50 protein-coding genes (1 of these 50 running past the window's edge) are annotated in these 57,671 nt (G+C 47.9%); 29 read left to right on the top strand and 21 right to left on the bottom strand.

The window, feature by feature from the left end:
• Positions 1 to 182: 182 nt before the first annotated feature.
• The 6 genes from FHS56_RS01410 to FHS56_RS01385 all read left to right on the top strand — a co-directional run bounded on the left by FHS56_RS01410 (position 183) and on the right by FHS56_RS01385 (position 8,689).
• Positions 183 to 1,172 (top strand): isopenicillin N synthase family dioxygenase, encoded by a 990-nt coding sequence (locus FHS56_RS01410; protein ID WP_166918101.1) that lies wholly within the window; start codon positions 183 to 185, stop codon positions 1,170 to 1,172.
• Positions 1,173 to 1,257: 85 nt separating this feature from the next.
• Positions 1,258 to 2,460: a chromate efflux transporter gene (chrA, locus tag FHS56_RS01405; RefSeq protein WP_166918100.1), complete on the top strand. Its 1,203-nt coding sequence runs from the start codon at positions 1,258 to 1,260 to the stop codon at positions 2,458 to 2,460.
• A 74-nt stretch (positions 2,461 to 2,534) separates the two neighbouring features.
• A complete protein-coding gene (locus FHS56_RS01400; protein ID WP_243844121.1) occupies positions 2,535 to 3,746 on the top strand; it encodes an acyl-CoA dehydrogenase family protein in 1,212 nt (403 codons plus the stop codon).
• A 114-nt stretch (positions 3,747 to 3,860) separates the two neighbouring features.
• The gene (locus tag FHS56_RS01395) at positions 3,861 to 5,456 is read left to right on the top strand and encodes a glycoside hydrolase family 10 protein (RefSeq protein ID WP_166918099.1); all 1,596 of its coding nucleotides are present in this window, start codon (positions 3,861 to 3,863) and stop codon (positions 5,454 to 5,456) included.
• Between the two features lie 101 nt (positions 5,457 to 5,557).
• Positions 5,558 to 8,419, top strand: coding sequence for a CHAT domain-containing tetratricopeptide repeat protein (locus FHS56_RS01390; RefSeq protein WP_166918098.1), 2,862 nt, complete (start codon positions 5,558 to 5,560; stop codon positions 8,417 to 8,419).
• A gap of 117 nt (positions 8,420 to 8,536) precedes the next feature.
• On the top strand, positions 8,537 to 8,689 hold the full coding sequence (locus tag FHS56_RS01385) for a hypothetical protein (protein ID WP_166918097.1): 153 nt from the start codon (positions 8,537 to 8,539) through the stop codon (positions 8,687 to 8,689).
• A gap of 13 nt (positions 8,690 to 8,702) precedes the next feature.
• Here FHS56_RS01385 and FHS56_RS01380 read toward each other — a convergent pair whose 3' ends face one another.
• The gene (locus FHS56_RS01380) at positions 8,703 to 9,464 is read right to left on the bottom strand and encodes a lysophospholipid acyltransferase family protein (protein WP_166918096.1); all 762 of its coding nucleotides are present in this window, start codon (positions 9,462 to 9,464) and stop codon (positions 8,703 to 8,705) included.
• Between the two features lie 143 nt (positions 9,465 to 9,607).
• Complete coding sequence (gene porX, locus FHS56_RS01375) at positions 9,608 to 11,176, bottom strand: T9SS response regulator signal transducer PorX (protein WP_166918095.1); 1,569 nt, start codon at positions 11,174 to 11,176, stop codon at positions 9,608 to 9,610.
• A gap of 59 nt (positions 11,177 to 11,235) precedes the next feature.
• On the opposite strand from porX, the gene FHS56_RS01370 reads away from it, so the two are divergent.
• From FHS56_RS01370 to FHS56_RS01350, 5 genes are all read left to right on the top strand, one after another.
• On the top strand, positions 11,236 to 12,462 hold the full coding sequence (locus tag FHS56_RS01370) for an HD domain-containing protein (RefSeq protein ID WP_166918094.1): 1,227 nt from the start codon (positions 11,236 to 11,238) through the stop codon (positions 12,460 to 12,462).
• A gap of 15 nt (positions 12,463 to 12,477) precedes the next feature.
• The gene (lpxD, locus tag FHS56_RS01365; RefSeq protein WP_166918093.1) at positions 12,478 to 13,488 is read left to right on the top strand and encodes a UDP-3-O-(3-hydroxymyristoyl)glucosamine N-acyltransferase; all 1,011 of its coding nucleotides are present in this window, start codon (positions 12,478 to 12,480) and stop codon (positions 13,486 to 13,488) included.
• A 67-nt stretch (positions 13,489 to 13,555) separates the two neighbouring features.
• Positions 13,556 to 14,959 (top strand): bifunctional UDP-3-O-[3-hydroxymyristoyl] N-acetylglucosamine deacetylase/3-hydroxyacyl-ACP dehydratase, encoded by a 1,404-nt coding sequence (locus FHS56_RS01360; RefSeq protein WP_166918092.1) that lies wholly within the window; start codon positions 13,556 to 13,558, stop codon positions 14,957 to 14,959.
• A complete protein-coding gene (lpxA, locus tag FHS56_RS01355; protein ID WP_166918091.1) occupies positions 14,956 to 15,762 on the top strand; it encodes an acyl-ACP--UDP-N-acetylglucosamine O-acyltransferase in 807 nt (268 codons plus the stop codon). The genes FHS56_RS01360 and lpxA overlap by 4 nt, the downstream gene beginning before the upstream one ends.
• Before the next feature lie 8 nt (positions 15,763 to 15,770).
• A complete protein-coding gene (locus tag FHS56_RS01350) occupies positions 15,771 to 16,391 on the top strand; it encodes an ABC transporter ATP-binding protein (RefSeq protein ID WP_166918090.1) in 621 nt (206 codons plus the stop codon).
• 6 nt (positions 16,392 to 16,397) lie between these two features.
• On the opposite strand, the gene FHS56_RS01345 is transcribed toward FHS56_RS01350, so the two are convergent.
• Positions 16,398 to 17,558, bottom strand: coding sequence for a homogentisate 1,2-dioxygenase (locus FHS56_RS01345; RefSeq protein WP_166918089.1), 1,161 nt, complete (start codon positions 17,556 to 17,558; stop codon positions 16,398 to 16,400).
• 189 nt (positions 17,559 to 17,747) lie between these two features.
• Here FHS56_RS01345 and pyrF point away from each other — a divergent pair, with 189 nt between their 5' ends.
• On the top strand, positions 17,748 to 18,557 hold the full coding sequence (gene pyrF / locus FHS56_RS01340) for an orotidine-5'-phosphate decarboxylase (RefSeq protein WP_166918088.1): 810 nt from the start codon (positions 17,748 to 17,750) through the stop codon (positions 18,555 to 18,557).
• 13 nt (positions 18,558 to 18,570) lie between these two features.
• A complete protein-coding gene (locus FHS56_RS01335) occupies positions 18,571 to 19,272 on the top strand; it encodes a DUF2927 domain-containing protein (RefSeq protein WP_166918087.1) in 702 nt (233 codons plus the stop codon).
• Between the two features lie 16 nt (positions 19,273 to 19,288).
• On the opposite strand, the gene rnc is transcribed toward FHS56_RS01335, so the two are convergent.
• From rnc to FHS56_RS01320, 3 genes are read right to left on the bottom strand one after another with little or no spacing between them, the layout of a single operon-like run.
• Positions 19,289 to 20,029 carry a ribonuclease III gene (gene rnc, locus FHS56_RS01330; protein ID WP_317165649.1) on the bottom strand — a complete coding sequence of 247 codons (741 nt, stop codon included), beginning with the start codon at positions 20,027 to 20,029 and terminating at the stop codon, positions 19,289 to 19,291.
• A complete protein-coding gene (gene fabF, locus FHS56_RS01325) occupies positions 20,030 to 21,283 on the bottom strand; it encodes a beta-ketoacyl-ACP synthase II (RefSeq protein WP_166918086.1) in 1,254 nt (417 codons plus the stop codon). It lies immediately after the preceding gene.
• Positions 21,284 to 21,305: 22 nt separating this feature from the next.
• Positions 21,306 to 21,545, bottom strand: coding sequence for an acyl carrier protein (locus FHS56_RS01320; protein ID WP_166918085.1), 240 nt, complete (start codon positions 21,543 to 21,545; stop codon positions 21,306 to 21,308).
• Positions 21,546 to 21,755: 210 nt separating this feature from the next.
• On the opposite strand from FHS56_RS01320, the gene FHS56_RS01315 reads away from it, so the two are divergent.
• Positions 21,756 to 23,288: a GH3 auxin-responsive promoter family protein gene (locus tag FHS56_RS01315; RefSeq protein WP_243844120.1), complete on the top strand. Its 1,533-nt coding sequence runs from the start codon at positions 21,756 to 21,758 to the stop codon at positions 23,286 to 23,288.
• Here FHS56_RS01315 and FHS56_RS01310 read toward each other — a convergent pair.
• From FHS56_RS01310 to FHS56_RS01290, 5 genes are all read right to left on the bottom strand, one after another.
• Complete coding sequence (locus FHS56_RS01310; protein ID WP_166918084.1) at positions 23,280 to 23,597, bottom strand: hypothetical protein; 318 nt, start codon at positions 23,595 to 23,597, stop codon at positions 23,280 to 23,282. The two genes, FHS56_RS01315 and FHS56_RS01310, sit on opposite strands and share 9 nt — an antisense overlap.
• Positions 23,598 to 23,613: 16 nt before the next feature.
• The gene (locus FHS56_RS01305; RefSeq protein ID WP_166918083.1) at positions 23,614 to 24,474 is read right to left on the bottom strand and encodes a universal stress protein; all 861 of its coding nucleotides are present in this window, start codon (positions 24,472 to 24,474) and stop codon (positions 23,614 to 23,616) included.
• A 47-nt stretch (positions 24,475 to 24,521) separates the two neighbouring features.
• Positions 24,522 to 25,337, bottom strand: coding sequence for a universal stress protein (locus tag FHS56_RS01300; RefSeq protein ID WP_166918082.1), 816 nt, complete (start codon positions 25,335 to 25,337; stop codon positions 24,522 to 24,524).
• 36 nt (positions 25,338 to 25,373) lie between these two features.
• Entirely contained in the window at positions 25,374 to 25,754 is a 381-nt protein-coding gene (locus FHS56_RS01295) for a hypothetical protein (RefSeq protein WP_166918081.1), read from the bottom strand.
• A gap of 116 nt (positions 25,755 to 25,870) precedes the next feature.
• Positions 25,871 to 26,335, bottom strand: coding sequence for a SixA phosphatase family protein (locus FHS56_RS01290; protein ID WP_208409607.1), 465 nt, complete (start codon positions 26,333 to 26,335; stop codon positions 25,871 to 25,873).
• A gap of 229 nt (positions 26,336 to 26,564) precedes the next feature.
• Here FHS56_RS01290 and topA point away from each other — a divergent pair, with 229 nt between their 5' ends.
• The 4 genes from topA (at position 26,565) to lptB (ending at position 32,706) form a co-directional block, all read left to right on the top strand.
• Positions 26,565 to 28,925: a type I DNA topoisomerase gene (gene topA / locus FHS56_RS01285; protein WP_166918079.1), complete on the top strand. Its 2,361-nt coding sequence runs from the start codon at positions 26,565 to 26,567 to the stop codon at positions 28,923 to 28,925.
• Entirely contained in the window at positions 28,925 to 30,619 is a 1,695-nt protein-coding gene (gene menD, locus FHS56_RS01280) for a 2-succinyl-5-enolpyruvyl-6-hydroxy-3-cyclohexene-1-carboxylic-acid synthase (RefSeq protein ID WP_166918078.1), read from the top strand. The genes topA and menD overlap by 1 nt, the downstream gene beginning before the upstream one ends.
• Positions 30,586 to 31,890 (top strand): type IX secretion system plug protein, encoded by a 1,305-nt coding sequence (locus FHS56_RS01275; protein WP_166918077.1) that lies wholly within the window; start codon positions 30,586 to 30,588, stop codon positions 31,888 to 31,890. Before menD ends, FHS56_RS01275 begins: the two co-directional genes overlap by 34 nt.
• Positions 31,891 to 31,959: 69 nt before the next feature.
• A complete protein-coding gene (gene lptB / locus FHS56_RS01270; RefSeq protein WP_166918076.1) occupies positions 31,960 to 32,706 on the top strand; it encodes an LPS export ABC transporter ATP-binding protein in 747 nt (248 codons plus the stop codon).
• Between the two features lie 213 nt (positions 32,707 to 32,919).
• On the opposite strand, the gene FHS56_RS01265 is transcribed toward lptB, so the two are convergent.
• From FHS56_RS01265 to FHS56_RS01255, 3 genes are all read right to left on the bottom strand, one after another.
• Positions 32,920 to 34,938 (bottom strand): urocanate hydratase, encoded by a 2,019-nt coding sequence (locus FHS56_RS01265; RefSeq protein ID WP_166918075.1) that lies wholly within the window; start codon positions 34,936 to 34,938, stop codon positions 32,920 to 32,922.
• 107 nt (positions 34,939 to 35,045) lie between these two features.
• Positions 35,046 to 36,593 carry a hydroxymethylglutaryl-CoA reductase gene (locus FHS56_RS01260; RefSeq protein WP_166918074.1) on the bottom strand — a complete coding sequence of 516 codons (1,548 nt, stop codon included), beginning with the start codon at positions 36,591 to 36,593 and terminating at the stop codon, positions 35,046 to 35,048.
• A gap of 466 nt (positions 36,594 to 37,059) precedes the next feature.
• Positions 37,060 to 38,463, bottom strand: a complete 1,404-nt coding sequence (locus FHS56_RS01255) for an MBL fold metallo-hydrolase RNA specificity domain-containing protein (RefSeq protein ID WP_166918073.1) — start codon at positions 38,461 to 38,463, stop codon at positions 37,060 to 37,062.
• A gap of 227 nt (positions 38,464 to 38,690) precedes the next feature.
• Here FHS56_RS01255 and FHS56_RS01250 point away from each other — a divergent pair, with 227 nt between their 5' ends.
• Positions 38,691 to 39,374 carry a GNAT family N-acetyltransferase gene (locus tag FHS56_RS01250; RefSeq protein ID WP_166918072.1) on the top strand — a complete coding sequence of 228 codons (684 nt, stop codon included), beginning with the start codon at positions 38,691 to 38,693 and terminating at the stop codon, positions 39,372 to 39,374.
• Positions 39,375 to 39,387: 13 nt separating this feature from the next.
• Here FHS56_RS01250 and FHS56_RS01245 read toward each other — a convergent pair whose 3' ends face one another.
• The 3 genes from FHS56_RS01245 to FHS56_RS01235 all read right to left on the bottom strand — a co-directional run bounded on the left by FHS56_RS01245 (position 39,388) and on the right by FHS56_RS01235 (position 41,320).
• The gene (locus tag FHS56_RS01245) at positions 39,388 to 39,843 is read right to left on the bottom strand and encodes a YbjN domain-containing protein (RefSeq protein ID WP_166918071.1); all 456 of its coding nucleotides are present in this window, start codon (positions 39,841 to 39,843) and stop codon (positions 39,388 to 39,390) included.
• Positions 39,844 to 40,083: 240 nt separating this feature from the next.
• Positions 40,084 to 41,064, bottom strand: a complete 981-nt coding sequence (locus FHS56_RS01240; protein ID WP_166918070.1) for a DUF6976 family protein — start codon at positions 41,062 to 41,064, stop codon at positions 40,084 to 40,086.
• A 4-nt stretch (positions 41,065 to 41,068) separates the two neighbouring features.
• Positions 41,069 to 41,320, bottom strand: coding sequence for a hypothetical protein (locus FHS56_RS01235; RefSeq protein WP_166918069.1), 252 nt, complete (start codon positions 41,318 to 41,320; stop codon positions 41,069 to 41,071).
• A gap of 156 nt (positions 41,321 to 41,476) precedes the next feature.
• Between FHS56_RS01235 and FHS56_RS01230 the strand changes: the two genes are divergently transcribed.
• Positions 41,477 to 42,043: a hypothetical protein gene (locus FHS56_RS01230; RefSeq protein WP_166918068.1), complete on the top strand. Its 567-nt coding sequence runs from the start codon at positions 41,477 to 41,479 to the stop codon at positions 42,041 to 42,043.
• Here the strand turns inward: FHS56_RS01230 and FHS56_RS01225 are convergent.
• Both FHS56_RS01225 and FHS56_RS01220 read right to left on the bottom strand, forming a co-directional pair.
• Positions 41,999 to 44,824: a TonB-dependent receptor gene (locus FHS56_RS01225; protein WP_166918067.1), complete on the bottom strand. Its 2,826-nt coding sequence runs from the start codon at positions 44,822 to 44,824 to the stop codon at positions 41,999 to 42,001. The two genes, FHS56_RS01230 and FHS56_RS01225, sit on opposite strands and share 45 nt — an antisense overlap.
• 97 nt (positions 44,825 to 44,921) lie before the next feature.
• A complete protein-coding gene (locus FHS56_RS01220; RefSeq protein WP_166918066.1) occupies positions 44,922 to 46,358 on the bottom strand; it encodes a hypothetical protein in 1,437 nt (478 codons plus the stop codon).
• A gap of 210 nt (positions 46,359 to 46,568) precedes the next feature.
• On the opposite strand from FHS56_RS01220, the gene FHS56_RS01215 reads away from it, so the two are divergent.
• Positions 46,569 to 47,288: a hypothetical protein gene (locus FHS56_RS01215; protein WP_166918065.1), complete on the top strand. Its 720-nt coding sequence runs from the start codon at positions 46,569 to 46,571 to the stop codon at positions 47,286 to 47,288.
• 143 nt (positions 47,289 to 47,431) lie between these two features.
• On the opposite strand, the gene FHS56_RS01210 is transcribed toward FHS56_RS01215, so the two are convergent.
• Entirely contained in the window at positions 47,432 to 47,878 is a 447-nt protein-coding gene (locus tag FHS56_RS01210; RefSeq protein WP_166918064.1) for a hypothetical protein, read from the bottom strand.
• A gap of 118 nt (positions 47,879 to 47,996) precedes the next feature.
• On the opposite strand from FHS56_RS01210, the gene FHS56_RS01205 reads away from it, so the two are divergent.
• The 8 genes from FHS56_RS01205 to FHS56_RS01170 all read left to right on the top strand — a co-directional run bounded on the left by FHS56_RS01205 (position 47,997) and on the right by FHS56_RS01170 (position 56,250).
• Positions 47,997 to 49,856, top strand: coding sequence for a M1 family metallopeptidase (locus FHS56_RS01205; protein ID WP_166918063.1), 1,860 nt, complete (start codon positions 47,997 to 47,999; stop codon positions 49,854 to 49,856).
• Positions 49,857 to 49,958: 102 nt separating this feature from the next.
• On the top strand, positions 49,959 to 50,804 hold the full coding sequence (locus FHS56_RS01200) for a transketolase (protein WP_166918062.1): 846 nt from the start codon (positions 49,959 to 49,961) through the stop codon (positions 50,802 to 50,804).
• 396 nt (positions 50,805 to 51,200) lie between these two features.
• Positions 51,201 to 52,043: an alpha/beta hydrolase gene (locus FHS56_RS01195; protein ID WP_166918061.1), complete on the top strand. Its 843-nt coding sequence runs from the start codon at positions 51,201 to 51,203 to the stop codon at positions 52,041 to 52,043.
• A 6-nt stretch (positions 52,044 to 52,049) separates the two neighbouring features.
• Positions 52,050 to 53,198, top strand: coding sequence for a glycosyltransferase (locus FHS56_RS01190; RefSeq protein WP_166918060.1), 1,149 nt, complete (start codon positions 52,050 to 52,052; stop codon positions 53,196 to 53,198).
• Positions 53,195 to 53,446: a hypothetical protein gene (locus tag FHS56_RS01185; protein ID WP_166918059.1), complete on the top strand. Its 252-nt coding sequence runs from the start codon at positions 53,195 to 53,197 to the stop codon at positions 53,444 to 53,446. The genes FHS56_RS01190 and FHS56_RS01185 overlap by 4 nt, the downstream gene beginning before the upstream one ends.
• A gap of 9 nt (positions 53,447 to 53,455) precedes the next feature.
• On the top strand, positions 53,456 to 54,790 hold the full coding sequence (locus FHS56_RS01180; RefSeq protein ID WP_166918058.1) for an ABC transporter permease: 1,335 nt from the start codon (positions 53,456 to 53,458) through the stop codon (positions 54,788 to 54,790).
• A gap of 2 nt (positions 54,791 to 54,792) precedes the next feature.
• Positions 54,793 to 55,995, top strand: coding sequence for a PP2C family protein-serine/threonine phosphatase (locus tag FHS56_RS01175; RefSeq protein WP_166918057.1), 1,203 nt, complete (start codon positions 54,793 to 54,795; stop codon positions 55,993 to 55,995).
• Positions 55,996 to 56,073: 78 nt separating this feature from the next.
• On the top strand, positions 56,074 to 56,250 hold the full coding sequence (locus tag FHS56_RS01170) for a hypothetical protein (protein WP_166918056.1): 177 nt from the start codon (positions 56,074 to 56,076) through the stop codon (positions 56,248 to 56,250).
• 104 nt (positions 56,251 to 56,354) lie between these two features.
• Here the strand turns inward: FHS56_RS01170 and gcvP are convergent, their stop codons facing one another.
• Positions 56,355 to 57,671, bottom strand: partial view of an aminomethyl-transferring glycine dehydrogenase gene (gene gcvP / locus FHS56_RS01165; RefSeq protein ID WP_166918055.1) — the 3' portion only. Its footprint extends 1,554 nt past the window's final position; only the last 1,317 of its 2,871 coding nucleotides appear in the window; its start codon lies beyond the right edge, outside the window; the stop codon is at positions 56,355 to 56,357.

Below are 57,671 nucleotides of genomic sequence, written 5' to 3'. Positions count from 1 at the left end.
TTTCATTTTTTAGCTTATAGGTTAATACAGTCTTTTTATGAAAAGGTAAGCAAATTCTGTGCTATGTGCAATTGTTTTGCCGGTAAAGAAATGTAATATATTAACATCACGCGGTTACTTTGTCCACTTGCGCGGCTTTTTGTAAATTGCCTTGCTAATCGAGTTCAAAACCATCAAAACCTATGGCACACAAAGCTGAAATACTTTATGACTCCATCCCTGTGGTGGACTTGGCAGACTTTAGCTCAGGCGACCCTACCCGCAAAGCCAAATTTGTAGAAGAGCTGGGCAAGGCATTTCAAAACATAGGTTTCGTGGCGGTGAAAAATCACGGCTTCACTGCCGACCGACGCCAGCGCTTGTATGAAGTGGTTAAGAAATTCTTTGCTTTGCCCGACGAAGTAAAGATGAAATACCACAAAGCAGAGTTGGCAGGGCAGCGCGGCTACACCCCCCGCAACCAAGAGCACGCCAAAGACCACCCCGTGCCCGACCTGAAAGAGTTTTACCAGATTGGGCAAGAGGACATCCGTCCAGAAGACAATTTGCCTGCCGAAGACTATCCGCCCAACCTATGGCCCGAGGAACTGCCCGAATTCAAGGAAGAAACGCTACATGCTTTCCGCACTTTGGAAAAGGCTGGGCGCCAGTTGCTGCGCGCCATTGCCCTCTATTTAGGCTTGGAAGAAGACTACTTCGAAGACAAAGTAGAAAAAGGCAACAGCATCTTGCGCACCATTCACTACTACCCCATAGAAAACCCGGATGCCCTGCCCCCTGGTTCGGTGCGAGCTGCTGCACATGGCGATATCAACCTCATCACGCTGCTGATGGGCGCCAGTGCCGAAGGACTGGAAGTGCTGCGCCACGACGGCAAGTGGATTCCGGCTATACCCAAAGAAGACGAAGTGGTGATTAACGTAGGCGACATGCTTTCGCGACTGACCAACAACAAACTAAAATCGACCATCCACCGGGTAGTGAATCCACCCCGTGAAAAGATGCACGAACCCCGCTATTCCATTCCTTTCTTTTTGCATCCTCGCTCAGAGATGAGCCTTGCCTGCTTGGAAAGCTGCATCGATGAACAAAATCCCAAGCAATATCCCGACATCACTGCCGGTGAGTTTTTGCGTCAACGCCTCATAGAAATAGGCTTGTTGAAGAAGTAGGTTTCATATGCCGGGGCGCCTGCTTGAAGCAAGCAAGCGCCTCGTGTCTTTTGCATTTGCTTTGCCTCTCCCTGTGTAAGAAACTATGCGCCATTTACGGTACTTTATTTTTTTGCGCGACACACTATGGATATCCCTCACTTCTTTTGGAGGACCCCAAGCCCACATCTCTTTGTTTTTTAGGCAGTTTGTGGACAAGCGGCGCTACCTCAGCGAAGAGGAGTTGATAGAGCTGAACGCTTTATGTCAGGTTTTGCCCGGTCCTACTTCTACCCAAACCATCACGGCTATTGGTTATAGAATAGGAGGTTTTCCCCTGGCACTGCTCACCCTTTTTGTGTGGACCACCCCTACCGTTTCGTTTATGATAACAGCAGCACTGCTGCTCAACCACCTGCAAGAACAAAATATTTCACTAAGCTTTACTCGTTTCATTCAACCAATGGCGGTGGGATTCATAGCACATGCGGCTTTGCGCGTCAGCAAGAAAATCATCAAGACCAAAACCGCCCTGTTTTTGATGATAGCCTCAGCAGCCATTTCCTCTTGGGCATATCAACCTTGGGTGTTTCCGCTCATTATACTTGCCGGGGGAGTAGTAACGGCTTTTAAGTTTGAAAAGCAGCCCAAGGAAATGCACCGCCCGTTGCATATCCGTTGGCGTTATTTCACGCTCTATGCGGGTTTATTTGCCGGTTTGGCATTGGTAGCTGACCTTACCGACTCACTCAGCCTGCGCCTACTGACCAACTTCTACCGCTTAGGCTCACTTATCTTTGGCGGTGGTCAGGTATTGGTACCCATGATGTATGGTGAGTTTGTGAAGTTCAAACACCTGCTGAGCGGCAACGAATTTCTGACGGGCTATGCCATAGCCCAAGCCATGCCGGGTCCTACTTTCTCTTTTGCTTCTTATGTGGGAGCGCTGGCTATGCGCCATTACGGACCCACCGGCAGCATCTGGGGTGGGATTCTGGCAGCCACCGGAATTTTTCTACCCGGCACCTTTCTTATCTTTTTTGTCATACAGTTTTGGGATGAGCTGAAAAAATATCGTCCTGTACGTGCCTCGCTAGAAGGCATCAATGCTACCAGTGCCGGTTTGGTGATTGCAGCGGCTATTCTGCTGTTCTTTCCGCTTGTCGAAAGCCCCAATTTGCGCCTTTTTTGGAACATCTTTTTTGTGATAGGTACTTTCTTGCTGCTGCAATATAGCCGCATCCCTGCACCGCTTATCGTGGTGATGGGCTTGATTTTGGGTTTTATCATCAAAAGCTCGGGGGTGTAAGGTAGCTGCTTTTTTTGTACCTTTGCCTAAACATAATACTCTCTCTTTTGATTTAAAGAATAAACGCCAAAATTATGATTCAGGAAACCATGCAATTTCAAAAAAAGGTAAAAGCAGACCTCTTCGAGTCGCCAGACTTTTACAACATAGACGACCTGCTCAGCGAAGAGCATAAAATGATTCGCCAAGCTGTACGCGACTTCGTAAAGCGCGAAATATCGCCTTACATTGAAGACTGGTATGAAAAGGCGCATTTTCCCTATGAGATTGTGCGCAAGTTTGGCGAGCTGGGGGTGTTTGGTCCTACCATACCACAAGAATATGGCGGAGGTGGACTGGACTACATAGCCTATGGCTTGATGATGCAAGAAATTGAGCGTGGCGACTCGGGCATGCGCTCTACTGCTTCGGTGCAAGGCTCTTTGGTGATGTATCCCATCTATAAATTCGGCTCAGAAGAGCAGCGCCGTAAATACTTGCCCAAGTTGGCATCGGGCGAGTGGCTCGGTTGTTTTGGCTTGACAGAACCCGACTTCGGCTCGAATCCAGGCGGCATGAAGACGCACTTCAAAGACATGGGCGACCATTACCTGCTCAACGGCTCGAAGATGTGGATTTCGAATGCCCCCATGGCTGACGTGGCAGTCGTTTGGGCAAAAAACGAAGCCGGTCGTATCAAAGGTTTAATTGTAGAAAAAGGGATGGAAGGCTTCAGCGCGCCTGAAATACATGGCAAGTGGTCGTTGCGCGCAAGCACCACTGGCGAGCTGGTCTTCGACAACGTGAAGGTGCCCAAGGAAAACCTGTTACCCGGTGCCGATGGCTTGTCTGGACCGCTGCAGTGCCTCGACTCGGCGCGTTACGGCATCTCGTGGGGCGCTTTGGGTGCAGCCATGGACTGCTACGACACCGCCTTGCGCTATGCCAAAGAGCGTATCCAGTTCGACAAGCCCATTGCCGCCTTCCAATTGACTCAAAAGAAATTGGCAGAAATGCTTACAGAAATCACCAAAGCGCAGCTCATATGCTTGCGTTTGGGGCAACTGATGAACGAAGGCAAAGCCACCTCGGCACAGATATCGCTTGCCAAACGCAACAACGTAGAGATTGCCCTGCGTGTTGCCCGTGAAGCGCGCCAGATACTGGGGGGGATGGGCATCACCAATGAATACCCCATCATGCGCCATATGATGAACCTCGAGTCGGTAGTAACCTATGAGGGTACCCACGATATCCACCTATTGATACTGGGCGCCGCCATCACAGGCATACCGGCTTTCAAATAACAGAATATTTCCTTTCTTCATTATCATAAAGCACCTGTCCATACTTTCGGCAGGTGCTTCTTTTTTTCGAACAAAATGCTTTTCTTTAAAAAGAAAATGCAAACAGTGCTGTTTATGCTTATTGGGAGATTTACTCTTTGGTTTTTTTTATGGTTCGCGAGCACCTTTTTCAACACCAGCAAGGGACAACACCACTCTCCGCAAAAGTATGAGTTCCGAGCAGTGTGGGTAGCCACCCTCAACAACATCGACTGGCCCTCACGGCGAGGACTTCCCCCCGAAGAACAACGCAAGGAGTTTATTGCCTTGCTCGACACCCTGCAGAAATACCATTTCAATGCCGTAATTGTGCAAATACGCCCCACTGCCGATGCTTTTTATCCAAGCCGCTACGAGCCTTGGTCTGCCTACCTGACCGGCACACAGGGCGAAGCACCTTACCCCTATTACGACCCTCTGGCGTTCATGATAGAAGAAGCGCACAAGCGCAACATAGAGTTTCATGCATGGTTTAACCCTTACCGTGCGGTATCAAACCTTCAGGCTGCTCAATTGCACGACGAACACATATCGAACAAATGCCCTGCTTGGTTTTTCGATTACAACGGAAAGAAATACTTCAATCCGGGGATACCAGCTGTACGCGACTATATTGTAACGCTTATCAAAGAAGTAGCAAAAAACTATGACATCGATGGTGTACACTTCGATGACTATTTTTACCCCTATCAGGTGCCCGAGGAGAAAATAGACGATTATGCCACTTATCTGCGCTATAACCAAAAGCAGTTTGATAACATTCACGACTGGCGCCGCCATAATGTGGATTTGCTTATTCGGGCGATTCACGACACCCTCCAACGCCTCAAACCGCATATAAAGTTTGGCATCAGCCCCATTGGCGTTTGGCGCAATGCTTCAAAAGACAGCCTCGGCTCCGCTACCAAAATATGGCACGCCTCTTACGATGCCCTCTATGCCGATACCCGCAAGTGGCTCCGTGAAGGATGGATTGACTACATAGCGCCACAACTCTACTGGAGTACCCGCTCGCGCTATGGCAACTACGACGTGCTGGTGCCCTGGTGGCACAAAAACTCTTTTGGTAGGCATGTGTACGTAGGGCACGCCTTATATAAGGTTGACGGGGAAGATGGAGGCGACAACACATGGCATGACCCGCAGGAGCTGCCGCGACAGCTAAGAAAAAAAGTGGCATACGATGCTATCAAAGGCAGTATATTCTTTTCTGCCAAGCACCTTTACCGCAACCCCTTTCATATCTTGGACTCTTTGGCGCAGTACTTCTATCGTTACCCAGCACTGCCTCCCCCCATGCCATGGAAGGACAGCATTGCAGCGGAGGCACCCCCTAAACTGACTGCACATTTGAGCCGGCAAGGCGTGCAGCTGCAGTGGTCCACGCCCCCGCTTGCCCCCGACGGAGAGCCTGCCGCTTATTATGTGCTTTACCGCTTTTCGCTTGCCGAACCCATCGATTTGAGCCGACCGGATAAAATCGTTTACATAGGCAAGGATGAGCACTTTATCGATACTGGTGCCCATGACTTGCCTGCCATCTATGTAGTTACTGCCTGTGACCGTCTGCACAACGAAAGCCGTCGTTATGCTTCGGCAGTAGCCGAACCCTCGCCGGTGTATGGCAGCCAGCATGCGGGCAGCACTCTCATTCCTTACAGAAAATATTGAATACCTTTTTTTCAAAAAAAAGGATTTGTGGCAAATGTCATTTTTGGCATTTGCCCCCTTTTTCATTATTTTTCAACATAATACCCAAGCATGCAAATACCATGAAAGCTAAACTAAGCACCTTGTTTTTCATTTTGGCTTTGCCATGCCTGCTACAAGCACAAATAGACTGGCATAAAGCCAAAGAAAAAATAAAAAAAGGAGTAGAAAAAGTATCAGACCAAAGCATGGAAGACATCATTGCAGAAGGGGTATTCGGTAAAAAACGGGCAAAATATGACTCTCTGAACTTTAGTTTTGCCATTGCCGTAGCCGACCAAACCGGATTTTATGAAGAAAAAGACCTCTTCTATGATTTGGGAATAGACAAACTGGCAGTCAATGCCTTGTTCGGCAATAATAATGCCCAATCTCAACGCACACCTCAACAAGAGTTCGAAGAGGCAGTAAACTTGGCTGAAATTCTTTTGGCTTCCAACAAATACAAATGGGCAGAAGAAAGGCTTCTTTATGCCGAAAAAAACATGCCCTCCAATACGAAAGCCACCCAGAAAGCACGTCTCTACAATGACTTGGGCTTGCTTTATACCACACTTGGTGATTATTCTGCTGCAGAAAGATATTTTGACAAAGCGCTTGCTACGATTACCCGAGAGTTGAGCAAAGAGCACTATCTGTACTATGCCACACAAAACAACTACGCCATTCTACGCTTTCACCAAGCCTATTACCCTGAAGCCCTTAGCCTGATTGAAGACATCGAACAGAAATTGTTGCAAAGCAGCAGGCAACAAATGCCTCAAGCGATTGTGCTGAACAATCACGCTTACATGCTGCATACGCTGGGACTACACAAAGAAGCCCAAGAGCTTTATGCAAAAGCCCTACGCATTGCTGAAGAAAACACGCGAGAAAAAAACACCAACTATCAACGGATACTCATCAACCTCGCGATGCTTTATCAAGAGACCGGGCGCCTGAATGATGCCGCTATCCTTTATGAAAATGCCATCAAAATAAAAGAGAAACAGGGCAAAAAACGCCACCCAGACTATGCCCACCTGCTTACGCTTTATGCCGCCCTGCAATTGCAACTGGACAATATCGCCAATGTAAAAAAACTGCTCACCGAAGCACTTGATATTTATGAAAGGAAATTTGGCAAAGAGCACCCTGCTTATGCCACTGCCCTTGAACAGCTCGGGTGCTTTCAGTTATTCTATGGCGACAAACAGGAAGCCATCGCTTCTTTGAACGAGGTATTAAACATACGCGAAAAGACACAAGGCAAGCAACACCCTGCCTACAATCAAACCAAAGAGTGGTTGGCTATTGCCTACTGGAAAAACGGCATGACAGATAAAGCCGCCAGTATCTATGAAGAAGTGATAGGATGGAATGCCGACTTCATAGGCAAGTTTTTCAACTCTATGAGCACCATCGAGCGAGAACGCTACTGGCAGCAGATGCGCCCAACTTATCTGCGTTTTTTCAATTTTGCTTTTGAACAAAAAAGCCCTGAACTCCTGCGCAAAGCCTATGAAGCATGGGTATCTACCAAAGGAATTTTATTACGAACCAGCGAGAGCATACGAACACGCATTGCCAAAACCCAAGACCCCGACCTTTTAAATCTATACGATGAATGGACCCAAAAGAAAGAAAGGCTCGCCTATTACTATACACTCAGCAAAAGCGAGTTGAAAGAGCAAAAAATAGACATCGAAGCTCTTGAGAAGGATGTAGTCAATATAGAAAGGAAGCTTTCCTCACGCTCACAAGCTTTCGAAGAAATACAAATGAAAAAATACAGCTACGAGCAAATGGCTGCTGCAATACCTGCCAGCAGTGCCTTGATAGAATTTGTGCGCCTGCCGCTGTTCAATCGCTCCCTCTCACATGAAGCAAAATACTATGCTTTTATACTTTACCCTTCGGCACAAGCACCCGAGCTTATCACTATAGGCGAAAGCAGCTTCTTGGAAAAGAAAGCCATAAGTTATTATCATGCCAACATAAGACTCAAGCGCACCGACAAGCAGTCTTACGGCTTTTTCTTTGCTCCTTTGGAAGAAAGTCTTAATAGTCATGGCGTCAAGCATTTGTTTATCAGCGCCGACGGCATCTACCATCAAATCAGTTTGGCAAGCCTGTGGCACCCCAACAGCGAACAATACCTCATAGACCTGTATGATATTACTTATCTTTCACACCCTACCGAAGTATTGGAAAAAGAAAGCAGCACAAAGCAGCTGCGGCAAGCCTTGCTGCTGGGCTACCCTATTTACGGAACCGAGGCAATCAGCCTGCTGCCCGGCACCTTGCAAGAAGTGCTTTCATTGAACCAATTGTTCAAGCAAAGTGGAATACAAAGTGTACTGCTTAGCAAAGAAGAAGCCAACGAGGGCAATCTCAAGCGCCTGCTGAAAGAACAGCAGCCGGCTATCGTCCACATAGCTACTCATGGTTATTTCCTAAAAGACGTGGAAAAAGAAAGTGAACAGATATTGGGTATACAAACAGAAAAAGCCAGCAGCAACCCTCTTTTGCGCGCGGGTTTACTACTAAGCAACTGTGCAGGTGCTTTTACGCAAGACAGCCTCTCGCTTTCGGCGCGGGGCGAAGAAAACGGCATCCTCACTGCCTATGAAGTAACCACCCTACCACTGCAAAACACCCGCTTGGTAGCCCTGAGTGCCTGCGAGACGGCTTTGGGCGAAACACAAGCCGGCGAGGGCGTATATGGCTTTCAGCGTGCCTTCCGCGAAGCTGGCGCCCAAAGTATAGCGATGAGCCTCTGGAAAGTAGACGATGCCGCTACCAAAGACTTATTCATCCGCTTTTATGGCTATTTGCTTCAGGAGCAAAGCCCGCATACAGCATTTCGCAATGCGCAAAAAAACATACGCAAGCAATATCCACATCCCTATTATTGGGCTGCCTTCGTACTTATCGGGCGCTGATATCTGCACAATGACCAGCGGCAAAGTCTATGCAATAGGGAAAGCAAGCAAATACAGGTAGAATTCACCAAAGGCTTCATCAAGGTGGTTCCAAAGCTAAACGAAGGAAGCATATTTTTGGCAATAGGAAACACCGACTGCCAAGCCTATTGCTGCAAAACCAAGCGCATACGACAGTTGAAGTCGGGCGACGAGCGCCTACTTATCAATCTGTTGCGCGCACAGGAAAAACAGCTCCTTGCCCAGATAGAAAGCTGCGGCATCAAATAAGAGCCAACAGTCACTAGGCTACTGCCTGCTGCCTCAAGCATCGCCGGATATCCTCCTCACAACGTTGAAGTAGCGCTTTGGGACTGTCGAAGGCACTTATCTCATAAGCGCCTAACAAGTGCAAACGAACCGTAATGCCTATGGGCATGTACAACAATTTATGGTAGGTGAGCTTCCAGAAATTCTCCAAAGCAATGGGCACTACAATTGCTTTGGGTATGGAAGCCACTAACTGCTCGAAGCCTGCTGTTTTGAAAGGCTTCAGCTTACCATCGCGTGCACGGGTACCTTCGGCAAAAATACACGCTGCCAGTTTCTCCCGACGTATCACCTCGGCAAATGACTTGATGGCTTCCAAAGAAGACTCTTTATCTTTCCTGTCGATGCATACGTGTTTGCCATGACGCAAATGCCACGATACACTCGGTATGTTGTACATCAAACTCTTTTTGGAAATAAACTTGGCGTGGTGTTTTTTACGAAACACCCAGCCTATAGCCGGAATATCAAAAATGCTTTGATGATTGCTTACCAATATCAAGGGGCGGTCATCGGGTAACTGCTCGAGTAGCTCTTTTCCATTCACTTTGAAGCGAATGCCCAATATCAACAAAGAGTTCATCAGACTCCACATCATGGCATGAATGGCGCGCATCTGCATGCGGTAACCCATGTAAGTAGCCAATACATTCACAGGATGGAACAACAGCAATATCAAGCCCATAAAGGGCGCATAAATTAGACCGGCAATCAGATTTAAGGGTGTTTTTTTCATGGGCATTCTAACATGATTGAACCCCAAAAATACAAGCTTTTTGGACGGATTTCAACTCTTCAAACCTGCGCATAGTAATATTTTATCTTGAAAAGTTGATATTCAATCCGTTATTTTTTTAACTGCTTCGCTATAAGCAGAGGTTACTTAGGTTCCAAATACACAAATGGCACTATCATTTCTTCCAGAGAAATGCCTCCATGTTGAAAGGTATCTTTAAAGAAACTGACGTAATAATTGTAATTGTTCGGATACACAAAGAAGTAATCTTCGGTGGCAAATACGTAGCTAGTCGATACATGCTGTTTGGGCAGATGAAAGCGTTCGGGCTTGCGGGTTTCCAGCACTTTGCCATCGTCTTTAAAGCTGAGATTTTTGCCGTGCTTATAGCGCAGATTAGTATTTACTTCACGGTCGCCCACAATACGGAAAGGTCGTCGCACTCGGATGGTTCCATGGTCGGTGGTAACAATACAAGGCAATTTATGTTCCGCTATTTTTTTCAGCAGCTCAAAAAGGGGCGAATGAATAAACCATGTATGGGTAAGTGCCCGGTAGGCGGCTTCGTCGGATGCCAGCTCGCGAATCATCTCCACATCGGTGCGAGCATGTGACAGCATGTCCACAAAATTATAGACAATGACATTGAAGTGGTTGTTTTTCATCTGGACAAATTGCTCATTCACTGAACGCCCCTGTGCATTGGTCAGTACTTTGTGATAGCTCATGCGGATGTGGCGAAAGCCAAAACGGTCCAGTTGGTTACGCAAAAACTCTTCCTCATACAAATTCTTCCCTTCTTCGTCAGTATCTTCTACCCACCACTTGGCATAAAACTTCGCCATGTCATCGGGCAGCATACCCGAAAATATGGCGTTACGGGCATAAGCCGTGGTAGTAGGCAGTATCGAGTAATAAGTAATCTCTTCCACAATGTAGAAATAGCGGCTTATTTCCTGCGCCAACACCCGCCATTGGTCATAGCGCAAATTGTCTATCAGCACGAAAAAAAGCGTGTCGTTTTCTCCCATTTTCTTCAGTAACGGAAACACTTTCTTTTGCATCAATTGATGAGAAAGCAAGGGACGCTCGATGTCCGGCTTGTTGAGCCAGTCTTCATAGTTCTCTTTGATGAATTTCACAAAATTGGTATTGGCTTCCGCCTTTTGACTTTCGAGCACTTCCTCCATGCTTTGCTCCTCAGTATTTTCAATCTCTATTTCCCAATACACCAACTTCTTGTAAAGCTCTGCCCATTCGTTATAGTCTAAGCGGTCCATATATGCCATGCTGATGTTGCGAAAATCCTGCTGATATGCCAAATTGACCTTTTCGCTGACGATGCGCCGGTTTTCAAGTATTTTTTTCACAGCCAGTAAAATCTGGCTGGAATTCAGTGGCTTAATTAGATAGTCGGCTATCTTGGCACCAATGGCTTCTTCCATTAAGGACTCTTCTTCTGCCTTGGTAATCATCACCACAGGCAGGTCTGGTTTGAGCTCTTTAATTTCCACGAGCGTTTCGAGCCCCGTCAAGCCAGGCATGTTCTCATCTAAAAATACAATATCGAATGCCTCTTCACGGATACGCTCCAAAGCATCGGTGCCACTATTGACCGGCACCACCTCGTAGCCTTTCTGCTTGAGAAACAATATGTGCGGTTTCAACAAATCTATTTCGTCGTCTGCCCATAGGATTTTGTATTGCTGCATAAGATTTACTCGTTTTATTTTTCCTTAATTTAATACTCAAACGAAAAAATGCCTTTTTCATGCCACAAAAGTCATACAAAATCATCAATGACCCGGTGCATGGCTTCATACGCATCAGCCACCCACTGGTTTTTCGCATCATAGAACACCCTTATTTTCAGCGCCTTCGTCGAATAAAGCAATTAGGGTTGACCGAATATGTATATCCGGGCGCTTTGCATACCCGTTTTCACCACGCTTTGGGCGCCTACCACCTCATGGGCATTGCCTTGGATACCCTGCGCTCCAAGGGGGTGCCTATCCACGACGAAGAAGCGCTCGCCTGCCAAATCGCCATTTTGTTGCATGACGTGGGGCACGGTCCTTTCTCACATGCCCTCGAGTACACCATCTTAGAGGGGGTACACCATGAACAATTATCATTGCTCATCATGCAAAAGCTCAACGAGCAGTTTCATAATGCCCTTGAGTTGGCTATTCGCATTTTTTGCAACGAGTATGAGCGCCCCTTCTTTCACCAACTCGTGAGCAGCCAATTGGATATGGACCGCCTCGACTACCTGCAACGCGACTGTTACTTCACCGGTGTGCAAGAGGGTACCATCGGTGCCGCCCGTCTGCTTAAAATGATTGATGTGGTGAACGACGAATTGGTCGTAGAAGAAAAAGGTATCTATAGCATAGAAAACTTCTTAACCGCACGGCGCGTCATGTATTGGCAAGTATATCTGCACAAAACCACCATAGCCACCGAACAAATGATTGTGCAAATCATGCGGCGCGCCAAAGAACTCACACAGGCGGGGCAAGCCCTGCCCTGCACCCCGGCACTTGCTTTCTTTTTGAGGCATCCCGTGCAACAAAACAATTTCTATGAGAACGAAGCAGCCCTCGAGGCTTTCACCTCCCTTGACGACTACGACATATGGGCTGCCATCAAACAATGGACTACTTACCCAGACTACGTGCTTTCTGAGCTCAGCCGCCGTCTGCTCGAACGGCGTCTTTTCAAAGTAAAACTAAGCCCTGAAAAACTACCTGCCCACTGGGTAGAAGAAAAGAAAAAAGAAGTGTTGGCTCACTTGCCCAACGCAAAGCTACTCCCCTATTTCTTTATTGAAGGCTCTACCGAAAATACCGCCTATCAAACCCGGGGCGGGTCGATACGCGTACTCCGTAAAAACGGAAAGCTCACAGACATAGCCGAAGCATCGGACCTACCCAATATCAAGGCACTCAAAAAAATGGTAAAAAAGTATTATGTTTGCTGGGCAAAATACAACTAAGAAATCAACCGCATCATGCTAAAATTCACCTTGGGACAAGTCGCCCAAATGCTGGGCGGAACCGTAGAAGGCAACCCCGACGCCGAAGTATTCACTATAGCCAAAATACAAGAAGCCCAAGCCGGAAGCATCGCTTTTTTGGCAAATCCCAAATACGAACCATACATTTACACCACGCAAGCTACCGCTGTCATTGTCAATCAAGACTTTGAACCCAAGCAGCCACTACAAACCAACCTCATTCGCGTAAAAGATGCCTACTTGGCATTCACCCAGCTGCTAGAGCAATACCAACGGTTGAGGCAACAGGCACAACAAGGCATTGCCCCTAATGCCCACATAGAAGAAAGTGCTCAATTGGGCGAAGGCGTATATATCGGACCTTTCGTGTATATAGGCAAAAACGTACGTATAGGTAAGCAAGTCAAAATATATCCGCACACCTTCATCGGCGATAACGTAAGTATTGACGACCATACTGTCATTTACGCCGGCGTGAAGATTTACGAAGGCTGCGTTATAGGCAAGCACTGTGTGATTCATGCCGGTGCTGTCATCGGCAGCGAGGGATTTGGTTTTGCCCCCCAAGAGGACGGCAGCTATCGCCCCATCCCGCAAGTGGGCATCGTCCACGTGGAAGACCACGTACGTGTAGGTGCCAACACCACTATTGACCGTGCCACCTTGGGCAAAACCCTAATCAAGCAAGGTGCTAAGCTCGACAATCTCATACAGGTAGCTCACAACGTAACCATAGGAAAACACACCGTCATAGCAGCGCAAACCGGCATTGCTGGCTCCACCGAGGTGGGTAGCTACTGCATGGTAGGAGGGCAAGTAGGCTTTGTAGGGCATATCAAAATAGCCGATAAAACCATCATAGGAGCGCAGTCGGGCATCTTGGACTCCATCACCGAAGAAGGTACGAAATGGCAAGGCTCGCCAGCTATGCCCATGTCGCAATATTACCGCGTGCAAGCGGTCTTGCGAAAGCTTCCGGAGTTATGGCGCAAGCTTAGCAAATGAAGTTGAAGAAGTAGAAAAAAGTAGTAAATTTGCGCGTAGTGCCATCTGTTTTCAAGAACACAAACGCATGAATTTAAAACAACACACCATAAAGCAGAGCGTCAGTTTAGAAGGGGTAGGGCTACATACCGGCAAGCCGGCGGTCATGACCTTCCACCCGGCACCCCCTCATTACGGCATCCGTTTTGTACGTACCGACCTCGAGGGCAATCCTGAGGTGCACGCCCATGTAGACAATGTAGTCGCCACCGAACGGGGCACCGTATTAGCACAAAACGGCGCACAGGTGCATACCGTAGAGCACGTACTCTCTGCCCTCATGGGCATGCAAATAGACAACGTACGCATTGAGCTGAGCGGACCGGAACCCCCCATTGCTGACGGCAGCTCGGCTCCGTTCGTAGACCTACTCACACAAGCCGGTAGACAAGAGCAAAACGCTCTGCGTAAATACATATGCATCGATGAGCCCATTTACTACCGCGACGACGAGCGTCAAATAGAAATCATAGCACTACCTGCCGACACCTACCGCCTTAGTGTCATGGTAGACTACAACTCGTCGGTGATGGGTAGCCAACATGCCCTGCTCCTGAACTGGGACGATTACCCCAAAGAGATAGCACCCTGTCGCACTTTCTGCTTTTTGCACGAGGTAGAGTATCTTTACAACAAAGGTTTGATTCAAGGCGGAAGCCTGCAAAATGCCATCGTGATTGTAGAGAAACCCGTAGAAGCTGCCCAACTGAAACGCTTGGCGGCACTCTTCAACAAAGAACAAGTAGCAGTCCAAAGCAATGGAATACTGAACAATTTAGAACTGCGATTCCACAATGAGCCGGCACGTCATAAGCTGTTAGACCTTATCGGTGATTTGGCGCTATTGGGACACCCGCTTAAGGCACACATCATAGCCACCCGCCCCGGTCATTATGCCAACGTGCAGTTTGCCAAGAAAATAAAAGCATATATGGATAAAAATCCAGGAAACAATATTCAGCAATTTCATCCGGGTATGCCTTCGGTATTGAGCGCTGCCCAGATTTACGAAATGCTCCCCCACCGCTATCCTTTTAGCTTGGTTGACAAAATCATCTACGTAGATGAAGAACAAGTGGTTGGGGTAAAGAACGTGAGCATAGGCGAGCCTTACTTTCAAGGGCACTTCCCTGGTAACCCTGTCATGCCTGGGGTCTTTCAAATAGAAGGCATGGCACAAACCGGTGGCATTTTGGTGCTCAATACAGTATCCGACCCTTCCAACTACTGGACTTACCTCCTGCGGGTCGATAACTGCCGTTTCCGGAAGATGGTACATCCCGGCGATACACTCATCTACTACTGTAAAATTACTACCCCCATCAAACGGGGCATTATCAAAATGCACTCGGAAGCCTTTGTAAATCATGAACTCGTTTGCGAAGCAGACATGACCGCCAGTATTGTACGCAAAGACGAAGAAAAAAAATGAAGCATAAAGATTTAGTCTGGATACACCCCGACGCCAAGATAGGCGAAAACGTAACCATCGAACCCTTTACAGTCATCCATGGGGATGTAGAAATTGGCGATAACACATGGATTGGTCCTCACGTCACGATTTTGGATGGCGCCCGCATTGGGAAAAACTGCCGCATATTCCCCAATGCCGTCATCTCAGCCATCCCGCAGGATTTGAAGTTCGGCGGCGAGATGACTTATGCCATCATTGGCGACAATACGACCATCCGTGAGTGCGTGACGGTAAACCGTGGTACATCTGCCAGTGGCAAAACCGTCGTAGGCGACAACTGCCTGCTGATGGCCTATGCACATATTGCCCACGATTGTGTGATAGGAAACAACTGCGTGATTGTAAATGCCGTGCAGATGGCGGGGCATGTAGAAGTGGGCGACTACGCCATCATTGGTGGTACGTCGGCTATTCATCAGTTCTCACGTATTGGAGCACATGCCATCATAGCAGGCGGTTCTTTGGTACGCAAAGACATACCGCCCTACGTAAAAGCAGGACGTGAACCGGTCGTTTACTTGGGTGTCAACCGGGTAGGCTTGCGTCGTCGTGGGTTCAGCAATGAACAGATTTACCAAATTCATGAAATTTATCGCACCCTCTACCTGAAAGGCTACAATACCACCGAGGCGCTCAATGTCATAGAAAGTACATTTCAAGCTACACCCGAACGGGATGCCATCCTTGACTTCATCCGCAAATCAGAACGTGGCATCATCCGAACCGGGCATCATGCTGCCAATCATGCTACCGAAGAATAAAACAAAACATGCAACTGAGCAAGGTAGAGCTTATTGAGGTAGGAAAAAAATTTGAAAGAGAGTGGCTTTTTCGCCACTTTTCTTTTGTTTTTGAGAAAGGACAACCCACTGCCATCATAGGCGCCAATGGCAGTGGCAAATCTACCCTCATGAAAATAATAGCGGCAGCACTCCCACCCAATGAGGGGGAGGTGGTTTACCGAGACCTGCAGGGCAAGGCGATAGATATAGACCACTACCCCCGCCTGTTAAGCTGGGTGGCGCCTTATTTGCGCCTTCCGCAGGATTTCACCCTCGACGAGCTCTACCGCTTTCACAGTCGATTCAAGCCCCTACGGCTTGCGTACGAAGCATGGCTCGACCTCTTGCAGCTACGCCCACACCGACACAAGGCACTGCGTTTTTTCTCTTCCGGCATGCGTCAAAAAGTGCAGCTCAGCCTGGCACTATTCAGCGACACCCCCCTGCTGCTTTTAGATGAGCCCACCATGAATTTAGACAAAGAAAATGCCGCTTGGTATAAGCGGCACGTGTTGGAGTCCATACAAGAGCGTATTGTCATCATCAGCTCAAACGAAAGCGCCGAGTATGACTTTTGTACTCGGCGCATCCGTCTTAGTGCCTTATGATAGGTGCTATTCCTTCCAACTCATCGGATAATTTTCATCTACATAAGGCAATGCCTCTTCGGTGAGGTAAAGTGGGCGGAAAGTATCTATCATCACCGCATATTCATGAGTTTCTTTTTTGCCTATGCTCTTCTCTACCATACCAGGATGGGGTCCATGGGGCAAGCCCCCCGGATGCAGCGTGAAGGAGCCACGGTCAATGCCCTTGCGACTCATGAACTCACCTTCGGCATAGAAAAGCACCTCGTCAGAGTCTATGTTGGAGTGATTGTAAGGGGCTGGAATTGCCAAAGGATGGTAGTCGAAAAGGCGCGGCACAAATGAACATACTACCAAGTTGTGGGCTTGGAAGGTCTGATGCACTGGTGGCGGCTGGTGAATGCGTCCGGTGATGGGTTCAAAGTCGTAAATAGAAAAAGTATAAGGGTACAGAAAACCATCCCAGCCTACCAAGTCGAAGGGGCTGTGTTTGTACACATAGTGATGCAAAAAGCCGTTTTTCTTTATTTTCACTAAATACTCGCCTTGCTCACGTTCTGTAATCAACTCGGACGGGGGATGGATGTCGCGCTCACAGAAGGGTGAGTGCTCTAACAACTGCCCCAGTTCATTGCGGTAGCGGCGGGGGGTTTCAATAGGCGAAAATATTTCACATACCAGCAAACGCACCTCGCCTTCATCAAACTCCATTTTGTAGATGGTCGTACGGGGAATTACTATGTAGTCGCCTTTTTTGAAACGCAGCTTTCCAAATTGTGAATACAGCCATCCGCTGCCATCGTGCACGTAAATCAGCTCGTCGGCTTCTCCATTTTTGTAATAATAATCCATTTGCTTGCCTGAGGGATTGCAAATGCCTATGTGCACGTCGTCATTGACCATAAGCATTTTTCTTGCTTCGAGGTAGTCCTCGCCCGTAATGCCCACATTGCAGGTTTTCAAGTGGGTTTGCAACAAAGGACGGTCTTTCAAAGCTTTCACCTTGTAAGGCACCGTGTCAAGCACTTTTTCCACCCGGGTCGGCGGATAGATGTGGTAAAGATTCGAATAGATGCCACTAAAACCCTTTGAGCTCACCAGCTCTTCTTTGTAGAGGCTCCCGTCGGGTTGGCGAAACTGTATGTGGCGTTTAGGCGGAATTTCTCCCAGCTTGTAATAATAAGTCATAGCGCTATTCTGTTTTTGGATTTATCTAACAACAAATTTACAAATTAAAAGTTTGAAGCAAACGCTGGGAAGGAGTAAAATGCGCCTTTTGCTGTAACTTTGTATTTGCCAGCTTGCTTCCAGAGGTATTATTTCAGATTTTTGCCACGGTTTGTTTTCCTACTTTCACTCTCCTTTTCAAAAAAACTTATGCAATACAGTCAGCTAAGTGCACTCATCCGGCAGAAGCAAAGCATGCTTTGCGTAGGATTGGATAGCGACCTTCACCACATCCCCGCACACTTGCTTCGCAGCCCAGACCCCATCTTTGAGTTCAACAAACAAATCATTGATGCCACTTACCCCTATGCCGTTGCCTATAAACCCAATTTGGCATTTTATGAAGCTTTGGGCGCCCGTGGATGGGACAGCTTAGCCCGCACTATGGAATATATGCCCAAAGATGTTTTCCGTATTGCCGACGCCAAACGGGGCGACATAGGGAACACCGCAGCACTTTATGCGCGCACTTTCTTCGAAACCCTCCACTTCGATGCCGTTACTCTTTCCCCTTACATGGGCAAAGACAGCATCACCCCTTTTCTCGAATACCCAGACAAATGGGTGATTGTGTTAGCACGCACCTCCAATGCCGGCGGGGCTGACTTCCAAGAACTCAAACTTCAAGACGGGCGCCACCTCTATGAGGCTGTCATACAGAAAAGCAGCCAGTGGAGCTCGCATGAGCGCATGATGTATGTTGTGGGCGCTACACAATCCGAAGCCATACGGCACATAAGGCAATTGATTCCCAAACATTTTCTTCTTGTGCCCGGCGTGGGTGCCCAAGGCGGAGACCTTCGGGCAGTGTTGCAGTACGGTAGCAATGAACACGGCGGTTTGCTCATCAACTCTTCGCGAGGCATCATTTATGCAAGCAACGGGCAAGATTTTGCGCAAGTGGCAAGCAAAGTGGCACAGGCTTTGCAAGAAGAAATCAAACAAATCATGCAATGGTAAAACTCTTCCACTTATGAAAATTCCCTTTTTCCTTTGGCTTTTGCTTCTTTTAAACTGTTGCGCCTCTTCAAAAGCGCAGACTTACACCCAAGAAGAAATTGTCGATTACTTTGTGGAAGTGGCACTGGGAAGCGAATACGGCAACGAAGACAAACGTATAAAAAAGTGGAAGAAAGAGATACGCTATCATATCATGGGGAATCCTCATCCGGAGTACCTCGCCGAGCTCGGACGTGTGATAGACGAATTGCACAAACTCACGGGGCTCTCTTTCACCGAAGTCAAAAAAAGAAGAGACGCTAATTTGGTGATTGTATTCGGTTCGGCAGAAAACTACATCGACATAGAGCCACAAGCCAAAAAATACACCGATGAGAATTGGGGACTCTTCTTCAGTCGATATAACGGCTTGGGCGAAATTTATAACGCCACCATGTATGTGGATGTCTTCCGCGCCAAAGGCAACGAGGTGAAGCATATACTAAGAGAAGAGCTGACGCAGCTGCTGGGACTCATGCGCGACAGTTACCGATACAAAGAAAGTATTTTTTATCAACCGTGGACTAACGTCACCGAATACGCCCCCATTGACAGGGCACTGCTGCGCTTGTTGTATCACCCCGACATGCCAATGAATGCCAATGAAGAGGTGGCACGCCAAGCAGCTACTCAAATCATCCGACAGATGGGCGTGGACAAACTGTTGGCAAAGTAAGTACCCAAAACCAATATCAAGTTAAGTTGAGGCTTTCGCATGCAGCCTTCGCTGCCTCTTGCTCTGCTTCCTTCTTGGTAAGCCCCTGCCCTTTTCCCAAGACCTGGTCGCCATCCATAGCATGCACTAAAAATTGACGGCGACTGCCGCTCGTCTTCACCTCCACAATTTCGAAGTGTACACTTTTACCATTGCGCTGCCCCCACTCAATGAGCATAGACTTAAAATTACGCGGCGCTTGTGCCAGATGCTCTACGTCCAAATGTGGTTTTATAATCTTGTCAATTACTATATGACGAGTAGTGGCAAAGCCTTTGTCTAAGTACAAAGCACCTACAAAAGCCTCGAAAGCGTCGCCTACCATTGAGCGAAAAGAGCCGGAATGCCGGTTGCCCTCATATTGTATGTAGTCCATGAAACCAAGACGCTCACCCAAAGCATTCAGTGTGTCGCGACTTACCATTCGCGAGCGTAACTCTGTTAGGAAACCTTCCTTTTTAAAAGGATACTTATGGTACAGGTAGTCAGCTATGATTGCGCCCAAGATAGCATCGCCCAAGTATTCCAAGCGCTCATTGGACAGCACAAAAGCACGGTTGGGCAAACGCACTGCCGCAGAGGTGTGACGAAATGCCAAATCGTAAAACTCAATATGAAAAGGCTTGCGTCCTGTAATTCTTTTTACGAAGGAAGCAAGCCTTTTTTCTCTTTCATCGCGATATATTCCAAAAAAATAGGCTAATAAGTTGCGCCACACTTATTCCTCAAATTTTTTAAATATTACAGAGCAGTTATGTCCACCAAAGCCAAAGGTATTGCTCAAAGCGTAATTGATTTCGCGTTGTTGCGCCTTGTTGAAGGTGAGGTTCAACTTAGGGTCAATCTCTTCATCGTCGGTGAAGTGATTGATTGTGGGTGGCACCGTCTGATGTACTATAGACAAGATGCAGGCGATGGCTTCTATGGCACCAGCAGCTCCCAGCAAGTGTCCGGTCATTGACTTGGTGGAGCTGATATTCAGCTTGTAAGCATGTTCGCCAAACACCTTCTGGATAGCCTTTATTTCGGCTACATCGCCCAAAGGAGTAGAAGTTCCATGCACGTTGATATAATCGATGACATCGGGCGGTATGCCTGCATCATCCAGTGCATTTTTCATTACGGCAGCCGCACCCAAGCCTTCCGGATGGGGGGCAGTGATATGATAAGCATCTGCCGACAAACCGCCGCCCACCATCTCGCAATAGATTTTAGCGCCACGCTTCACAGCATGCTCATATTCTTCCAAGATGATGGCACCGGCACCTTCGCCCAACACAAAGCCGTCGCGGTCTTTGTCGAAGGGACGCGAGGCAGTCTCTGGCGAGTCGTTGCGTTCCGACAGAGCCTTAAGAGCATTGAAACCGCCCACACCGGCTTCGGTGATAGCTGCTTCAGACCCTCCCGCTACAATTACATCGGCTTTTCCATAGCGAATGTAATTGAATGCATCGATAAGGGCATTGGTCGAAGAAGCACAAGCCGAGACCGTACAATAGTTGGGACCACGGAAGCCATAACGAATGGAAATGTGACCAGCGGCAATGTCAGAAATCATTTTGGGAATAAAGAAGGGGTTGAAGCGCGGTTCGCCACCTCCTTCCACATAATTGCGCACTTCTTCTTGAAAAGAAAGAAGCCCACCAATACCGGAGCCCCAAATCACGCCTACACGGTCTAAGTCCAGTCTTTCAGGCACGAGACCTGCGTCTTTGATGGCTTCTTCGGCTGAAGCTATAGCATAATGCGAGAAGGCATCCATGCGGCGCACTTCTCGTTTCTCGATAAAATCCAGCGGGTCAAATCCTTTTACCTCGCAAGCGAAGCGCGTTTTAAATTTCGACGCATCGAAGCGGGTAATAGGAGCGGCGCCGCTCACCCCCTTGACAAGACCCTCCCAATAAGCGGGAGCCGTATTGCCAATAGGAGTCAGCGCGCCTATTCCTGTAACTACTACTCTTCTTACCTTCATTGGCAATCGCTTTGCGATAAAATTAAGAAGCCAACTGCTTTTCGATGTAGGCGATTGCTTCACCTACTGTTGAGATTTTTTCTGCATCCTCATCAGGAATAGAAACGTTGAATTCTTTTTCAAATTCCATGATGAGCTCAACAGTGTCTAAGGAGTCAGCTCCTAAGTCGTTGGTAAAGCTTGCTTCGGGAGTTACTTCAGAAGCATCTACTCCCAGCTTCTCAACGATAATGCTTTTTACTTTTTCTGCAATCTCTGACATCGTCGTTTAATTTTTAGTCAAACACGCTGCAAATAAATGTATTTATTCGGACAAAATCAAATCCAAAATACTATGATTTCTTGCAGAAATCCTAACACCTCCTGTCAAGCGTCTCATTTGCAGGCTTCAAGGCAAAGATATAAAAACAAATTAGCAAGACCAGCAAAAATCTTTAATTTTGCCGATATCAAATAAAAGCCTTTTAGCTTCATGCTTAACATTAACCGACTGGCAGCCTGGTGGTTTCGTTCTGCCATGCGACGCATCCGCTTCTTTATGGAGCAGCCCGCTTTGGTACAAACGTTTCAATTGCATTACCTCCTGCATCGCGCTAAAGACACTGAATGGGGCAAACGTTACGGCTTCAAAGATATTAAGCATTATGACACTTTCCGGGAGCGTCTTCCCGTGTTGTCCTACGAGCAGCTCTATCCTTTCATAGAGCGCATGATGCAAGGTGAACACGATGTACTATGGCCCGGGCGTATGCGCTGGTTTGCCAAGTCGTCGGGCACTACCAACGACCGAAGCAAATACATCCCCGTTCCTGCCGATTCGCTGCACTACTGCCATTTTCAGGGAGGCAAAGACTTGCTTACCCTCTATTTGGAGAATACACCCGGCACCAAGATATTCTCCGGCAGGGCGCTTTCTATTGGTGGCAGCCACCACCGCTTCGAAGGCAATCCTAAAATACGTGTCGGCGACGTGTCGGCGGTCATCATGCAAAACCTACCGGCATGGGCTCAGTGGTTCCGGGCACCCTCGTTGCCCGTAGCACTGCTTTCAGATTGGGAGGAGAAAATACAAGCCATGATACGAGAGCTGCGTAAAGCCAACATTACGGCTATCATGGGGGTACCCACTTGGACTGTCGTACTGCTTGAAGAGTTGCTCAAACAAGAAGGCAAGCAATATGTGCAAGAGATATGGCAAAATTTCGAAGTCTTCTTTCATGGGGCAGTTGCTTTTGCCCCCTATCGTCCCCTCTTCAATCGTATTGCCCCCGGTTTGCGTTTCATGGAGGTTTACAACGCATCGGAAGGCTTTTTTGCCCTACAAGACGACCTCAGCCGCGAGGACATGTTGCTCATGCTGGATTATGGGGTTTTTTATGAATTTATACCTTTGGAAGAGTTGGGCAAAGAGCAGCCCAAAGCTTATTGGATAGACGAAGTAGAGATAGGCAAAAATTACGCCATGGTCATCAGTACCAACGGGGGGCTATGGCGCTACCTTATTGGCGATACCGTACAGTTCACTTCTTTGTATCCCCACCGAATCAAGATTACGGGACGCACCAAACAGTTTATCAATGCCTTCGGCGAAGAAGTGATGGTGGAAAATGCAGAGCGTGCTATTGCTTTTGCCTGCCAATGCACAGGAGCCGCCATCGTAGATTATACCGTCGCACCCGTATATTTAGACAACAACAACAAAGGGGCTCATGAATGGCTCATAGAATTTGCCACATCGCCCCATGACATAGAAGCTTTTCGTGAAGCCCTCGACCGCCACCTGCGCGAGATAAACTCCGACTACGATGCAAAACGTCAGCACAACATCGCCTTGATAGCTCCTCTGATACGCCCACTGCCCGAAGGCACTTTTCAAGAATGGATGAAGCGAAGAGGCAAGCTCGGCGGACAGCACAAGGTGCCACGCCTTGCCAACCATCGCCGTTATGTGGATGATATCTATCAAATGTTGGGCTGGGAAATCAAAGCCCCCCCCTCAGCTTAAACGGGCGTCGGGATGGCAATATACCTGCCGCAAGAGGTCTTCATTAGGTAAAGTAAGTGTATAATAAGTACTTTCCCACTGCCGGCACATGCGCAAACACTGCTCGCGCAGCGCTTCGTCGCGCGTGTGCCTGCGCAGGCGGTGCATGTAAATTTGTTGTTGCGTAATAAAAAAATCAAGCGCCCAAGGGTTGGTCCAAGCAGACTGCAAGGCTTCGTCGAGCAGTCTCAACGAAGCCTCATCGCCCTTACGAAACGCCTCCAACAGACTTTTCCAGTAATCTACTACGACAAAATCATATTTGGACATCCCTACTATATGAGGTTTATTTCCCTTTTTCTACGTTGAAAGTCCACACAGGCAACTTGGCATGTAGAGCTAACTGTTCGGAAATGCTGGGGCGCGGACTCAGCAAGCGGCGCAAGCCACGACGCCCATGGGTGCCTATGGCTATCATATCCACGCCGAAGTCTTCGGAATAATGCAGCATTCCTTCTTCTTCATCTACATCGGCATACTCAGCTATGGTATAGTTTTTTACTCCATGCCTATCAAGCCATTCTTCGGCACGACGCTTCACCTCACGATAGGGCATCACATCGCCGGGTATGTTCACACGCACCAAATGCAAACGAGCCTCCAGTAGCGATTGCAAATTGCTAAGACGCTCCATCAGTTTATCGCTCATGTCTTCTTCATACAGAGAGCTAAACAGGGCTATTTTATTGATGTCTTCGGGTGCCACTTTGTCTTTTATCACCAAGACGGGCACTTGAGCATAGCGCACTACTTTTTCTGTATTGCTACCTACATATGCATAATCATGATTGCTAATACCGTGCGAGCCCATGATGATGCTATCTACGGGTTTATTAGTAATTTTTTCGGCAATGCTTTGCATGAAGTTGCCGATTTGTAGGTACATTTCTATTTTTACGTCGCTGTATTGTGCGGCTAAAGCATGCAGTTTCTGCTGTGCCACCTTAACCATGAACAACTCATAGGCTTTTTCTTCTTCGGTTTGCACAATGCGCACACCGTCAATGTCAGCATATACGTGCAAATAACTCTCTACCACATGAAAAAGGTCAATTTCAGCATCTTTGATTCTTGCCAGTTGACAGGCAAAATCGAGTGCATACAAAGACTCTTGCGAGAAATCTACTGGTACGAGGATACGTTTCATAAGCAAAAACTATTTTGGTTTATACTTTTTACAAAAAAACAAGGCTACTACAAAGTATAGAGCGGGATAGGCAAATGCCCAATGAGCGAATCGCTGACCGAGCGGGTCAATATTTTTTCCCAGAAACTACGTTCATGCTTACGGGGCTTGATAGCCAAGCAATCGGTGGGTGTTGTTTCCAAGTATTGCTTAATCCCTCTTTCCGGATTGTCGTCACGGACAAAATCCATCTCATGCTCTACTTCCTCAAAAAGGCTATCTATCGCCAAGCTTTTCATGGCAGTGCCCAAAGGCATCTTAGCAGGCTGAGGATGTACATGTAAAATACGCACCTCTGCTTGCAAAAGCTTGGCGAAAACCGCCAAGGGTTTCACCTCCTCCAAACTTTGTATTTGCTCGTAATCGCAGGCAAAAGTAATATGACGGATAGGCGAGAAGGCGGTATGCGGTGGTATAAACAATACAGGTGCAGGTGCTGCGTGCAACATAAAAGAAGCGATACTTCCAAACAAACGGGAGGTTTGTCCTGCCCCACGGGTACCCATCAGCAACAAGTCCACCGGCGCCTCTTTAAAGATAGACAACAACTCCTCTTTCAGGTCTCTGCCTATTTTAACATAAGTTGTACGGTAGCGTACGCTTTTCTCATGGTAAAGGTAATTTTTACGTAGGCTTTCCATTTTGGCTTCTATGGCAGCCACTGCCTCCTCGCCTTTGTCCAATTTGTCGAAAGTAAGCACATGAAAGAGCGAGAGGTCAGCGCCCAGCCTGCGACAAAGCTCTATGGCGTAAAGCAGTGCCTGCCCAGCATTGTCGGAAAAATCAGTAGCTACTACTACATGGTCAATAGATGTCTTTTGCATATACCCTTTATTTGAATCGGTTATTGTTTCTTCTTCTTAATTTGCAGACAACCATAAGACATGGTCTTCCCAAGCCACCTCCTGAAAGCGTTTGAGTGGCTGTGTGAATTTATATGCTACCACAGTGGCTTCCTGCCCCATCTCTTTTAGCTCAACCATCAGATAATGCCCACTGATTCGAAGAAGCAGGCTTGCCCCTCCTGCAAACAACACATTCACTTTATTCCCTCCCAACACATCCCATGCGAGAGGTGTCTTTGGCAGATAAAGCATCACTATTTTTTCCGCTCCAAAAGGCAGGAGACGTACTGAAAAATCAACAGACTTTTGTGGCAAGGCAGCCACGCTCCCTGCCGTCGTCGGGTTTTGCGAATAATCAAGCGGGGTGATTGGGCATGCTTCATAAGTGGTAATCATAGCAAAAGGGGGATAGTGTGGGTTGAACCTATCGCTTTTAAGCTATTTTAAAGTTACCCCCCTCTTGCAACTTTTCAAATGATTCCACTCATTTTCTGCGCTGATTTTTATCATTTTCAGTGCGTGGCTTCAAAGCGACCCAGCAGGGTAGCGATTTGCCCGCTGAGCATATTCCATTCGTCAACCGGCAAGTGAAAGGCTACTGCCGATGCCGGTGCCAACATCCCCAAAGGCTCCCCACTGAGCCATTCGGCGAAATAGCTGAGATGAGGATTATGCCCTATAAGCGCCACTTCGTGGATAGTAGCCGGCACATGCACCAGCGTCTCTATTATTTGACGCATAGAAGCCTCATAGAGCTGTTCTTCGGCTTGCAGTGTGGTGGCTGTTGCCAGACGCTCGGCAAGCAAACGTGCAGTCTGTTCGCAACGCAGCGCCGTGCTGTGTATGATATGCTCGGGTAAAAAATGATGCTGTTGCATCCATTCGCTCAAAAGATACACCTGACGGATGCCCCTTTGAGTGAGGGCGCGCTCCTTGTCAGACAAAGCCACCGCTTCAGCTTCAGCATGACGAATCAAAATCAACCTTTTTTCCATTTTCGTATTTTTAAATCCAAAAATCACTTACATAAAGGTAAAGCAATTAAGCATTTTCGAAGACTTGACAAACAAGCTTTATATATTTGTAGTGCTTTTCTTGTAATACCTTACACAAAAAAAAGAGAAAACTCTTTCTTTTAAATTGAAAGATTTGTTCTTTTTTGCAATCTGAATAAGAGTTCTACTTGTAAAACAAAAGCCAAGAGCAATGCCCAAAAACTTAATGATAGTAGAGTCGCCCGCAAAAGCCAAAACCATTGAAAAATATCTTAAAGACCAAGACTTTGTAGTACAATCGAGCTACGGACATATACGCGACTTACCCAAAGGGGAACTGGCAGTAGATATACAAAACGACTTTCAACCCACCTACGAAGTAGATAAAGACAAAAAGGACATTATCAAAAAACTCGAAGAGCTGGCACGCAAAGCCGATACCGTTTGGCTCGCTACCGACGACGACCGAGAAGGCGAAGCCATTTCATGGCACTTGAAAGAGACCTTAGGACTGGATGAAAACAAAGCCAAGCGCATCGTATTTCGCGAAATCACAAAAAATGCCATCCTCAACGCTATCAAAAATCCCCGTCAAATAGATATTGACTTGGTAAATGCCCAACAGGCGCGCCGCATCTTAGACCGGCTGGTAGGCTTCGAGCTGTCGCCTATTCTATGGAAAAAGATAAAGTGGGGGCTATCAGCAGGCAGGGTGCAATCAGTAGCCCTGCGTTTGATTGTAGAGCGTGAAAGAGAAATAGAAGCTTTTCGTGCTTCTTCGTCTTACAAAGTCATTGCCCTTTTCGACTTGGGCAATGGCAAACAACTGCAAGCCGAGCTAAAAAAGAACCTGCTTTCACTCGAAGAAGCGCGTCGCTTCTTAGAAGATTGCCGGCAAGCCACATTCCACATTTCGGCGCTCGTAAAAAAACCGTCGAAGCGCTCACCGGCACCCCCTTTCACCACCTCTACCCTGCAACAGGAAGCTTCGCGAAAACTGGGCTTTTCGGTAGCTCAAACCATGACTTTGGCGCAAAGACTTTACGAATCGGGGTACATCACCTATATGCGTACCGACTCTACCAACCTCTCGCAAGAGGCCCTCGAGATGGCAAAGCAAACCATCATAGAGCGTTTTGGTGAAAAATACAGCCAACCCCGCCAATACAAAACCAAAGCAAGCGGTGCCCAAGAAGCACACGAAGCCATACGCCCCACGGACTTCAGCCGCATGGAAGTGAGCAGCGACAGTGCCGAACAAATGCTCTACGAACTGATTTGGCGCCGAGCCATCGCCTCGCAAATGAGCGATGCCCAAATAGAGCGTACCATCGCTACCATTGACATCTCAACCCGTCCCGAGCAACTCTTTGCCGAAGGCGAAGTGATTCTGTTCGATGGTTTTCTTACGGTATATATGGAATCGAGTGACGACGAAGAAGAAGACAACAGCAAAAGTAGCAACAAGGCACTGCCTCCCCTCCAAGAAGGACAAGCCCTGCAACTGGCAGAGCTGAAAGCCATAGAACGCTTCAGCCGCCCGCCGGCACGCTACACCGAAGCCTCTCTGGTGCGCAAGCTCGAAGAGCTGGGCATCGGGCGCCCTTCTACCTATGCCCCCATCATTTCTACCATACAGAAGCGCGGTTATGTAGTGAAAGAAAGCCGCCCGGGCAAAGAGCGTACTTACCACGAACTGGTTTTGCAGGGGCAATCCATTAAAGAACTAGAAAAAACCGAAATCTACGGAGCAGAGAAAAATAAACTGTTCCCAACCAATACAGGCATAGTCGTTACCGACTTCCTCATGCAGCATTTTGCCGATGTGATGGACTATTCCTTCACAGCAAAAATAGAAGCTGCTTTCGACGAGATAGCACAAGGCAAGCTAAACTGGGTGAAAATGTTGCGTGAGTTTTACGACCACTTCCATCCCAAAGTAGAAGCTACCACGCTTATAGACCGCAAAGAGGTGCCCAACCAACGCCTGCTGGGTACCCACCCCGAAACAGGCGAGCCGGTGTACGTAAAACTGGGACGCTATGGTGCCTATGTACAAATAGGCGAGGGCAACGAAGACGAAAAGCCCAAGTCTGCCAGCCTTCGCAAAGGGCAACTAATGGAAACCATCACCCTCGAAGAGGCGCTGGAACTGTTTAAGCTGCCACGAGAGATAGGCAATTTCGAAGGCAAACCCATCGTTGCCAACATTGGGCGTTTCGGTCCCTATCTGCTGCACGACGGCAAGTTTTACAGCTTGGGAAAAGAAGACGACCCGCTCACCGTGGACGAAAGCCGTGCCATAGAAATCATAGAGCGCAAGCGGCAAGCCGACCAAGAGCGCAGCATCAAAGTATTCGAGGAGGCAGGCATACAGATACTCAAAGGGCGCTTTGGTCCTTATATTAAGAAAGGCAAGCTGAATGTATCGCTGCCCAAAGACAAAAACCCAGCCACGCTGAGCCTCGAAGAATGTGAACAGTTGATTGCCGATTATCAAGAAAAGAAAAAAAGTAAAAACAAGGGCAAAGAACGCAAAACAAACAGCAGTAAATCGAAGAAGAAAGAGTAGTGAAAGCCTATCATGCAGCATATCAAATTGTGCAGATACTGGCAGCCCGAGGCTTGCGCCATGTGGTTATTAGTCCGGGCTCGCGCTCTGCCCCCCTCACCTTGGCATTTGCACATCATCCAAAAATCCATACCTATGTAGTGCATGACGAGCGCAGCGCTGCCTATCAAGCATTGGGCATAGCCCAAACGCTGTGCGAAGCGGTAGCCTTGGTATGTACCTCGGGCACGGCAGCGGTCAATTTTGCCCCTGCCGTGGTAGAAGCGTTTTATTTGGAAGTGCCTTTGCTGGTGCTTACTGCCGACCGCCCCCCAGAATGGATAGACCAGCAAGACGGGCAAGCCATACATCAACAGCATTTGTTTGCCCCTCATGTGAAAAAGAGCTATCAATTGCCCGTATCTTATGAACACCCAGATGCCCGCTGGCACCTGCAGCGTAGCATCAATGAAGCCTACAATGACGCAATGCGTTTTCCTCGCGGACCGGTGCATGTCAACTGTCCGTTTCGCGAGCCGCTTTATCCTGCCCCTGACGACCAGCCCACTTTCGAAGAGCACTGTCGAACCATAGAAGAAATCAGTGCACAGAACCACTCCCCCGATAAAGAAAGCCTGGCACTGCTTGCCAGTTTGTGGGAACAGGCGCAGCGCCCTCTCATCTTGCTGGGGCAAAGCGCCTACCTTGCCTCCTTTTATGAGGATGTAGAGCAGTTTTGCAATAGAACCAACACGCCCCTCATACACGGGCGCTTAGCCAATTACCCTTTTTCTTCGGGGCTGCCCTACCCCAACATCTTGCCCCATACACTGGCGCCCGACTTGCTGATTACGGCAGGAGGCAGCGTGTTATCGAAACCACTCAAGCTGCTGCTGCGTAGCCATCCGCCCAAATACCACTGGCACATACAAACCGCAGGCAAAGTTGCTGACCCTTTTCGCTCGCTTACCCACCTCTTGCGCTGCAACGAAGCCGCTTTCTTTAAAGCAAGCTTGCAGTTGTTTGCTCCTAAGGCTGTGCAATACCGCAAGCAGATAGAACAGCTTGCCGCTACCTATGAAAGCTATTTGCATGAAAGCCCCTATTTGCAAGCTGGCGAATTACACGAACTATGGCTTACACAAGAAGTATTGAAGCGGCTGCCGGCGCAATCCCTCCTGTATGTAGCCAACAGCAGCCCCGTGCGCTATGTGGAAATGCTACGCAGCCCGCGGGAAGTGCTCGTACGTGCCAACCGCGGTACAAGCGGCATCGACGGCTGCACCAGCACCGCCTTGGGGGCTGCGCGTGTAGAACAACGCCCTGTGTTTCTGCTTACCGGCGATGTAGCTTTCTTCTACGACAGCAATGCTTTCTGGGAAGCACCACAAACATTGAACTTCAAAGTTATTTTAATAAACAATCAAGGAGGAGGTATCTTCCGCTTGATAGAGGGTCCCCGTCAACAACAGTCCATAGGCATTACCTTCTTTGAAACCCCTCACCAGCGCCGAGCAGCTTCTTTGATGGCACACTACGGCATCCCTTGCTTTGAAGTGTACAGTACCGCTGATTTTGAAAGCCAATGGAAAGCTTTTGTTTCCCAGGAGGGCATAGCGGTCATGGAAGTAATGGTTGACAGGCAACAGAATGCCCATATTTTTGAAAAATTTCAACAGTCATGGAAAGAAAAGCTACTTGCTGCTTCGCCTTAGTCTTGCTGCTCTTTGCAGGCTGCATGCCAGTCAGCTATCCGGTACAGCAAAACGAAGTACCCTTGATTTATGATGACCACCGTTACCATGCCGACATCTATACCGACTTATTGTATCCGCTACGCGGAGAGCAAGAAGTGCTCGGCGAACCGCCTGTCATCGCCTTGGGAAGCAACGAGCGCTTGCGGCTGCGCTTCGACGACTTGGGCGAAGATGTGCGCGATTTTTATGTAAAAATACAGCATTGCCAACACGATTGGACGCCCTCTTCCTTGCCCGTGAATGAGTATTTAGACAGCTACAATGAGTTCAACATCGTGAACTATGTATTTTCCTTTCAGACAAGGCAGCGCTATGTGCACTATCGTTTCGACGTGCCGCCGGTAAAGCACTCGGGCAATTACCTCTTGACGGTCTATAGCCGCCCGGACGGGCGCCCAGTGCTAAGCCGCCGTTTTATGGTGTATGAAACGCGTCCTGCTATACTTCAGGGCGAGATACAAAACAGTGCACTGCCTTCGGAGCTGCGCAGTCATCAGCAAGTAAGTTGGACAGTAGAATACAGCCCTTCGTTGCTGAATATAAGCTATCCACAAGAGCAGCTGTACCTCTACGTGCAGCAAAATTACGATGCCAACAATCGCCGCCTGTACTCCCCCTCTCGCGTCGATGAGTTGCAAAATCGCGTGGAGTACAGAGACTTTACCGGCAAACAGTCATGGGAAGGGGGCAACGAATACCGGCGATTCGAAGCGGGCAGCCTGCGTTTTTTGGGTTTCCACGTGGCAGAAGTGGTCTATCCTGAAAGCAGCGATTCACTCGTACAGGTGCATCTGGGGCGAGACAAAAGCCGCCGTTTGACTCCCTATTTTAGCCGTAACGACATGAATGGGCTTTTCTTAGTACAGAACTACGACAATGACTTGCCACATGCGGGCAGCGACTATGTAGAAGTGCACTTTTATTTAGAAACAGACGGTCCTCCCCCGCCGCAAGGGGTGTATGTGGTGGGAGCTTTCAACCGACGCCGTTGCACAGAAGCAAACCGCATGCACTACGACAGCAGCCGTCAGGTATTGAGCGCCTCGCTGCGACTTAAACAAGGGGTTTATGATTATGCCTATGCTACCCCGGACAGCAGCGGCAGCTGCCGAACAGCATACTGGGAGGGTAATTTTCAAGAAACCCGCAATGTATATGAGGGCTTTTTGTATTACAGCGCAGCCCCGGGACGCCCCGACCGCCTCATTGCTTACCGCCGGCTGCCATAATGCTAAACACATCCTTTCCCGAGCTTTGTTATATATTTGCGTCTTCATGCAGCAACCAAAGAATTCCATATGATTTTACGGGCAGAGAATCTACTCAAACAATACGGCAAGCGTAAGGTGGTGAATCACGTGTCGGTAGAGGTAGAGCAAGGCAGCATCGTGGGGCTGCTGGGTCCTAATGGGGCAGGCAAAACCACTTCTTTTTACATGATTGTGGGGCTGATTAAACCCAATGAAGGCAAAATTTACTTGGGTGATGAAGACATTACGCCCCTGCCCATGTACAGGCGGGCGCGGCGCGGCATCGGCTACCTACCACAAGAGGCTTCGGTATTTCGTAACCTGAGCGTAGAAGAAAACCTGCTGGCAGTGCTCCAAATGACAGGCATGTCGAAAAAAGAGCAAAAAGAACGTGCCGAGCAGCTGCTCGAGGAGTTCAGTCTTACGCATGTACGCAAAAGCTTGGGCAAGGTATTGTCGGGAGGCGAACGCCGCCGCACCGAGATAGCTCGTGCCTTGGCTTCCAATCCTAAGTTTTTGTTGTTAGATGAGCCCTTTGCAGGCGTTGACCCCATTGCCGTGGAGGAGATACAAAAGATAGTGTACAAGCTGAAAGCCAAAAACTTGGGCATCCTTATCACCGACCACAACGTAGATGAAACGCTTTCTATCACCGACCGGGCGTATGTGATGTCGCAAGGGAAGGTGTTTCGCTCGGGCGTGCCCGAAGAGCTGGTCAACGACCCAGAGGTGCGCAAGTATTACTTGGGCGAGTTGTATGAGTTCAAACGTAAGATTTTTGATGCTGCTTCTTGACAGCTTTTACTTACTGTGCCCATTCTTTTTAAGGAAAAAAACAAAAGCGGCAAACGCCCTGTCTGCCGCTTTTGTCTTGTGCGCCTCTGTGGGCGCTATCCCTTCCGGGAATCGATATTGCTAAGCTGAAACATGCTCAGTCAATTCTAATAAAGAGGCAACGCTGGCTCAACTCCGCCCGCCTTCAATGCAGAGGAGGCAATTGGTTGCTTTTTAAAAAAGCGCATCCAGCAGGTCATCATCAACCAGATAGGGCATGGTTACTTTCATTCTGGGCTCTTGCTGCATGGCGCGACGTATGGTATTCATGGCGTGTGGGTTGCGTGCCCAGCTACGGCGGGCAATACCGTTGTTCACATCCCAGAAGAGCATTTGATGCAGGCGGCGCTCGGCATCGGCAGAGCCGTCAATCACCAAGCCAAAGCCCCCATTGATGACTTCGCCCCAGCCTACCCCTCCACCGTTGTGCAGACTCACCCAAGTAGCGCCACGGAAAGCGTCGCCTACGAAATTGTGCACTGCCATGTCGGCAGTGAACTGCGAACCATCGTATATGTTGGAAGTTTCGCGGAAGGGCGAATCTGTGCCCGATACATCGTGATGGTCACGCCCCAAGACGATGGGTGCTTTGATGCGCCCCTCCCGAATGGCACGGTTAAACGCCGCTGCAATGCGCATGCGCCCTTCGGCATCGGCATAGAGGATGCGGGCTTGTGAACCCACTACCAGATTGTTTTCTTGCGCATGCTCTATCCAAAGGATGTTGTCCTTGAGCTGAGGTTTGATTTCTTCGGGCGCCTCTTCATACATGGCGCGCATCACCTCCAAAGCAATGGCGTCGGTGGTGGCAAGGTCTTGCGGGTCGCCACTGGTACACACCCAACGGAAAGGACCAAAGCCATAGTCAAAGCACAGCGGTCCCATAATATCTTGCACATAAGAAGGATAACGGAAGGTGCCGTCTGCTTTCAACACATCGGCACCAGCGCGTGATGCCTGCAGCAAGAACGCATTGCCATAATCAAAGAAGTACATGCCTTGCGCTGCATGTCGATTGACTGCCGCCACATGACGTCGCAGCGACTCGTGAACCAACTCTTTGAAGCGTTCGGGGTCTTCTGCCATCATGCGGTTGGCTTCTTCATAAGACAAACCTACGGGGTAATAGCCTCCGGCATAGGGGTTGTGTAATGAGGTTTGGTCAGAACCCAAGTCTATGCGAATGCCTGCTTCGGCAAACTGCTCCCATACCTCTACCACATTGCCCCAATAGGCTATCGACACCGCTTCCTTGTTGGCTTTGGCTTGGCGCACCCGGCGTATGAGCGCCTCCATGTTGTCGATGACTTCATCAACCCAGCCTTGCTTATGGCGCGTATGCAGCGGTTTGGGGTTTACTTCGGCTACCACCGACACCATTCCCGCAATCTTGGCTGCTTTGGGTTGTGCACCACTCATGCCCCCCAATCCTGCACTCACGAACAACATACCGCCAAAGTCGCCATCGGGCTTCACCATGCGGGCAGCGTTCAATATTGTGATGGTAGTGCCGTGTACGATGCCCTGCGGTCCAATGTACATATAAGAGCCGGCGGTCATCTGCCCGTACTGGGTAACCCCCAAAGCGTTGAAGCGTTCCCAATCGTCAGGCTTTGAGTAGTTGGGAATCATGATGCCATTGGTTACCACCACGCGCGGCGCATCGGGGTGTGAAGGGAAGAGTCCCAGCGGATGCCCCGAATACATCACTAAGGTTTGCTCATCGGTCATGGTAGCTAAATACTGCATAGTAAGCAGGTATTGCGCCCAGTTTTGGAATACGGCACCATTGCCTCCGTAGGTGATGAGTTCATGCGGGTGCTGCGCCACCTCGGGGTCTAAATTATTTTGAATCATGAGCATGATGGCAGCCGCCTGCTTAGAACGGTGCGGGTACTCGTCAATAGGGCGCGCATACATGGGATAATCCGGACGGAAGCGATACATGTAAATTCGCCCATAACGCTCCAGCTCTTCGGCAAATTCCTTTGCCAGCACCGCATGCCACTGTTTGGGGAAATAGCGCAGAGCATTGCGCACCGCCAATTTCTTTTCTTCTTTGGTGAGTATGTCTTTGCGTTTAGGGGCATGGTTTACGTTCGGGTCGTAAGGCTTTGGTGGGGGCAGCTCTTGGGGGATGCCCTGCAAGATAGCTTTTTGAAAATCGGTCAAAGCAGAGGTGGATGTTGTCATGATTTTCTCATATTTTTCATCAAAATTAACCAAAAATCAAGTACCCAATACAGTTAAAAAACAAAAAGCCGCCACAAGGGACGGCTTCAGGTAAAAAACTATGGTGCTTATCGGTTACGTCCATATTCTTCGTGGCTCGAAATCCAATCGAAGGTAGAAATAGCCGATGCCAGCGACAGCTCACCGGCAAGCACCACCCCCGCTACTATCTCGGCAAACTTGTTCACTTTGCCTTTGCCATAGCAGCCCAACAGCTCTAAGCACTCGCGCTGGGTAGCCAAGCCCGTGCCTCCGCCATAAGTAGCCACAATCAACGAAGGGATGGTAATGCTCATATAAAGGTCTTTTTCGGGCGTGAGCTCACAGTAGAGCACCCCTGCCGAGGACTCCGACACATTGGCGACGTCCTGCCCCGTAGCGATAAACATGGCAGTAATGGCATTAGCCGAGTGTAGCCCGTTGTTGTTGGCACCCGAAAGGATGGAACCCACATTGGCTACATTGTAATGATAAAACAGCTTTTCCGTATCCACGCGCATGATTTGCTGCAGCACTTCACGTTTTACGGTGCACTCGGCTACTACCCGCTTGCCACGAGTGCGCATGACATTCACTTGCGAGGCTTTCTTGTCGGTAGCGAAGTTCGATTCGAGATAGAACTGCTTGATTTTACCGGGGGTGTAGTTATCTAAAATCCAACCACAGGCGGCAAAAGTGGCACGCCCTACCATATTCTGCCCGGCGGCATCGCCGGTGTAGTAGTTGAAGCGCATAAAAGCGAACTTATTCGACAGATAAGTGTCTATTTCTTTGAGCTTTGCCACACTGGAGGTAGCCTCTGCTTCACGCGCTATGTGGTCAAAGTTATCTTCTACCCATTTGGCAAATTCACGGGCTTCACGGGCATTCTCGAAAATAAATACCGGTGCACGTTGCATGGCATCGCCAATGACAGTGCAGGTAACTCCCCCACTCAGGTTCAACACTTTCATGCCGCGGTTATAAGAAGCCACAAGAGTGCCCTCTGAAGTAGCCAGTGGGATAAGAAACTCCCCTTGCGCGTGTTCGCCATTGATTTTCAGGGGACCAGCTATACCCATGGGTACCTGTGCCACCCCTATAAAATGCTCGCAGTTGCCCTGTGTTATATGAGGGTCGAAAGAGTAGTGAGGCACGTGCTCCAGCTTTTTACCTGTGAATTCCTCCACAAACTTCTGTCGAGCTTTAATAATGCTTTCGCTGTAGTCGTCGCTGGGGTCGCGGGGTATTCTTTTCAGGTCTTCTGGTTCTTTTTTAATAGCATCATCCGTTTTGATGGTCAAATTGCCAAAAGGCGACGCCTTGAATTCCACCTCAATATGGTGCATACCTTCGGGCAAGGGCTGGCAGGGCACCATCAGTTCAATTTGCTTGCGCAAGGGGAAATGAATCTTTTCCTTCATTTCTGATGCCTTGAAAGTGGGACTGCCATCGAGCAGGTCTACGATAATTTGACTGGCATCAAAAACCCGGTCGTCGATTTTCATGCGCTTGATGGCTACCAGGTCGGCGTCTTTGAGGCGGTTTTTAATGCGCAAACTCACACCGCCTTCTACGTTCTTAAGGCTTCCATGGGTGTAGAGCTGCTTCAACAAGATACTTGGTATAAAGTTCATAATTTTGTTTGTTTTATGATTTTACAAAGAGTTAAAGGTATGCATGTAGTAATATAGCTTTTTTTACAAAAAAACCAAATGTGGAAGTCCACTTATTTGGATAAGCGAAGTGCTGTACTGTCGAATGGATATGGAAGGTCTCATTAGGCTTTTCGGCTTCACACTACTCTCAAAAGCAACTGAAGTATGTATTTTCGAACGAAGCATAAGCGCAACAAGCCCAAAAACCTATGGTAAACAATGAGTAGCAAATAAATTTTCTGCTATGCTTGATGAAGCGATGACAAAGAAAAAGACACTCGAAATAACAAAAATAAGGGGCACCCAGAATGAAAAAAGTAAACTATAAAGAAGCGCAAGAAGAAAAACAAAACCCTAAGATTAGAAGTCACCCCCCAACTCCTCTTTAAGCTCCCTACCGAGAAGATATGTTTACTTACTCAAAAATCAAAGGGCGCCCCTTGCCTCATATTCCATCAAACAAACGAAAAGACTCCATAAAGTTTGGTACAACCACATGCTTCCATTTTAAACGGTTTTCTATCTGTTCTTTCATAGCAGCAGCAGCGGGGGCTTCGCCATGCACCACAAAGGTGTACTTGGGCGCGGAATGGAAGTTACTCAACCAGCGCAGCAACTCCTCGCTATCGGCATGGGCAGAAAGTCCGGGCAACATAGCCACTTCGGCATGGACAGGCACATGCTCACCAAATATTTTAATCATCTCTTTGCCTTCGAGCAGGTCGCGACCCCGCGTACCTTCTGCCTGATAACCTACAAACAATACCATATCCTCGTAACGGGGCAAACGATGATAGAGGTGATGCAGGATGCGCCCGCCGGTACACATGCCACTTGCCGAAATAATGATTGCCGGGCTACGCAAATCATTCAAGCTCATAGAAGCCTGCTGTGTGCGATAATAACGAATTTGAGGATGGTTGAACACATCGTGCCCATGGCTAAGGTCCTCGTCTTTTAATTTATGATAAACCCGGTACTTCTTGTAGAGGTAAGTGGCACTGATAGCCATGGGGCTATCCACATAAATGAATAAACGCGGAATTTTGCCTTCGTCCATCAAACGTGTAAGTAAATAAAGCAGCGTTTGGGTGCGCCCCACACTGAAAGCAGGAATCAGCACTACCCCCTCGCGGCGGCACACCCGGTTCACCAAATCAGCCAACTGCTCTGTCACTTCCTCTTTTTCCACTTTCCGGTTGCCATAAGTGGACTCTACAAGCAGAATATCGCTTTCCTCGACTGCTACGGGTGGATACATCACGGGGTCATGATAACGCCCCAAATCACCCGAAAAAACCAGTTTCTTTTGTTGTTCGTCGCCTTGAATGAGCATTTCCACAATGGCAGCGCCTAAAATATGACCGGCATAGCGATAGCGTATCTTCACACGCTCATGGATATTGCTCCATTCATCGAAAGGCTGCGCCCGAAGCAAAGGGAAGACTGCCTGTGCATCTTCTGCTGTATAGAGCGGCAAGGGTGGATTGTGCTTGGAATACCCCTTCTTGTTGGCATAGTGCGCTTCTTCTTCCTGCAGCTGTGCTGCGTCGGGCAGCAGCAATTCGAGCAAGGCGGCGGTCGGTTCGGTGCAATACACCGGGTTTTGATAACCCTCTTTGCAAAGACGGGGTAAATAACCGGAATGGTCTATATGCGCATGCGTCAGCACTACGGCATCTATGGTATTCACCTCCACCCCTAAGCCCTGCCAGTTGCGCTGTCGCAGTTCTTTTAAACCTTGGAAAAGACCGCAGTCAAGCAGTAAACGAAAGTCGCCTATATCTAACAAATACTTGGAGCCTGTTACACTGCGTGCCCCGCCCAAAAACTTGATGTTCACATCCATGATAAAAGAGGTTTGAAACGCTTTTTTGCTAAATTTAAAATATTCAACCAAAGGCAAGGGGGACAAGGCTGTTTTTTTCGATGTTATTGTAGCAGATGGAAGACTGGGGGAAATTGGATGCAGACATACAGCTGGTACAACAAGGGGTAAAAGCGGTCTGCTCCCCATCATCACATAAATGACACATGCCAAGGCAACTCCTTGCTTCGTACCTCAAATAGACTACGATGAGCAGAGAGTATTTTATTGCCGCTTACGTGCCGGACAACACCCTTGACCTGCTACTGGCTGACGGCTGGCGCCACTTTGGTACCTACTTTTTCCGGCACACTACCGAGCTCCACTGCGGTGTGGAAGTAGATGTGATGCCCCTGCGCATAAGGCTTTGTGATTTTTCAATGAAAAAACGGCAGCAAAAAATATGGCGACGCAACCAACGCTTTTTGACCCTCATACGCCCCTTTCGCTTTGGTATGCAAAAACAGTTGCTTTTCGAAAAACACAAACAGCGGTTCAAAGAGCATGTTCCATCCCATTTGTTCGACTTCTTACCGGAACATCCAGAGCGCCCCACACGCATCCATGAAGTATGTGTTTACGACGAGGAGCGGTTGATTGCCGCCAGTTTCATAGACATCGGGCAGATGGCTACCTCGGCTATTTATGCCATGTTTGACCCTGATTATGCTTCTTTCAGCTTGGGAATTTACACCCTTCTTGTAGAAATTGACTATGCCCGCCAGCAGGGCAAGCAATACCACTATTTAGGTTATGCCTATCCAGTGCCTTCGCACTATGACTACAAAAAACAATTCAATGCCTTGGAATACTATGATTGGAAAAAATGGAACTGCTTCCCGGACAGTGTGCCTATCCCAAGAAGCAGCTCAAACAATAAAAAAGCACAATAACGCTATTTTTGCTTTATGCTGATTTGGTCGTACGCTTGTCGATGGCATCTTCAAACTCCTTGAGCAGCATTTCTTTCACTTGGTCGGCAGTAGCGCTCATTTCGTCCATGATAGAAGCCACCTCTACGGGGTCTAATCCTTTGAGAAAGCGACAGGCAGCCAGATATACTTCCCCGGCAAACAACTCAAAACGTTCATTGACGAAAGAATGGTTGAACTCTAAAAGACGTTGAAAGAACTGGCGCTTGCGACGACGCGGAACATCCATGATTTTACAAATAAAAGAGATGGTCTCCCCCTTTTCGTCATCTTCGTCGGCTGTGGGGGTTGTGTTGAGCATGACCATCATCTTGATGCTGCCTCGCTCAAAAGACCAACAGCCGGGATAGGCTGCACGAGCATCCTCGGGGTTTATTCCCAAAAGACGGAAAGCCTCATCCACATATACGGCATAATCTAAATATCCCATTGCACTCGGTTTTGGTAAAGAGAAGCTAATTGTCTTCGCAAAATTGCAAAATTTCGAACAAACTTTTTGCCCAAGCATCTTCAAAAGATACAATGCAGATAGGAATCTATTGAAAGATTCCGACTTTTTCTTTTTATTTTTGTTACACCATTAACAATAAAAAAATAAGGGGCAAACCCAAAGGGAATGCCTCTTATCGATTTTGCTCATTTTTAGGCTTAACACATCAGCAAAACGCTCTTATAGCATATCTTCTATGACTAAATAAACGAAAGTCACATTCAAAAGGTGGTACCCTATCTCACCGTAGGTAAATACGCCGGTGAAACCGGGTAGGGGCTTCCCTTCCAGCTCAAAATTAAAATAGTTATAGAGGCAGCTGTAGGAATATTCTATTTCCTTCCCATTCTCTTTGCTCAGCTCTTCAAAAAAGCGGCTCGTATAATCGCCTTCTACCGGCTTTGCCAAACGGTATTCTACTCCCCGAAAAGTAGGTGCTGCAAAAATCATCCGTCGGTTGGCATCATCTTTTATCATGCCCACGTTGATTTTGGCGCCGGTATAATCGGCAACCAACGGCAAAAAGCTGTTTTGCGTGAGCATGTAATCATAGAGATGGCGGCGCTCGCCGTTCACCAAACAGTGCGTATGAAAAAAGCCATCCTCTTCGAAAGTGATAAGGTCGCCATCGCCTTGCTCATACACGTTGATGATTTCGACACGCCCCACCTTATGGGCAGGCAATTGTATATGCAAAGCCACGCCTTTATCTTGATAACGCTGCCCTTGCAAGTACACAGCGGGTAGTTCCACGCCTACTTTGTCGAAATCGACGCCTGCCACCCAGCCCATCAAAGGGTTGATGTATTGATTGGGCAGAGACGGTGCCTTGAGAGCGAATTGAAAATGCACGTCGGTGAAGAAAGGAAGTACCAACAGGATAAGCCCGTTGTCATAGGCATCGGTAGCCACTTGCTCTATGGTTTCTGAGTCATATAGTTTGAATTTGTATTGCTGTGCCAGCTCCGTAAAATCCTTCACATACAACAACTCTCGGCTGTGTTTGCCACCGTCTGTGTCTAAAAGATAAGGGTTGCTGCCACCAATCCAGTTGCCTTTAGGCAAACGGCGCAGCAGGCTGTCATCGCCAGCAATCACGAGCAAGCGTCCTGCTTCTATCAAAGCACGTGCTTCTGTAATATCGTATAGTTTTCCTTTCATTCAACTACCAAGATTTAAATATTTCTTTACAATCTGGTTGTACTGCCAAAGAATATTTTTCACACAATTGATAGAGCCTATCTATGGCTTCGGGCATGGTCGTCATTCCAAAAGCTACCTCACGACGCAACTGTGTAAGCATCAACTTCAGAACAAAGTTGCGGTAATTGTGTTCTATCTCACCGGTTATCATCTTTTTCCACTCTTCCCGCTCTTTGGGTGGGATACTCCTTTTTGAATAAGAATTCAATTCCATAAGGTGCTGTTATCATTCAATCGATGCTGCAATAATAATAAATAGAAAAAAAGCACGCAAGTAATTTATGATACATTTTTTAACTTTTTTTAAAAACCATCTTTTTACCGTCCGAACTGGCTATATTTAAAGCGTTCAAAAAAACAGCAAGTTCGTATGATAAAACCTTCACTCAGAGGGAAAAGAGCAAGACAAATACGCCTTTGGCACCGCTACTTAGGCATAGCCACAGGCATCCAGTTTTTGCTTTGGACGGTCAGTGGCTTGTACTTCAGTTGGTCAGACATAGACCACATTCGTGGTAATCATTTAAAATTAAAACAAGAGCAGCAAACGCCGACTTTTCAACAGTTGCTTCCCCCCACGCAGATAGTTTCGTCTGTGTATGATTTGCAACTGATTCACATTGGTAATACGCCTTATTACTTCATCAATAATGAAAAGCTCTATCATGCGCGCACAGGTGCTCCCAAAGACTCATTAACTCCCGAAGAAGCCGTCGTAGTAGCCCGGCAGCATGTGAGCCAAGCGCTAAAAGTAAGCAAGGTGGAAGTATTGTCTGCATGTCTTTTTCTAAGAGATGCGGGCAAAATTTTAGTTGCTGCTTTTAGCGAAGCGCACAAAATTAAAAAGCCTGCCGCAAAATGCAGCAGGCTTTTTGGCAAAAGTAGTTTTGATTTATTCTATGGTGTAGCTTACACCCAAAGTAAAGGTTTGTCCTAAGCGATAGGACAGATAGGGGTATTCCCTACCATCGTAGGTATTCACCATACGATATTCAGGATTCAGTAGGTTGGTGCCACGGGCAGTGATTGCCCATTGTTTTTGAGCGCCGAAGCGTTGGCGCAAGGTGATATTCAAAGCTGGGCGCGGTTGTTCAAACACGTTGGGGGTAGCCCCTGCACTCACCACCATTAAACGGGGACCAAACACATTCAGGCTGGCACTGGCATCAAAGCCTTTGTCCTCGTTGTTATAGTTCAGGATGGCATTTACCAGATAAGGCGACTGTGCAAAGAAGGGGCGCGTAGAAGGCTGCGAGGGGTCTACTGCTTTAATCAAAGCATACTCTTGTTCGGGGATATCTACCCTCGAATAAATATAGCTGGTATTGACCGCCGCTTGGAAGTGACGCAAAGCAGGCGAAATAAAATCAAGGGCTTTGCGTATTTCAAGCTCTGTACCAACAAGGAAAGCATGGTCCACATTGCGGAAGGAAAACTCGGTATTTTGAGCCTGTGGCACCAAGGCGCGTTCAATGGCTCCGTCGAATTGTTTATAGAAAGCACTTATCGAAATCAACTCACCGGCACGCGGAAACACCTCCCAACGCAAGTCAAAATTATCAATCAACGTGCGGCGCAAGTTGGGGTTACCTGTCAAGACAAAATCTCCGATAAAGTCGAAAGAGGCAAAGGGTGCCAACTCACGGAAGGTGGGGCGTGCCAAAGTGCGGCTATAGCTTGCACGCAAATTCATGTCGTTGCGTAAACTGTAAATGACGTTGACTGCCGGCAAGGGGTCCAGATTGTCCAGCTTGGCTTTTCCTTTCGAGGGGTCTAAGCTTTCCAAAGTCATATAGGTTTTTTCTATGCGCAAGCCGGCATTTATTTTCCATTTGGGGCTCAGTTGCAGGTCGGTCATCACATAGGCAGCCCACACTTGCTGCTGCGCGTCATATTGGTTGCGCTTCTCGCTGTCGTCTTGAACAACGGTCTTAATAGTATAGCTGTTTCCTTCCTCGATGATACCCAAGTTTTCATCGGCAAGGAAGAGGTCTATGTCGCCCTTGAAATCTGAGATATTCTGAATGCGATAGGTCAGGCGACGTTCACGGAAAGAACGGTCTTTCATGAGTGAAGAGACCCCTACTTTGAATTTCGACTCATTCCCCCAAGCTTTGAAAGGAATACTTATATTGAACTTGTTGTCTATGTTGGTTTCGTTCAAGTCGCGATAAAAACGGGTGGGCTGTGTATATACAGAAGGAGAAATTGAGTATTCTCTTACACCGTTTCTTTCTGTATAGTCATCGGCAAACATGCGCAAGTCGGGTTGTTCTTGGCTGCTGAGCGTATAAGCCGAATGCCATTCGATACGGGCTTTTGCCAAGCCGGGCAAATAGTGTTCTCCTTTCAATTGGGCATTGGTTAGAGAGCGCTGCATATAGTCGAGTACGCGTGATTCAAAGACTACCGATTCGTCGAAGTTTTGAAGGTTGCGTCCAGCAAAGTAGGTTGCCGACTGGGTGCCGCTTTGGTTGCGCATCAGGTTCAGGCTCAACTTATGGTTGTCGCTCAGCTTGTAGGACAAGTTTGTCAAAGCGCCCCACAGTACATTTTGCTCGCCGTAGCGAAGGTTGTCGGCATAGAGCAGCTCGCGCAAGGCGCCGCCCGAGAAGGCATAGCGCCCCATCTGTGCATTTTCGTAGTAATTATTGTCAGTTTGGTAGCTCAAAGCTATGATGTAGCCCAAAGGACGTCCTTTCCAGTCGATTCGATTGCCAAGAGAGAAACTATGGCGTTGATTCAAGAAGGGCGCTTGGGTAGAAGGTGCCATCACTTTATTGAAACTGCGCGAAATGGTGGTCAGCTGCTGACGCACTTGGGCATTGCTGGCAAAAGCAACACTGGGGATTTGACCGGCAGCTACGGCAGGTACGGCACGAGTGCCATCATCAAATCCGAGCCAATCGGTTTTGCCTCCTTGATAGGTCAGGAAGTTGGGATTGAAGGTGGCTTGCGTGTTGTAAGCATAAGAAGAATTGACACTCAAGGTAAAGTATTCAGGGAATTCTTTCGTCTTTACATTGACCAAGCCGCCGGAAAAATCACCGGGCAAGTCGGCAGAGAATGTTTTATATACTATGAGGTTGTCAAGTAGATTGCTAGGGAAAATATCAAATTGAACCGCGTTGCGGCTGGGGTCCAAGCTGGGGATTTCGGCACTGTTGAGGGTGGCTTTAGAATAGCGGTCGCCCAAGCCACGCACATACACATAACGTCCACCTTCCACTGACACGCCGGTAATACGACGCAAAGCCGCACCGGCATCGCGATCGCCAGTCTTGGTAAAGGTTTCGGCAGAAATGCCATCCAGTACTCTAGATGAGTTTTTTTGCTGAAGCAGGATAGCCGACTCGTTGTTTTGTTCCATTTTGGCGGTAACTACCACCTCCTGCAAGGCAGTCAATGCGCCTGTCATGGGCACATTGAGTGTAACTACCTCTCTGGCTTTTATCTCTACCCCTTCAATCTTTTTGGTTTGATACGACACATAAGAGATTTCGATGGTATAAACACCTGCTGGCAACTGCAGTTCGAAATGTCCGTCAAGGTCGGTGGCTGTACCTATGGAGGTAGTGGGCTCGAATACTGTAGCCCCAACAAGGGTCTCGCCTGATTCAGCATCATAGACCTTACCGCGCAAGGTGCCAGTATTTTGCGCCCATACTGTCAAGACAGACAGGCAGAAACTCAGGAGTAGAAGGGATAATCGTTTCATTTTTAGTTGTTATTTTTTAAAACTACTTCTTCATTTTTGCTTTGTATGAAAGCGGGGGCAAAGCCCCCGCTTGTGTTAATGGATGTGATGGTGTGTTTTATTCCTTCAAGAATCCGTATGTATCGAGGGCAGTCCAACCTTTCATCCAGTTGGTGCCGTCCACAAAAGCGCCTATTTTGTTGACTGCATCGAAGAAAGTGTCCAGACTCCTCACATTGAAAGCAGGGACATTGTCAGCAGCTCCGCCGGTGGTCAAGCCCAAGTCCAAACCTTGGGTTTCTGGTCCTACAGTCAGGCTCTTTAAACCGGGAGTATTATTATAGACGTTGTTGTTGTTTTGCAGATGCGTAGTGATTTTATTAGGGACATCGCCACTGCTTGAAGCACCTACACCACTGAGGTCTGTTGCACTGCCTATTTTAGAGAACAAGTTGTTGGCAAACACTATGTCACCCTCGTCCAAGCGTGTTTCACTTTCAATAGGCTCTGAGGGCTTAACGTTGTCAATAACAATACCTGCAGCGAAGTTATAGAAGATACAGTTGTAGAACTTACCTCCCGAGTTTTGACGCAACATAACGGCTTGCCTATCACCGCTATTGCGCCCATGCCCAATGAAGGTACCGTTTGCAACCAAAGGAATAGACCGGGGAGTTCGGTCATAGCTGAAAGGGGCATCATTCACTACCCCATTCGCCTCAAAACCACGTCCACCCTCATTAGGCTTTTGTATGGTTACTAAATACTGCAATTTGCCACGGAAACCTTGGTCCCAGTCATACGCATCGTCGTTGCAGTAAGCCGAAATCAGGTATTTGGCAGATACTGTGCCACCAAAGAACTCATAACCGTCGTCGAAGTTGGCAAGCACTTCCAAGTGGTCCACTCTGGTACCAGCGCCTACGGCACCGAAGGTAATGCCGTTGATTTCATTTCCTGCACCGATTTCAGTACCCCCATGACGCACAGAGATGTAGCTCAGTTCGCCTGAGTTGTCGTTGTCATCACTGCCGCCATACAAGCCACGTGGTTCGCTGGTGGGAATTCCTTCGATAGCACTCTGACCAGTAGGGTCGTTTATGGTAGCTTTACCCAAGATAATCAAGCCCCCCCACAGTCCACGAACGTCGGCTTGTACATCTGCAGGGTTATTTACGTCATCGGCAATAGTGGTAAAGATAATGGGTTGGCTGGCAGTGCCTTTGGCTATGATTTTGCCGCCACGTGCCACAATCAAAGCGCTGGCTTCTTCACCGGTACCTACTTCGCCTTTAATCACAGTACCCGGTTGTATGGTAAGTACCTGCCCCTCGTTTACAAATACCCTGTTATCTAAAATGTACACCGTGTCTTTGTAGAGCGTGCGAGTGCCGATGCCCCTTCCTCTGTCGGTGATTTTTACAGCTACATTGCCTGACAGGTCTCGGGTTACTTCAAAAATTGTAGCATCCGCCGGTAGGGGATCTTTTTTGTCTTTCTTGCAAGCCGAAAGTGCTAAAGCAAAAACGGCTGAAAGCATTAAAATTTTTCTCATGGCTAATGTTTGTTTTTTGACTGTTGCAAAGGTAGCGGCTACGTAGGTTGCGGGGCGCAAGATATTATTAAAAGTGCATTAAAAAAAAGTTAACTAAACATCCCACCAGTGGTAAAACATCAAGTATATTCAACAATTTCTTAACAATGGCTTAATAAGGCAAAACAGGGGACTGTTTACCTTCGCAATACACAAAAAAGAGCATAAAAAATGAAGAAAAGAAGGCTCATAAAATGGACATCGGTGATTTTGTTCGCTCCCTATCTGTTTGCCTGCAGCCCATCTACACAAGAGCAGATGCAAGCAGGCGACGCCTTGCGCGCGGGTATTGGAGTGCTTGCGCTAAAAAAACAGGCATTTACTGACTCCACGCCTCTCGTTTTGTTTAAAGACCGCGCACTGCAAGACACCCTGCTCGTATGCAGCCTGGATTCCATTGCCCAAAGCTACCCGTTCTTGCTGTACCCGCAGGACAGCATCGCCTACTGGAAATGTTTAGGCTGGAACCGCCATCATTATGTTGTAAGCCTCAATCATGACGAGTGGAATCAAAAAGCATACATCGCTTTGGATACGGCACGCTTCCGCTTCATTCCTTGGAAAGACCTGCTAAACAACGCCGGACAAGTAGAGCGCCTCTCGTTCGAAAAAAACCCTGTACGCGTATCACCCAAAGACGCTGCCATGACAGCAGTATGGGATAGCCCCCAATATAAGCGCTTCCGAGTGAAGGAAGTGTACAAACAATGGCTACGGGTGGGCGATGAGCAAAAAGACGGCTGGATACGTTGGGTATATCACGATACCCTTTACATAAAAGTTGCCGACACTCTGTGGCATACCCTCAAAGGCATGGTGCTTCCTCCCGACCCCACCACCGACCCGCTCATTCACCGCCTGAATGCTGCTGAAAAGGAAATCCAGAAGTAATAAAACACAACTTCATTTTTTGCCCTCCTGAAACATCAAAGAAAGTAGCTTGAAGCATCGGAAAGCAGACACAGGCATTTAAAAAAGCAAGAAGCCCGACAGTCCGGGCTTTGCTTTTACTTCTTTGGATATGTTTCGCTTCGCTATGCCTCCGGCATCAATTTGATTTTTAAAATACGAAAGCGACTTTTTTCCTTGTCGTAATAAAACTTATTCAGAACATCAAAGATATCGTTGCCACGAAACCATGACACTTGCACTTTATCGGGCAACTGGGCGTCCATCCATTCTATTTCATAGCTTTCAAGGTTCTTCTTGTAGTTTTTTATGTAATCTATCATTTGCTCGAGCAAGTCTATCTTGCTGTGCCCCCGCACCGAGTGAAACAGGAATTTTTGGTTGTGCTGCGGGTTGATGGTAATCAGGTCAAGTTTTATCAACGGATTTTTGGCATCTTCGGGATTTTGAATCAAGCTATAGTCAAAATAAATGCGGGCATCTTCCAACTGACGACGGATGGCTTCCTCCAGCTCCAACTCTTTGATAAGCACCTCCGTAGGCTGCTGGATGGCATTATGACGGTTTTCCATATAAACTTCTTTTTCTGTCAATTTAAGAAAATGTAAGTATTATTGCTCAATGCATGCAAAGTTAGCAGATTCAATAAAACCGCTATATTCACCGTTCATGGTAAAAAAACAAAAATCTATGAAAAAGCATATCTTTTTACTTCTACTCAGTGGTATTCTGTACCTGCCCAATGTCTTTGCTCAACGACCCGGCTATTGGCAGCAGCGCGCTGAGTACATCATGGACATCGATTTCGATGTGGAGAAGCACCGCTTCAAGGGAAAACAAAAACTCATCTATTACAACAACTCCCCCGATGAGCTCGACCGTGTATTTTATCACCTTTATTTTAATGCCTTTCAACCGGGCAGTATGATGGACGTGCGCTCGCGTACCATCATGGACCCCGACCCGCGCGTACGAGACCGCATTGCCAAGCTCAAAGCAGACGAAATCGGCTATCATAAAATATTGAGCTTGAAACAGAACGGAAAGCCTCTCAACTACGAAGTTGTGGGCACCGTGTTGGAAGTACAACTTGCCGAGCCCATCAAACCCGGCAAAAAGGCTGTCTTTGAAATGGAGTTTGAAAGCCAAGTGCCAGTGCAAATTCGCCGCAGTGGACGCAACAATGCCGAAGGCATCGCTTACTCCATGACACAGTGGTATCCCAAAATGGCTGAATACGACGAACAAGGCTGGCATGCACACCCCTACATAGGACGCGAGTTTTACGGCGTATGGGGCAGCTTCGACGTAACCATACACATCGACTCTTCTTACGTAGTAGCCGCCACGGGTGTGTTGCAAAACCCGCAAGAGATAGGGCACGGCTATGAAGATAAAAACCAAGCGCTGAAACGTCCTAAGGGCAACAAACTACACTGGCACTTCAAAGCCGAGAACGTGCATGATTTTGCATGGGCTGCCGACCCCGACTACCAACATACTACCGCACAAGTGCCCGGTGGACCTACCCTACACTTTTTCTTTCAAGCCGATGCCAACCAAAGTGGTAACTGGGACAAGCTCCCCGGCTATATGATAGAAGCCTTTCAAATCATGAACCGCGAGTTCGGGCAATACCCTTACCCTGTATTCTCTTTTGTGCAAGGAGGAGACGGCGGCATGGAATACCCTATGCTCACGCTGATTGTGGGCAGGGGCTCACTCGACCGCTTAGTAGGCGTAGCCACGCACGAGTTCATTCATAACTGGTATTATGGCATTTTGGGTACCAACGAAGCGCTCTACCCTTGGATGGACGAAGGCTTCACCTCTTTTGCCGAAGATTATGTGTTCGACAAAATCATGGGCATTCACTCGCCTAATCCATTCAAAAGCAGCTATGACAGCTACTTCCGCTTGGTGCAGTACGGGCTACAGGAACCGCTCAGCACCCATGCCGACCACTACAACACCAACATGGCTTATTCAATAGCCAGTTACTCGATGGGCGCTATCTTTTTGCGACAGCTGTCTTACATCATCGGCGAAGAAGCTTTCCGTAAAGGCATGCTTGATTATTTCAACACTTGGAAATTCAAGCACCCCACCCCCAATGACTTTATCCGCATTATGGAAAAAGCCTCCGGCTTGGAACTCGACTGGTACAAAGAATACTGGATTTACAGCACCAAACACATAGACTATGCCATAGACAAGGTCGTGAGTAAAGGCACGAAAACGGAAATCACCTTGCGCAGGGTGAAAGAAATGCCCATGCCCATTGACCTGCACGTAACACTTGCTTCAGGTGAAAAACATATCTTCCACATTCCGCTGCAAATCATGCGCGGCGCTAAAAAAGGCAATACCCAAAATTATCATGTAGAAGCCGATTGGGGCTGGGTTTACCCAACCTATACCTTTGAAATTCCCTTCCCTATCGACAACATCCGTCAAATCGTCATTGACCCGGAAGAGTATATGGCAGACATAGACCGCAGCAACAACGCATATCCAGCAGATAGCAGCTTGGATGCGCGCGGCAGATAAGCCCCTCATAAAAACAGAAAAAGCCTTTCAATACGAAGGGCTTTTTCTATTTTTGCAACATCAAACAAGAGTCAAGTCCTCTTTTTAACGCACCCTTTGATTATGAAAAACGATATAAAAACGCTCGAGCGCATCGCCACACAAGTACGGCGCGACATCATCCGCATGGTTCATGGTGCACAGTCGGGGCATCCGGGTGGCTCGCTGGGGTGTACCGAACTGCTGGTCGCTCTTTATTTTGAAGTGATGGAACACAATCCGAATTTCAACATGGAAGGAAAAAACGAAGACCTCTTTTTCCTTTCCAATGGGCATATATCACCGGTATGGTACAGCGTATTGGCGCGTAGCGGCTATTTCGACATCAAAGAGCTGGCTACCTTCCGCAAAATAAACTCACGCCTGCAAGGACACCCCGCCACCCACGAAGGATTGCCGGGCATACGAGTGGCTTCCGGCTCACTGGGGCAAGGGCTTTCGGTGGCTATTGGGGCTGCCCAAGGCAAGAAGCTAAACCATGACCCGCATACAGTTTTTGTTCTTATGGGCGATGGCGAGCAGCAGGAAGGGCAAATATGGGAAGCTGCCATGTATGCTGCCCACCACAAAGTAGACAATCTCATCGGCATTATCGACTACAACGACAAACAAATAGACGGTCCCGTTCATGAAGTAATGAACGTAGGCAACTTGCGCAACAAATACGAAGCCTTCGGCTGGCAAGTACTTGAAATGAACGGCAATGACATGCAAGAGGTAGTAGAAACCCTTTATCATGCCAAGACGCTCACCGGGAAAGGAAAACCCATCCTGATTGTCATGAGCACCATCATGGGCTACGGTGTGGATTTCATGATGAACGACCACCACTGGCATGGCGTAGCCCCCAACGACGAGCAAGCAGCCCGCGCCTTGGCTCAACTCGAAGAAACGCTGGGCGACTATTAAAATTCATATAGAAAAAATCAAGCGGGGTGCTTTGCAGGGCATCCCGCTTTTTTGTGGCTTTGCTTCCTTCCTTTTTATTCGACCATCAAGCGTCTGTTTTCCATTTATATCGCCCCGAATGTAGCGCAGCATGTAAATTCCCCACAGCAGAGCAAACACATCCGGCGCTTCTTCTTAACATCTTTGTTTTGTCTTACGGCTTTTGTTTTACCCTTTCGCTTAGTTCTGTGCCTTTTTTAGCGCCAAGAAGGCTGCCATGGCAAGAATCGGCAGGCACCAAACCAAAGTCAATGGGTAGGTAAAATGTTTTTACCAAAATGCTTGATTTTGCAACAGAAGTTTTAGCAATAAAATCACCAGCCCTTTGTTAACTTTGTACAAAACAGCTACTTTATCATGTTTCGTTTTGCTTTCTCTACCCTATCGCTCACCCTGTTAGCCTCCATATTCATAGGGCTATACATGCACTACAATCTTCATACGCTCTTGTTTTCGGGCAAGCAGGAAAAGCCCATAGTTCCCCCTTCTGATTTAGCATATCAAGAAGTGCAACTTGTGAACCCAAAAGAAAAGCTCTATGGGTGGATAGTACCGGCACCCGCCCCCAGCCGGCGATGGCTTATTTACTTTGGCGATGCCCGCCATTCTTTTATGCATCCCGAGACCTACCAGCGCCTTGCGATATGGCGAAGACTGTCTTTCAACGTATTGGTATTCGATTACAACGGCTACGGGCTAAGCGAAGGCGAGCCCAGCGAAGCAGCTTTTTACGAGACAGCAAAACAAGCCTATTATTTTTTACTGAACAATACCGATGCGCAGGCGTCCCATATTGTACTCTATGGCGAAGGCATAGGCGCAGCGGTCGCCTTGCATCTGAGCGCGCAAGGAATGACTGCCGGTGCTGTCATCTTAGACAATCCGGTGTACTCACTCAAACAACTCATCGACGACTTGCACCCCTTCATGCCCACTGGTTTGTATGAAAAGTTCAGAAGAGGAAATATTCCCTTCAACACTGCCGTTTATCTTAACAAAAGCTCCACCCCCAAACTTTTCTTGCTTTGTGAAGCGCATCCACATACGCCCCTATGGCATGGGCTGCAGCTATATAAAGAAGCTTTGGGACCCCACCACAAGTTACACACTTTCCCGGGCGATGAAACAGCAATGCTCGAACAGCATGCAGCCACCTACCAAAGAATCATCAGCCGTTTTATAGACCAACTTCAACTCTAAAAAAACATGATGGAAGCAGCTCTTTGGGCAATACTGCTCCCCTACTGCCTGCTGCTGCTGTGGATATTGGTTCAATACAGACGCAACGCGCTCTACTGTCAGCAGATAAACAAACGCTCAAAGACCTCTTATCCTAATGGCTGTCTGTCGGTGGTGGTAGCCATGCGCAACGAAGCTGACAACATAGAAGCTTTTCTGAATTGCATGGCACAGCAAACACTTGCTGCTGCCTATTGGGAGCTATGCCTTGTAGACGACCACTCCGATGACAACAGCAAACAGATAGCCGAGCGGTGGGCTAAGCAACACCCACAATTGAGCATCAAACTATTTTCCCTGCCACCTCATATGCATGGCAAAAAGGCAGCACTCACTTATGGCATCCAGCAGAGCCGTTACGATTTCATCTGCTGCACCGATGCCGACTGTCAACCGACACCACAATGGCTGGAGCTCATGCGCTCATTCCAAAAGAAAAGCGGTGCGGCATTCATAGGGGGATTGGTGCGGCTCTCCCCTGCTCAAGCCCTCATAGAGCGCCTGCAGAATTTAGAGATGATTGCATTAGTAGGGATAGGCGCAGCCCTTTTACACAGAGGCATTCCGGGCATGTGCAATGGTGCCAATCTGGCTTTCGATAAAAAAGCTTTTTGGCAAGTAGGTGGCTATGAAGGCAATGCGCATATTCCCACCGGCGACGATGAATTTCTGCTGCAAAAGATAGCTCGACTACCGGGCGCACACGTTGCTTTTCTAAACCATCCCGGAGCAGTGGTATATACTCCCCCACAAAGCACTTGGAAAGCATGGATAGCACAACGCAAGCGATGGATAAGCAAATGGAAGTACCACCGCACAGGCATGCACAAGCTGCTGGGCGCATGGGTTGGTATCCTGTACCTCACATGGCTCACAGCCGCAGGCTTATTGTTGGCAGGGCACTATGCCAGCACCCACTTTGCCCTGCAGGGCTGTGTTAAATTTTCTTTCGAATTTGTATTTTTGTATGCACTGTCCAAGCCACACCGCCATGCGGTGAACTTATTTGACGTATTGCTGCTATTCTTTTTATACCCTTTCTACGCAGCTTACTTTGTGTGGGTAGGCAGTCGCACAACAAGCTATGAATGGAAAAACAGAAGGATGAAAGTATGACACGCATAGAATTTGACCTGCTCGATGAATTGTATTTTCTCGTGAGTTTTGAAGAACTGCTGCGTGAAAGTGCCTACTCGGAAGAGGAAATAAGGGATACACTCAAAAAAATGATAGACAAAGGGTGGGTACACTGTTATCACGCCTCCCGTGAAGAGATAATTACAGACGTAAGCAATTTCTCACAAGAATACCGCAACTATCGCTATCTTGCTAGTAAAGAAGGGCTTTTAGCTCATAATCTGTAACACCCTACTATGACAACCAAAACACAGAAAAATATACCATCGGCAGTTAGTCCAACACAAAGCCCCTTTTCGCAGTTTTGCTCACGGCTACGCAAAGACTTTAAAGCGGTAAGCAGTCTGATAATCATAGTGCTGTCTGTGCTCATCGCTCTACTGGGCTATCTCATAGCCCCTGACTCCACCCCCAATGCCAACGATGGCAACGTACAGATAAAACTGCTGCCGCCGGGCAGCAGCGTTCGACTCATCAAACGGCACCGCCATGTGGAAATAGAAGAGCAGAACTGGTTCAAACGCATGCTTTTCGGGCAAGAGTCGCCTTATGCTATCATACCGGTGGACACTTTCTACATAGACGGCTGGTATGTATATTATAAACCCTACCATAAAGCGAACGGTAGTGCGCGAGGTTTTGAAAAGATGCATCTTTTGAGTGCCACTCATGCACTCTTTGTCGGTGATAGTCCCAAGCTTGAACAGTTTCTTTCTTCTTCTGCGCATGCTGGCTGTCAAAAAAGCAGCGAAGGGAACTTCGTTGTTTGTGGTGAGAAAGCGTATTATCTGGACCCCCACGAAGAGATTAAACAAATAAGTTTGCAAGAGGTAATCAGGCAGTTCAGAGAAAAACAAGTAGAAGAGCGCTTCTTTTTGCTGGGCACCGACCGCCAAGGGCGCGATGTACTCAGCCGCCTGATTATAGGTTTCCGTATATCGCTTTTTGTAGGAGCCTTTGCCGTACTCATAGCTCTTTTGGTAGGCGTAAGCTTGGGTTCCATTGCCGGTTTTGTAGGTGGCTCCCTCGACCGTGTTATTGTTTGGTTTACGACCGTGGTATGGTCTATTCCTAGTATAATGTTGGTGATAGCCATCAGCCTGGCGCTGCAATCCAAAAGCTTGTGGGTAACCTTCTTAGCAGTGGGACTTACCAACTGGGTGGAAGTAGCACGAGTGGTACGTGGGCAAATCATAGCACTCAAAAAAGCCCCTTACATAGAAGCTGCCCGTGCAACGGGCGTCCCCCGCCGCCACATACTGCTGCGCCATATGCTACCCAATGTATTGGGAGTAATTATGGTGCAAGCCAGTGCCAACTTTGCCTACGCTATTTTAACAGAAGCAGGCTTGAGTTTCCTTGGCTTAGGTGTGCAGCCCCCTACCCCTTCATGGGGCATGATGGTCAATGAAGGATATGAAGTCATCGGCTTGTCAGCAAGTTCTACGGGCTCACACCTTTTATGGGCGCCCAGCATTTGTATTTTCATCACAGTATTGGCATTCAACCTTTTAGGTAATGCCATGCGCGATGCCATCGACCCCAAGTCCAATACTCAACATCAGTGGTAAAGATGGCAGTGAAAGACAAACAGGATATTGCACTCAAAGCACTGCTGGAGGTAACTCAAGCTATCAATGCCAACCTCAGCGAAGAACAGCTGTACCGTATTTATCAATTCACACTACAAGGCTACTTGCATTTTTCCAAGGCAGCCCTTTATGCGTGGGAAAGCCCACAGGAGTGCCTGCGCAAAATACCACAGAGTCAGCGCAGCCAGCTCCCCACAACCATAGATGAACAAAGCCAGCAAATACTATCGACCATACAGCATCCCATCCGCCTTTCTCAAACACAACTGCCTTCTATTTTTAAGGTATATGATTGGATAGTGCCGGTCATTCATCAGGGCAAAGCGCTTGCCCATGTTTTTCTGAGTACCTATGGCGAGGAAGAAATAGACTTGGAATTCGTACAGACACTGAGCAATATTGTGCTGGTAGCCATAGAAAACAAGCGTTTGGTCCGTAAACAAATAGAACAGGAAGCCCTGCAGCGTGAGCTGGCGTTGGCTCAAAGGGTGCAACGCATGCTGTTGCCCGCACAGATTGCCCACCAAGACAAATTTGATTTAGCCGTTTTTTACCAACCCCACCGTAATGTAGGTGGTGATTTTTATGATGTCATACGTATCAGCCAAGAAGAAGTGCTGCTCTGTATTGCCGACGTATCCGGTAAAGGCATAGGTGCCGCCTTAATGATGGCAAACTTTCAGGCTTCACTCCGTGCTATTGTGAAAAACACACATCATCTACCCGACATCATCCACCAACTCAACGAGTTGATTTATGAGAACACACAAGGCGAAAACTTCATCACGGTCTTTCTGGCGCACTATCACTTTGGCAAAAAACAAATGTCTTACATCAATGCAGGACATCATCCGCCTTTTTTGTACAGCGCCGGACGCCCGATTCAGCAGCTGTCGCGGGGCAGCACCGTCTTGGGCTGTTTTTGCCCTTTGCCCTTTTTAGAAATATCTACGATAGAAAAAGTCGAAAAAGCGCTGCTGCTGGCTTATACCGATGGCTTGGTAGAGATACACAACACACAATCGGAGCAATATGGAATAGAAAAACTGGAGCAATTTATTCAACGCAACCATCACTTGCCGGTTCATGAGTTTATACAAAGCTTGCTGAACGACCTCAACACCTTTTGCCAAGAGGTACAACCCCACGACGACTGCACCATTTTGTGCTGTCGTTTTTTCTAAAAAAATTGCCTCTTATACGCTTTTTTTCATATATTGACCAATCAATAGAAAAAACAGCGAATCCTAAAAACTATTCATATGGAAAAGAAAGAGATAGTGAAAATTGTCAATTTGCTCTCTGAAAATAGTGTGGATATTTCTGACATTACCGCACTTGTCAAAGAAGGATGGCACTTAAAGGATATCAGCATCAATGTGGAAGAGATAGATGAAAAGAAATTGCTGTATATGACCTACGTTCTGGTGAAAAAATAAAAAATGCACTTCAAGCAAAAAAATATTGTAACCGAAAGACAAAAGGGAGCCGCCAAAGCTCCCTTTTGTTGTATCACCACTTGGCTACGATTGGTCATTCATTCCTACACCGCTTCATAAGCACTTACCGGCAAACAGCTGCATACGAGATTGCGGTCGCCATAAGCGTTATCGACACGACGCACCGGTACCCAAAACTTGCGCTGATATAAATAAGGCAAGGGATAAGCTGCCTTTTCACGACTGTAAGGATAATTCCACTCCGCCGCAGTCAACATAGCTGCCGTATGCGGCGCATTCGTCAGCACGTTGTTGTCTTTTGGATACTCTCCACGCTCTATTTCGGCAATTTCTTCCCTGATTGCCAACAGTGCATCACAAAAACGGTCTAACTCGGCTTTACTTTCACTTTCGGTGGGTTCTATCATGAGCGTACCGGGCACAGGGAAGGAAACCGTAGGTGCATGGAAGCCATAATCCATTAGGCGCTTGGCGATGTCTTCTACCTCTATGCCTACTTTCTTGAAAGCACGACAATCGATAATCATTTCATGAGCTACCCGTCCTTTTTCATTTGTATATAAGATAGGATAAGCCTTCTCCAAACGCGCTTTAATGTAATTGGCATGTAGAATGGCAGCTTTGGTAGCTTCGGTAAGCCCTTCTGCTCCCATCATGGCAATGTAGGCATACGAGATAGGCAAAATGCTGGCACTGCCAAAAGGCGCCGCAGCTACGGCATGGATGCCTTGGGCATGCTTCTCACCGCTCATCACGTGGTTGGGCAAGAAAGGTGCCAAGTGCTTCTTCACCGCAATGGGTCCCATGCCGGGACCACCACCACCATGCGGAATACAGAAGGTTTTATGCAGGTTCAAGTGGCACACATCAGCCCCAATAATAGCAGGATTGGTTAAACCTACTTGGGCGTTCATGTTGGCACCGTCCATATACACCTGTCCGCCATATTGGTGGATAATATCGCATATTTCCTGCACCGATTCTTCGAACACCCCGTGAGTAGAAGGATAAGTAATCATCAGACAAGCCAAATCATTGGCATGCTGCTGCGCTTTTGCTTTCAGGTCTTCTATATCTATGTTACCACGCTCATCGGTTTTCACTACAACCACCTTCATGCCCGCCATAACGGCGCTGGCGGGGTTGGTACCATGCGCAGAAGCCGGAATGAGCGCTACATGACGATGCCCCTCGCCTTTCGACTTCAAATAAGCCCTGATGACCATCAATCCAGTATATTCGCCCTGAGCCCCAGAATTGGGCTGCATAGAAATAGCATCGAAGCCAGTGATGGTACACAGCCATTGCGACAAGCGCTCTATCATGAGGCGGTAGCCTTCGGTCTGAGCAGAAGGCGCAAAAGGATGGATGTTTGCCCACTCTGCCCAAGTAACTGGCAG

It is taken from the genome of Thermonema lapsum (assembly GCF_011761635.1).
In the GTDB taxonomy this organism is placed as follows: domain Bacteria; phylum Bacteroidota; class Bacteroidia; order Cytophagales; family Thermonemataceae; genus Thermonema; species Thermonema lapsum.
This window is presented reverse-complemented; position numbering and strand designations above follow the sequence as displayed.

Bases quoted from the DNA above. Each gene is read 5' to 3' on its own strand.
- FHS56_RS01335 (WP_166918087.1), top strand. From the start codon at position 18,571: ATGAAAATTCCCTTTTTCCTTTGGCTTTTGCTTCTTTTAAACTGTTGC.
- FHS56_RS01250 (WP_166918072.1), top strand. From the start codon at position 38,691: ATGAGCAGAGAGTATTTTATTGCCGCTTACGTGCCGGACAACACCCTT.
- fabF (WP_166918086.1), bottom strand. From the start codon at position 21,283: ATGAAGGTAAGAAGAGTAGTAGTTACAGGAATAGGCGCGCTGACTCCT.
- FHS56_RS01240 (WP_166918070.1), bottom strand. From the start codon at position 41,064: ATGAAAGGAAAACTATACGATATTACAGAAGCACGTGCTTTGATAGAA.
- pyrF (WP_166918088.1), top strand. From the start codon at position 17,748: ATGCAATACAGTCAGCTAAGTGCACTCATCCGGCAGAAGCAAAGCATG.
- FHS56_RS01310 (WP_166918084.1), bottom strand. From the start codon at position 23,597: ATGTCCAAATATGATTTTGTCGTAGTAGATTACTGGAAAAGTCTGTTG.
- FHS56_RS01225 (WP_166918067.1), bottom strand. From the start codon at position 44,824: ATGAAACGATTATCCCTTCTACTCCTGAGTTTCTGCCTGTCTGTCTTG.
- lpxD (WP_166918093.1), top strand. From the start codon at position 12,478: ATGCTAAAATTCACCTTGGGACAAGTCGCCCAAATGCTGGGCGGAACC.
- FHS56_RS01255 (WP_166918073.1), bottom strand. From the start codon at position 38,463: ATGGATGTGAACATCAAGTTTTTGGGCGGGGCACGCAGTGTAACAGGC.
- FHS56_RS01390 (WP_166918098.1), top strand. From the start codon at position 5,558: ATGAAAGCTAAACTAAGCACCTTGTTTTTCATTTTGGCTTTGCCATGC.
- FHS56_RS01170 (WP_166918056.1), top strand. From the start codon at position 56,074: ATGGAAAAGAAAGAGATAGTGAAAATTGTCAATTTGCTCTCTGAAAAT.
- FHS56_RS01360 (WP_166918092.1), top strand. From the start codon at position 13,556: ATGAATTTAAAACAACACACCATAAAGCAGAGCGTCAGTTTAGAAGGG.
- FHS56_RS01305 (WP_166918083.1), bottom strand. From the start codon at position 24,474: ATGAAACGTATCCTCGTACCAGTAGATTTCTCGCAAGAGTCTTTGTAT.
- FHS56_RS01295 (WP_166918081.1), bottom strand. From the start codon at position 25,754: ATGATTACCACTTATGAAGCATGCCCAATCACCCCGCTTGATTATTCG.
- FHS56_RS01320 (WP_166918085.1), bottom strand. From the start codon at position 21,545: ATGTCAGAGATTGCAGAAAAAGTAAAAAGCATTATCGTTGAGAAGCTG.
- FHS56_RS01315 (WP_243844120.1), top strand. From the start codon at position 21,756: ATGCTTAACATTAACCGACTGGCAGCCTGGTGGTTTCGTTCTGCCATG.
- chrA (WP_166918100.1), top strand. From the start codon at position 1,258: ATGCGCCATTTACGGTACTTTATTTTTTTGCGCGACACACTATGGATA.
- FHS56_RS01205 (WP_166918063.1), top strand. From the start codon at position 47,997: ATGAAAAAGCATATCTTTTTACTTCTACTCAGTGGTATTCTGTACCTG.
- FHS56_RS01245 (WP_166918071.1), bottom strand. From the start codon at position 39,843: ATGGGATATTTAGATTATGCCGTATATGTGGATGAGGCTTTCCGTCTT.
- lptB (WP_166918076.1), top strand. From the start codon at position 31,960: ATGATTTTACGGGCAGAGAATCTACTCAAACAATACGGCAAGCGTAAG.
- FHS56_RS01350 (WP_166918090.1), top strand. From the start codon at position 15,771: ATGCAACTGAGCAAGGTAGAGCTTATTGAGGTAGGAAAAAAATTTGAA.
- topA (WP_166918079.1), top strand. From the start codon at position 26,565: ATGCCCAAAAACTTAATGATAGTAGAGTCGCCCGCAAAAGCCAAAACC.
- FHS56_RS01395 (WP_166918099.1), top strand. From the start codon at position 3,861: ATGCTTATTGGGAGATTTACTCTTTGGTTTTTTTTATGGTTCGCGAGC.
- FHS56_RS01410 (WP_166918101.1), top strand. From the start codon at position 183: ATGGCACACAAAGCTGAAATACTTTATGACTCCATCCCTGTGGTGGAC.
- FHS56_RS01260 (WP_166918074.1), bottom strand. From the start codon at position 36,593: ATGAACTTTATACCAAGTATCTTGTTGAAGCAGCTCTACACCCATGGA.
- FHS56_RS01345 (WP_166918089.1), bottom strand. From the start codon at position 17,558: ATGACTTATTATTACAAGCTGGGAGAAATTCCGCCTAAACGCCACATA.
- lpxA (WP_166918091.1), top strand. From the start codon at position 14,956: ATGAAGCATAAAGATTTAGTCTGGATACACCCCGACGCCAAGATAGGC.
- FHS56_RS01190 (WP_166918060.1), top strand. From the start codon at position 52,050: ATGATGGAAGCAGCTCTTTGGGCAATACTGCTCCCCTACTGCCTGCTG.
- FHS56_RS01370 (WP_166918094.1), top strand. From the start codon at position 11,236: ATGCCACAAAAGTCATACAAAATCATCAATGACCCGGTGCATGGCTTC.
- FHS56_RS01400 (WP_243844121.1), top strand. From the start codon at position 2,535: ATGATTCAGGAAACCATGCAATTTCAAAAAAAGGTAAAAGCAGACCTC.
- FHS56_RS01300 (WP_166918082.1), bottom strand. From the start codon at position 25,337: ATGCAAAAGACATCTATTGACCATGTAGTAGTAGCTACTGATTTTTCC.
- FHS56_RS01235 (WP_166918069.1), bottom strand. From the start codon at position 41,320: ATGGAATTGAATTCTTATTCAAAAAGGAGTATCCCACCCAAAGAGCGG.
- FHS56_RS01275 (WP_166918077.1), top strand. From the start codon at position 30,586: ATGGAAAGAAAAGCTACTTGCTGCTTCGCCTTAGTCTTGCTGCTCTTT.
- FHS56_RS01220 (WP_166918066.1), bottom strand. From the start codon at position 46,358: ATGAGAAAAATTTTAATGCTTTCAGCCGTTTTTGCTTTAGCACTTTCG.
- FHS56_RS01200 (WP_166918062.1), top strand. From the start codon at position 49,959: ATGAAAAACGATATAAAAACGCTCGAGCGCATCGCCACACAAGTACGG.
- porX (WP_166918095.1), bottom strand. From the start codon at position 11,176: ATGCAGCAATACAAAATCCTATGGGCAGACGACGAAATAGATTTGTTG.
- FHS56_RS01175 (WP_166918057.1), top strand. From the start codon at position 54,793: ATGGCAGTGAAAGACAAACAGGATATTGCACTCAAAGCACTGCTGGAG.
- FHS56_RS01195 (WP_166918061.1), top strand. From the start codon at position 51,201: ATGTTTCGTTTTGCTTTCTCTACCCTATCGCTCACCCTGTTAGCCTCC.
- FHS56_RS01180 (WP_166918058.1), top strand. From the start codon at position 53,456: ATGACAACCAAAACACAGAAAAATATACCATCGGCAGTTAGTCCAACA.
- FHS56_RS01230 (WP_166918068.1), top strand. From the start codon at position 41,477: ATGATAAAACCTTCACTCAGAGGGAAAAGAGCAAGACAAATACGCCTT.
- FHS56_RS01380 (WP_166918096.1), bottom strand. From the start codon at position 9,464: ATGAAAAAAACACCCTTAAATCTGATTGCCGGTCTAATTTATGCGCCC.
- FHS56_RS01265 (WP_166918075.1), bottom strand. From the start codon at position 34,938: ATGACAACATCCACCTCTGCTTTGACCGATTTTCAAAAAGCTATCTTG.
- FHS56_RS01210 (WP_166918064.1), bottom strand. From the start codon at position 47,878: ATGGAAAACCGTCATAATGCCATCCAGCAGCCTACGGAGGTGCTTATC.
- FHS56_RS01215 (WP_166918065.1), top strand. From the start codon at position 46,569: ATGAAGAAAAGAAGGCTCATAAAATGGACATCGGTGATTTTGTTCGCT.
- FHS56_RS01185 (WP_166918059.1), top strand. From the start codon at position 53,195: ATGACACGCATAGAATTTGACCTGCTCGATGAATTGTATTTTCTCGTG.